Origin of the sequence: Pseudomonas phenolilytica (assembly GCF_021432765.1) — a bacterium.
Classification (GTDB): Bacteria; Pseudomonadota; Gammaproteobacteria; order Pseudomonadales; family Pseudomonadaceae; genus Stutzerimonas; species Stutzerimonas phenolilytica.
On record NZ_CP058908.1, the window covers coordinates 109,586 to 166,872 of the forward strand.

Below are 57,287 nucleotides of genomic sequence, written 5' to 3' on the forward strand. Positions count from 1 at the left end.
GTCCGATGCCGTGGTGATCAGTCACCAGCTGATGCTGCGCGCCGGGATGATCCGCAAGCTGGCTTCGGGGCTCTACACCTGGATGCCGATGGGGCTGCGCGCGCTGCGCAAGGCCGAGGCCATCGTGCGTGACGAGATGAACAAGGCCGGGGCGCTGGAAGTGCTGATGCCGGCGATCCAGCCAGCCGAGCTGTGGCAGGAATCCGGGCGCTGGGAGCAGTACGGCCCCGAGCTGCTGCGCCTGAAGGACCGTCATGGGCGCGAGTTCTGCGTCGGCCCGACCCACGAAGAAGTCATCACCGACCTGGCGCGCAACGAGCTGAACAGCTACAAGCAGCTGCCGATCAACTTCTTCCAGATCCAGACCAAGTTCCGCGACGAGATCCGCCCACGCTTCGGCCTGATGCGTGGCCGCGAATTCCTGATGAAGGACGCCTACTCCTTCCACCTGAGCCAGGAATCGCTGCAGGAAACGTACGACCGTATGCACCAGGCATACTGCAACATCTTCACCCGTCTGGGCCTGAACTTCCGCCCGGTGCAGGCCGATACCGGCTCCATCGGCGGCACGGGCTCGCACGAGTTCCACGTGCTGGCCGAATCCGGCGAAGACGATATCGCCTTCAGCGACACCTCCGACTACGCCGCTAACATCGAGAAGGCCGAGGCCATCCCGCGCGAGAGCGAGCGCGCCGCACCTACCGAGGAGCTGCGGCTGGTCGACACGCCGAATGCCAAGACCATCGCCGAGCTGGTCGAGCGGTTCGGTCTGGCCATCGAGAAGACCGTCAAGACGCTGGTCGTACATGGTCTCGAGAAAGGCCAGCTGATCGCCCTGATCGTGCGTGGCGATCACGAACTCAACGAGATCAAGGCCGCGAATCTGGCGCAGGTCGCGAGCCCGCTGGTGTTCGCCTCGGAAGCCGAGATCCGCGCAGCCATTGGTGCAGGCCCCGGCTCGCTGGGCCCGCTGAACCTGCCGATTCCATGCGTCATCGACCGATCGGTCGCGCTGATGAGCGACTTCGGCGCCGGCGCTAACGTCGACGACAAGCACTACTTCGGTCTGAACTGGGAGCGCGATCTGCCGCTGCCTGAGGTCGCTGATCTGCGCAATGTGGTTGCCGGCGACCCGAGCCCGGACGGCCAGGGCAGCCTGGTGATCAAGCGCGGCATCGAGGTCGGTCACATCTTCCAGCTGGGCACCAAGTACAGCGAGGCCATGAACTGCCAGGTCATGGGCGAGAACGGCAAGCCGGCCACGCTGATCATGGGCTGCTACGGCATCGGCGTGTCCCGCGTCGTCGCCGCGGCCATCGAGCAGAACTACGACGAGCGCGGCATTCTCTGGCCGGACGCCCTGGCGCCGTTCCAGATCGCTCTCGTGCCGATGAAGTATGAGAACGAGGCCGTGCGCGAGGCGACCGACAAGCTCTACGCCGACCTGACTGCCGCCGGTTACGAAGTGCTGCTTGACGACCGTGACAAGAAGACCAGTCCGGGCGTCAAATTCGCCGACATGGAGCTGATCGGCATTCCGCATCGCATCGTCATCGGCGATCGCGGCCTGGCCGACGGCACCCTGGAGTACAAGCACCGTCGCGATGCCGAACCGCAGGCGGTCGCTGCCGCTGACATCCTGTCTTTCATCAATTCGCGTGTCGCACGCTGATCGGAAACCATGCTCAACCGACGTGTTGTAGTTTCAACCGGCGCCGCGCTCTGCGCGGCGCTACTGCTTGGCGGCTGCGCCAACCATCTGCCGCAGCGCAGCGAGCACGAGGCCAGGACCGAGCGTAAACCGCTCGACCACAGCCTGCGCATCGAGGTCGGCGAGCCGCCGGTGCTGGAGTTGCCGCAACGGCGCGTCCGCATCCAGGAACAGCGGACCTTCGAGGTTACCGATTTCGAGGTCACCCGCCGTTACGATCGCTACACGCCCTACCAAGCCTGGCGCGAGCTGTACGAGATACCACTCGGGGCGGTCGCCGTGGTCGCCGGCATCGGCGCCAACGTGGTCAACGTCGTACTGTTGGGCAACGTGCCGGAGAGCGCCACCCGCGGCTGGATCAGCTACGGTTTCGCCGGCCTCAACCCCTTCCTCAACGTCGAGTCCAACGGGCGCTCGCAGCAGAACCTCGCCAGTCTCGACGAACAGCGCCGTGATACCCGCCTGGAATACACCAGCCTGCCCTGGGCCGAACGTCCGGTGCGGGTCAGCGCAGGCGAACAGCTCCACGAGCTGAACACCGACCGCAACGGCGTGTTGCACCTCAACCTGCTCGACGGACCGTTTGCCGAGCAGGACATCGGCCCCATCGGCAAGCTGCTGCTGAGCGTCGAGGATGAGCAGGACGGCACGCGCGCCGACGCCGTATTGCTGGTCAGCCACAACTTGCGCGGCAAGCTGCTGGAAGCCCACGACCTGATCTTCGACGATCTCGAAGGTGACGACGTGGCGCAGTGGGTTCACCGCGTCAAACGCCTGTCCGAGCTGGGGCTGGAGGAAGAAGCCAGCGAGCTGGAGCAGAGCCTGATCGAGCTGACGCGGCATGATCCCGAACTGCAGCAGGAGTTTCTCCAGCGCCTGATGCAGGACGCCGGGCGCACCGCCTCGTCGGTGGACAACTGACACCATGCCATGGCGCTGCTGGCTGCTGTCGGCGCTGCTGCTCCTGGCATGCCCGCTCCAGGCCAGCATCCGCCAGGCTCCGGAGCCCGAACTGCGCGAGCTGATGCAGCGCACGGTCGCCGAGGCGGACAGCTTTCAGGACCGTTTCGAGGCCGAGGTCTGGCTGCTCGACATGTCCACCCGCCTCAAGCGCTACATCGCCGACACCGAGGAACGCCTTACCCTGCTGCGCCTGGTACACCGCGAGGCGACCAAGGCCGGGCTGCGTCCCGATCTGGTCATGGCGCTGATCCACGCCGAGAGCCGCTTCGACCGCTTCGCGATTTCCAGCGTCGGCGCTCAGGGCATGATGCAGGTGATGCCGTTCTGGAAAGCCGAACTCGGGCGCCCGCAGGACAACCTCACCGACAACGCCACCAACCTGCGCTACGGCTGCACGATCCTTAGCTACTACCTGCGCAAGGAGAAGGGCGACATCAGCCGTGCGCTCGCCCGCTACAACGGCAGCCTCGGCCAGCAGCGCTACCCGGCGAAAGTGATCGGTTTCTGGCAGGACTTCTGGTACGTGCGCCCCTGAGCGCCGGCGCTCTACTCGTCACGCAGTTGCTCGAGCCGGGCCAACAGCTTGTCAGCAGTCTGCTCGCCAACCAGTTGCTCGCGCACCTTGCCCGTGTCGTCGACCAGATAGGTCACCGGCAGTACCGCGCTGCGCGACAGTCGCAGCCGCTCGGCTGGATCCTCGCTGAGCACGCGAAAACGGATTCCCAGCGCCTCGGCCGCCTGCGCCAGCTCCTCTCCCCGCAGCTCGTCGAAGTTGACGCCAAGCACATGCAGGTCCGTGCGGGATTCGGCCAGACGATTCAGCTCGGGAATTTCGGTACGACACGGGCCGCACCACTCCGCCCAGTAATTGATCAGCAGCCAGCGCCCCTGCAATTGCTCGGCGGCCACCAGTTGCCCGTGCTGATCCACACCCCAGTCCTGCTCGCAGCCGCTGACCAGCAGGCCGCCCAGCAGCATCAACAACAGGCCTCTGAACTTGCCCACGTCCGGTACCCCGCCAGAATATTCGATGCCGCTAGCCTGACCCATGCAACCGCCGCAAGGCAACCATGCGCGCCACCTTTATGTCGGCTCCGCCGACTGCTGCCAGCGAACCGGCGTCTTCGCCGAACTGGGAGCCTAGTCACGCCTGGCGTCGGCAACGTGCACAGTTTTGCCGCCAAGGTGCTGCCTATAATTTCGCACCTACCATCCTCCCTGCCTGCAGCGAAGCCATGTCCCAGCTCCATGACAAACTGATTAGCCCTGTGCCTTCTCACATCGTCGACCAGGCGCCCCTCGCACTCACGGCCTATGAGGGCCGCGTCGCCGAGTTCAACATCGCCAGCTGGCTGCAGCTGCACGGGCAGGCCGGATTGAGCGTTTCCCTGGTGATGAAATACCGCGACGGCCAACAGCGACGCGAAGCCGCCGTGGATCACGGGCGTACCGATAGCAACGGCAGGATCTTGCTGTCTGGCGTCGCGCGCCTGATCGTCAGAAGCCGGATCGAAGATCTGCAGGTGTACTTGCGCGCCGGCGTGGAGATCGAGCAGATGAAGGTCGAGGAACTCTTCGTGCAGGCCGCCGAACGGATCGAAGCGCCCGCACAGCTGATACAGGCGTAGGTTTAGCGCGCCCGCTTTTCCGCCGCAGGCGATTCCCGCTCGACGGGCTCGTCCTGCTTGCACAGGAGGACGAGCGATTCGGGCCAGTGGCTGAAGGTCAGGCCGGTCAGGCGGTTTAGCGACTGCAGCGCCAGCTCCGGAGCCCGTTGGTGCAGATGGATGACAGTATTGCGTTCGGTCTTCACGGCCACATTCCTTCCTTCGCCTCAGTGCAAGCCTCAGCTAGAAACGTGCCAGCCTGGCTCTGCCGTGCTCCACCTCCGTGCATTAGCACCGTTCAACACAACCGAGATGCCAAAGTGCCATGGCACGAAGGCGGAATCGCTCAGCTACTGACCGTTTTTGTCACCACCGACGCTCAGCCAGTCGGCCAGACTGCCACCGAACAGATTGAGCTGCTCCTGCTGCAGCAGCTCCAGAGAGCGCCGCAGAGTCGGATACCAGGCTTCCGACAACGTCTCGGGCAGCCGCTCCAGCCCAGACAACGGCCACGGGTTGTGGCGCAACAGCTGGTCGAGGCTGTAATGACTGAGGTCACGACACAGCACCCAACCGCCCGATCCCGTGCGGCAGACCAGCTGTTCGCGCTCGAAGAATTCCAGCAGCTCGTCCCACTCGTCTTCGGGCAGGTGCCAGCCGGCGCGGTGCATGTCACGCAGCGCGAGCTCGCGCCCTTCCTGCTGGCGGTCATAGAGCAACCGCAGCAGCACCAACATCACCAGCAGACGCGGCAGGCGTCGGCGGCGCCACTGCTGCGACGAGGACAGACCGCAGACCAGCTCGGCGCCGAACAGCACGATCATCCACGACAGGTAAATCCACAGCAGGAACAACGGCACCGCCGCGAAAGCACCATAGATCAGCTGGTAACTCGGGAAATAGCTGACATACAGGCCGAACAGTTGCTTGGCCGCCTCGAACAACACCGCGGCGAACAGCCCGCCCGCCAGCGCATGGCGCAGCGGCACGCGGGTATTGGGCACTGCCGCGTAGAGCAAGGTGAAGGCCAGGATGCTGAGCACCAGCGGCATCGCCTTCAGCAGCGTGCCCGCGCCGAGCAACGCATGCGGCCCCGAGATCAGTGCCAGCGAGGCGATGTAGGTACTGGTCGCAAACCCCGCACCGAGGAGCAGCGGGCCGAGGCTGAGAATCGCCCAGTACAGCAGGAAGCTCGACACCCCGCGCCGCGGCTGGCGCACGCGCCAGATGGTGTTGAAGGCCTTCTCGATGGTGAGCAGCATCATCAGCGCGGTCACCATCAGGAATCCGACGCCGAACCAGGTCAGCTGGCGGGCCTGGCTGGTGAACGCGATCAGGTACTCCTGAATCGTCGCTCCGGTGGAGGGAATGAAGTTCTTGAAGATATACAGCTGGATCTGTTCGCCGACGCCCTGGAACGCCGGAATCGCAGAAAGCATGGCGAAGGTGACGGTCATCATCGGCACCACCGCGAAGAGGGTGGTGTAGGTCAGCGCCGCCGCACTGTTCGGGCCGCGGTCGGCGACGAAACGCTGCACCAGAAAGCGACAGAACTCCATCAGATTGTCGATGCGCTGCTGCATCCCCGCTCCTTAGCCAACCGGTCGTTTCGAACCGTCCCCCCGGGAGGGTTAGAATGGCCGCCTTCATCGGCGAGGCGCAACCCAAAATGACCGAACTTACCCTCTATCACAACCCGCGCTGCTCGAAATCGCGCGGCGCGCTGGAATTGCTCGAAGCCCGCGGGCTCGAGCCGCACATCGTGCGCTACCTGGAAACCCCACCCAGCGCCACCGAACTGCGGGCCCTGCTGGCCAAGCTCGGACTGAGCGCGCGGCAACTGCTGCGCAGCGGCGAAGAGGAATACCAGAGCCTCGGCCTGGCCGACCCGAACCTCAGCGACACACAGTTGATCGAGGCAATGGTCGCCCATCCGCGACTGATCGAGCGGCCGATCCTAATCGCCGGCGACAAAGCCGTGGTCGGACGCCCGCCGGAACGCGTGCTGGAGATCCTGCCGTGAGTGCGCCGTACATCCTGGTGCTCTATTACAGCCGTCACGGCGCCACCGCCGAGATGGCTCGGCAGATCGCCCGCGGTATCGAAATGACCGGACTCGAGGCGCGTCTGCGCACGGTGCCGGCAGTATCCAGCGAATGCGAAGCGGTGGCGCCGAGCATTCCGCACGACGGCGCGCTCTACGCCACGCTGGACGATCTGAAGCACTGCGCCGGCGTTGCGCTCGGCAGTCCGACGCGCTTCGGCAACATGGCCGCCCCGCTCAAGTACTTCCTCGACGGCACCAGCAGCCTGTGGCTGACCGGCGAGCTGGTCGGCAAGCCCGCCGCAGTGTTCACCTCCACCGCCAGCCTGCACGGCGGCCAGGAGAGCACGCTGCTGTCGATGCTGCTGCCGCTGCTGCATCACGGCATGCTGGTTCTGGGCCTGCCCTACAGCGAGAACGCCCTGCTGGAAACCCGTGGCGGCGGCACGCCATATGGCGCCAGCCACCATGCCGGTGCCGACGGCAAGCGGGCGCTCGATACGCATGAAACCGCCCTCTGCCGCGCACTCGGCCAGCGCCTGGCGCAGACTGCACAGCGTCTGGAGGCATCCCGTGGCTAAAGCGCGCAAGCCCCTGCCGGCCCTCGATTGGCTGGCGCCACGACTGAAGTTCGCCCGCGTCGCCAGTCTCGCCAGCTTTGTCGCCCTCGCGGCGCTGCTGACGACCTGGAACCTCGTCTTCGCCGACCTGCACGGCGCGCGCACCTGGGTGGTGATCGGCATCCAGCTGCTCCCGCTGCTGCTGGTCGCACCGGGGATGATCCTCGGCAGCCCACGGGCGCACGCCTGGACCTGCTTCATCGTCAATATCTACTTCCTCCAGGGTGTGCTCGCCGCAATCGATCCGCATCGCATGCTCTACGGCTGGCTGGAGGCACTGCTCAGTCTGACCCTGTTCACCTCGGCGCTGCTGTATACGCGCTGGGCCTACCAGTACCAACGCAAGCTGGCCGGCGAACCCTGACAGGCTGCTGAACATCGGCTGCGGCGGGCGGGTGCCGCATGGCACTCGCCATCGGCACGGCGGCGCGCCAGACTGCAAACTCCCTCAATCGCCCGGAGTATTCCATGAGCAGAACCATTCTCATCGTCGGCGCCTCGCGCGGCCTCGGTCTCGGCCTGGCGCGGCAGTTCTCCAGCCAGGGCTGGCAAGTGATCGCCACCGTGCGCGATCCGGCACGCGCCGATGCGCTCAAGGCGCTGGCCGGCGTGCGGATCGAAGCGCTGGAGCTGGACGATGCCGACAGCCTCGAAACACTCGCACAGCGTCTGGCGGGCACGCAGCTCGATGTGCTCTACGTCAACGCCGGTATCGCCGGCCCGCAGGGCAAGCCCGCCACCGCGGCCAGCCAGATGGAAGTCGGCCAGCTGTTCTTCACCAATGCGGTCGCGCCGGTGCGCCTGGCCGAGCGGCTGCTGCCGCTGGTGGAGCAGAAACAGGGCGTCATCGTCTTCATGAGTTCCATCCTCGGCAGCGTCGAAACCGGCCCCAGCATGGGCATGCCGCTGTACGGCGCCAGCAAGGCCGCACTCAACCACCTGACGCGTTCCTTCGTCGCCGGCTTGGGCGAAAGCACGCTGACGGTGCTGTCGATGCATCCGGGCTGGGTGAAGACCGACATGGGCGGCAGCGAAGCGCCACTGGATGTCGAGACCAGCGCGCGCGGCATGACCGAGCAGGTCCTGCGCGCCATCGGCCAGGGCGGTCATCGCTACCTCGACTACCAGGGCAACCCGCTGCCCTGGTGATTCGCTCGCGACCGGGACCTCCGGTCGCGGCAGCCAGGCGCGCACCAACGTGGTCGACAAGCCCGCACGACGCGGCTATGGTTCGCCTCCGGTGCGCCACGGCGACACTCCCTGGATCAGCAGACAGGGCATAACTGAGCTGGCTACTCTGAACTCAACCCTTCAGGAGAAAGCCGGCCATGCCTGCTGACCGTATCTGGATCAAGAATCCCCTCGCCCTGTTCACCGCCAACGACGCCCAGGCCCCCGGTGGGCTGGTGGTCGAAAACGGCGTCATCGTCGAACTACTTGCCGCCGGGGCCATGCCCGCGCAGCCGGTCGACGAAACCTTCGATGCCCGCGAGCACGTCGTGCTGCCAGGGCTGGTCAATACCCATCACCACTTCTACCAGACGCTCACCCGCGCCTGGGGTCCGGTGGTCAACGAGCCGCTGTTCAACTGGCTGCTGACGCTCTACCCGGTCTGGGCCCGCCTCACACCGCGGGCGCTGGAACTGGCGAGCAAGGTGGCGCTGGCCGAACTGCTGCTGTCGGGCTGCACCACCGCCGCCGACCACCACTACCTGTTCCCCGCCGGGCTCGAGGAGGCGATCGACATTCAGGTCGAAGCCGTGCGCGAGCTGGGCATGCGCGCCATGCTGACGCGCGGCTCGATGAACCTGTCCAAGGAGAACGGCGGCCTGCCGTGCAAGAGCGTGGTGCAGGACGCCGAAACGATCCTCGCTGACAGCGAGCGGCTGATCGAGCGCTACCACGAGCGCGGCGACGGCGCGCAAATCCAGATCGCCCTCGCGCCCTGCTCGCCGTTCTCGGTGACCACCGACATCATGCGCGCCTGCGCCGAGCTGGCCGAAGCGCGCGATGTGCGCCTGCATACCCACCTGGCCGAGACGCTGGACGAGCAGGAGTTCTGCGCGCAGCGCTTCGGCATGCGCACCGTGGACTACCTGCAGAGCGTTGGCTGGCTCGGCCCACGGACCTGGCTGGCGCATGGCATCCACTTCAACCAGGTGGAGATCCACCGCCTGGGCGCGGCCGGCGTCGGCATCTGTCATTGCCCAAGTTCCAACATGCGCCTGGCCTCGGGCATCTGCCACACGCTGGAGCTGGAGGACAAGGGCGCCATCATCGGCCTGGGCGTCGACGGCTCAGCCTCCAACGACGCCTCCAACATGATGCTCGAAGCGCGCCAGGCGCTGTTCATCCAGCGCCTGCGCTACGGCGCGGCGAAGATCACGCCAGAGAAGGTTCTCGGCTGGGCGACCCGCGGTTCAGCGCGGCTGCTCGGACGCAGCGACATCGGCGAACTGGCGGTCGGCAAACAGGCCGACCTCGCGCTGTTCAAGCTCGACGAACTGCGCTTCTCCGGCAGCCACGATCCCATCGCCGCGCTGCTGCTGTGCGCCGCCGACCGCGCCGACCGGGTGATGGTCGGCGGCCGCTGGCGGGTGATCGACGGGCAGATCGAAGGTCTGGACGTCGCCGGGTTGATCGCCGATCACCGCCAGGCGGCGCGCCAGCTGATCGCCGGCTGAGCACGCCCTCCGCAACCGGGACGACGTCTGCACGGCGTCGCTCGCGGTTGCGGACCTGCCGTCAAAAGCCGTCACCGACGTGGCGCAGACGGCTTTACTTGCTGTTAGTAACGCTCGTCCACTGCTGTATGGCTGTTGGCCGCCAGGTGCGCTCGTCCGTCACATTGACTTTTCAGTCAATTTTTCTTGACCGAAAAGTCAGTTAATACTAATTTTTCGCTCCAGGCGCTATCCAAGAGCCAAGAACAAGAAAGCGGAGGTCTACCTTGATCCAGTTTCTGCTCAATCGCGAGCTGCGCAGCGAGCGCACGCTCGACCCCAACACCACGGTGCTGCAATACCTGCGCGAGCACCGTGGCAAGACCGGCACCAAGGAGGGCTGCGCCTCCGGCGACTGTGGCGCCTGCACCGTGGTGGTCGGCGAACTGGTCGGTGAACGCCTGCGCTACCGCACCCTCAACTCCTGCCTGACCTTCGTCTCCGCGCTGCACGGCAAGCAGCTGATCAGCGTCGAGGACCTCAAGCACCAGGGCCGTCTGCACAGCGTGCAGCAGGCGATGGTCGACTGCCACGGCTCACAGTGCGGGTTCTGCACGCCGGGCTTCGTCATGAGCCTGTTCGCCTTGCAGAAGAATGCCGCCGCGGTGAACGAGTACGACCCGCACCAGACCCACGAAGCGCTGGCCGGCAACCTTTGCCGCTGCACCGGCTACCGGCCGATCCTCGCCGCCGCCGAACAGGCCCGCACCCATCCCGAGGCGGACCAGTTCGACGCAGAAGAAGCCGAGACCATCGCTCAGCTCAAGGCCATCGCGCCGCGTGAAATGGCCGAGCTCAGCGATGGCGACAAGCGCTGCCTGTCGCCACTGACCGTCGCCGAATTGGCCGAGGTCTACGCCGCCAACCCGGACGCGCGACTGCTTGCCGGAGGCACCGACCTGGCGCTGGAAGTCACCCAGTTCCATCGCGCGCTGCCGCTGCTGATCCACGTCGGTCAGGTCGCCGAGATGAAGCAGGTGGTAATCACCGACCGCTATATCGAGATCGGCGCCGCCGCGCCGCTGACCGACTGCTACGCCGCGCTGGCCGCCGACTACCCGGATTTCGGCGAGCTGCTGCAACGCTTTGCCTCCCTGCAGATCCGCAACCAGGGCACGCTGGGCGGCAACATCGGCAACGCCTCGCCCATCGGCGATTCGCCGCCGCTGCTGATCGCCCTCGGCGCCGAGATTGTCCTGCGCCACGGCGCCGACATGCGCACCTTGCCGCTGCAGGATTTCTTCCTCGACTACAAGGTCACCGCGCGTCAGCCCGGCGAGTTCATCGAGAAGGTGCGGGTGCCGCGCGCGACGCCGCAGCGGCTGTTCCGCGCGTACAAGGTCTCCAAGCGCCTGGACGACGACATTTCCGCCGTCTGCGCCGCCTTCGAACTGCAGCTCGAAGGCGGCGTGATCGCCGATGCCCGCGTCGCCTTCGGCGGCATGGCGGCGATTCCCAAACGCGCTGCGGCCTGCGAGGCGACGCTCAAAGGCGCGCCGTGGAACCAGCAGACGGTGGAGGCAGCCTGCGACGCGCTGGCCGAAGACTTCACCCCGCTGACCGACTTCCGTGCCAGCCGCGAGTACCGCCTGCTGGTGGCGCAGAACCTGCTGCGCAAATGTTTCCTCGAACAACAAGCGTCCAAGACCGAGACGAGGGTGACCGCATATGTCTAACCACAGCCTTGCCAAGACCCAGGAAGAACTCATCGCCCTGTTCAAGCAGGACCTGGTCACCGGTGTCGGTCGCAGCGTCAAGCACGACAGCGCACCCAAGCACGTCTCCGGCGAAGCGGTGTACGTCGACGACCGCCTGGAGTTCCCCAACCAGCTGCACGTCTATGCCCGCATGAGCGACCGTGCCCATGCCCGTATCGTGCGCATCGACACTTCGCCCTGCTACCAGATTCCGGGCGTGGCCATCGCCATCACCGCCGAGGACGTCCCCGGTCAGCTGGACATCGGCCCGGTGGTCGCCGGCGACCCGCTGCTGGCCGACGGCAAGGTGGAGTACATCGGCCAGCCGGTGATCGCCGTGGCTGCCGACAGCCTGGAAACCGCGCGCAAGGCGGCCATGGCCGCAATCATCGAATACGAGGATCTGGAGCCGGTGCTCGACGTGGTCGAGGCGCTGCGCAAGAAGCACTTCGTACTGGATAGTCACACCCACCAGCGCGGCGACTCGGCCAGCGCCCTGGCCAGCGCACCGCGCCGGCTGCAGGGCACGCTGCACATCGGCGGTCAGGAGCACTTCTACCTGGAGACGCAGATTTCCTCGGTGATGCCCACCGAGGATGGCGGCATGATCGTCTACACCTCGACGCAGAACCCCACCGAGGTGCAGAAGCTGGTGGCCGAAGTGCTCGGCGTGCCGATGAACAAGATCGTCATCGACATGCGCCGCATGGGCGGCGGCTTCGGCGGCAAGGAGACCCAGGCCTCGATGCCGGCCTGCCTGTGCGCGGTGATCGCGCACCTCACCGGTCGGCCGACCAAGATGCGCCTGCCGCGCATGGAAGACATGACCATGACCGGCAAGCGCCACCCGTTCTACGTCGAATACGACGTCGGCTTCGACGACGACGGCCTGCTGCACGGCATCCAGATCGATCTGGCCGGCAACTGCGGCTACTCGCCGGACCTCTCCGGTTCGATCGTCGACCGCGCCATGTTCCACTCCGACAATGCCTACTACTTGGGCGACGCCACCATCCACGGCCATCGCTGCAAGACCAACCTCGCCTCCAACACCGCCTATCGCGGCTTCGGCGGCCCGCAGGGCATGGTCGCCATCGAGGAGATCATGGACGCCATCGCCCGCGAGCTGGGCAAGGACCCGCTCGACGTGCGCAAGCGCAACTACTACGGCAAGACCGAACGCAACGTTACGCCCTATTACCAGACCGTCGAGCACAACATGCTCGAGGAGATGACCGCCGAGCTGGAGGCCAGCAGCGAGTACACCCGCCGCCGCGAAGAGATCCGCGCGTTCAATGCCACAAGCCCGATCCTGAAGAAGGGCCTGGCGCTGACCCCGGTGAAGTTCGGCATCAGCTTCACCGCGAGCTTTCTCAACCAGGCCGGCGCGCTGGTGCACGTCTACACCGACGGCAGCATCCACCTCAATCACGGTGGCACCGAGATGGGCCAGGGCCTGAACACCAAGGTCGCGCAGGTGGTGGCCGAGGTGTTCCAGGTGGATATCGAGCGCATCCAGATCACCGCCACCAACACCGACAAGGTGCCCAACACCTCGCCGACGGCCGCCTCCAGCGGCGCCGACCTCAACGGCAAGGCGGCGCAGAACGCGGCGCTGACCATCAAGCAACGGCTGGTCGAGTTCGCCGCGCGGCACTGGAACGTCACCGAGGAGGATGTCGAATTCCGTAACGGCCAGGTACGCATCCGCGATCAGTACGTGTCGTTCGAGGAGTTGATCCAGCAGGCCTATTTCGGCCAGGTCTCGCTGTCGTCCACCGGCTTCTACCGCACGCCGAAGATCTACTACGACCGCAGCCAGGCGCGCGGGCGGCCGTTCTACTACTTCGCCTATGGTGCGGCCTGCTCGGAAGTGATCGTCGATACCCTGACCGGCGAATACAAGATGCTGCGCAGCGATATCCTGCATGACGTCGGCGCCTCGCTGAACCCGGCCATCGACATCGGCCAGGTCGAAGGCGGCTTCGTCCAGGGCATGGGTTGGCTGACCATGGAAGAGCTGGTCTGGAACGACAAGGGCAAGCTGATGACCAACGGCCCGGCGAGCTACAAGATCCCAGCGGTCGCCGACATGCCGCTGGACCTGCGCGTCAAGCTGGTGGAGAACCGCAAGAACCCCGAAGACACGGTGTTCCACTCCAAGGCCGTCGGCGAGCCGCCGTTCATGCTCGGCATCTCGGTCTGGTGCGCGATCAAGGATGCCGTGGCGAGCCTGGCCGACTACCGGGCGCAGCCGCAGATCGACGCCCCGGCGACGCCCGAGCGCGTGCTCTGGGGCGTGGAGCAGATGCGCAAGCTGAAGCAACAGGCGGCGTCCATACCGGAGCCTGCAGTGGAAGCCGCGCACTGACCCGTAGGGTGGACAACGCTCCGCTTGTCCACCACGGTCGCAACACGAATGTTCCGGTGGAAAACGCTTCGCGGTTTTCCACGGGGCGGCCACCCGCACTACGAAGGACCAAGCAATGAGCAACCTGTCCTGGATCGACGCACTCGCCGAACTGCAACAAAAAGGCGAACCCTGCGTGCTGGTCACCATCGTCGAGGAGCGCGGCTCGACGCCGCGCAATGCCGGCTCGAAGATGGTGGTCACCGGCGAGCGCCTATACGACACCATCGGCGGCGGCCACCTGGAATACCGCGTGCAGCAGATTGCCCGCGAGATGCTGGCAAGCCGCAGTCGCGAGACGCGCCTGGAGCGCTTCGCTCTCGGCGCCAGCCTCGGCCAGTGCTGCGGCGGAGCGGCCGTCGTGCTGCTCGAGCCGATGGGGCAGCCGCAGGCGCACATTGCCGTGTTCGGTGCCGGGCATGTCGGCCGCGCGCTGGTGCCGTTGCTGGCCAGTCTGCCGTGCAAGGTGCGCTGGATCGACTCGCGCGAGAACGAATTCCCCGCCGAAATTCCGCGCGGTGTGGAAAAGGTGGTCAACGACGATGTGGTCGAGGAAGTCGACGACATGCCTCCCGGCAGCTATTTCATCGTCATGACGCATAATCACCAGCTCGATCTGGAGCTGACCGCGGCCATCCTCGAACGCAACGATTTCACCTACTACGGGCTGATCGGCTCGCAGAGCAAGCGCGCCAAGTTCGAGCATCGCCTGCGCGACCGCGGCTTTCAGCCGGAAACCGTGCAACGCATGCGCTGCCCGATGGGTATCGCCGAGGTTAAGGGCAAGCTGCCGGTGGAGATCGCCGTGTCCATCGCCGGCGAGGTGATCGCCACCTACAACGCGCATTTCGGTGAAAAGCGCGGCGAGAAGCGCGAAGGCAGCGAAAAACCCATCCCCATGCTGGTCCCGGCCTCGCGCCGCGGCTGAATCCACAAACGCCACCGGCGGCAGCGGACTTGCGCGTGAACAGGCTGGCGCCCGTCACGTCAGGACGCTGCCGCGCGTGCAGAAGAACGACAGCGAAGAGAACACCATGTCCCGCACCCAAGCCTACCGTGCCGCCCTGCTCCACTGCCTCGCCGACCCACGCGAAGTGGGCATCGAGCAATCCCACGAATACTTCGAGGACGGCCTGCTGGTCGTCGAGGACGGCAAGGTCGCGCGCATCGGCGCCGCCAGCGAACTGCTGCCGGCGCTGCCGGCGGGCAGCGAAGTCATCGAATACCCGAACGCGTTGATCACGCCGGGCTTCATCGATACCCACATCCACTACCCGCAGACCGGCATGATCGCCTCCTACGGCGAGCAGCTGCTGGACTGGCTCAACACCTACACCTTCCCCACCGAACGCGCCTTCGCCGACCCGGCTCACGCCGGCGAGGTCGCCGAGGTCTTCCTGAACGAACTGCTGCGCAACGGCACCACCACTGCGCTGGTGTTCGGCAGCGTGCACAAGCAGTCGGTGGATGCCTTCTTCGCGGCCTGCGAGAAGCGCAACCTGCGGATGATCGCCGGCAAGGTGCTGATGGACCGCAACGCCCCGGACTACCTGACCGACACCGCCGAATCGGGCTATGCCGACAGCCGCGAGCTGATCGAGCGCTGGCACGGCAAGGGCCGCCTGCACTACGCCGTCACCCCGCGCTTCGCGCCGACCAGCACGCCGCAGCAACTGGCGCTGGCCGGCCAGCTGTTCAAGGAATACCCGGGCCTCTACATGCACACCCACCTCTCCGAGAACCGCAAGGAAATCGAGTGGGTGAGCGAGCTGTTCCCGGCGCGCAAGGGCTACCTGGACGTCTACGACCACCACGGGCTGATCGGCGCGCGCGCGGTGTTCGCCCACGGCGTGCACCTGTGCGACGACGAGTGCCGGCGCCTGGGCGAAACGGGTTCGGCGGTGGCGTTCTGCCCGACCTCCAACCTGTTCCTCGGCAGCGGCCTGTTCGATCTGGAAAAGGTCGAGGGCTTCGGCGTGCGCGTCGGCCTGGGCACCGATGTCGGCGCCGGCACCAGCTTCTCGCAGCTGCAGTCGCTGAACGAGGCCTACAAGGTGATGCAGCTGCAGGGCAAGAAGCTCGATCCGTTCAAGTCCCTGTATCTCGCCACCCTCGGCGGCGCGCGGGCGCTGTATCTGGACGACCAGATCGGCAACCTACAACCGGGCAAGGACGCCGACTTCGTGGTGCTCGATTATCAGGCCACGCCGCTGATCGACTACCGCCTGCGCCAGGCCAAGACGCTGGAAGAAAAACTCTTCGCCCTGATGATGCTCGGCGACGACCGCGCCGTGAAGGAAACCTACGCCGCCGGCGTGTCGGTGCACCGCAAGGCCTGAACGGCAAAGCCGCTCTGCATTGCGCAAGAGCGGCCTTTTATCCGTAGGGTGGAAAACTCGCGTAGCGATTTTCCACCAGCACTTGCCAGAAGGTGGATGGCTGCGGCCATCCACCCTACCCGCTGGTTCAACCGGCGTGGTAATCCGCGTCGGCTTCCTCGAAGCGCTTGACGATGCTCGGCGCGGGCTCGGCGCCCATCAGGCTGACCACGAAGATCGCCAGGCTGGCGAGGATGAAGCCGGGGATGATCTCGTACAGCCCCAGACCGATGAACTCCTTCCACACCACCACGGTGATGGCACCGACCAGCATGCCGGCCAGCGCGCCGTTGCGGGTCATGCGCTTCCACAGCAGCGAGATCAGCACCACCGGACCGAATGCCGCGCCGAATCCGGCCCACGCGTAGGACACCAGGCCCAGCACCTTGCTCTCCGGGTTGGAGGCGATGCCGATGGCGATCAGCGCGATCAGCAGCACCATGGCGCGGCCGACCCAGACCAACTCGGTCTGCGAGGCGTTCTTGCGCAGCATCGCCTTGTAGAAGTCCTGGGTCAGCGCGCTGGAGCTGACCAGCAGCTGCGCGCTCAGAGTGCTCATCACCGCCGCCAGCACGCCGGAGAGAATCAGGCCGGCGACCCACGGGTTGAACAGGATCTTCACCAGCTCGAGGAACACCCGCTCGCCGTTCTCGCTCACCGGGCCGGCCAGCTCCGGGTGCCCGGCGAAGTAGGCGATACCGAAGAAGCCCACCGCCACCGCGCCGCCCAGGCACAGAATCATCCAGGCCATGCCGATACGACGGGCGTTGGGGATGGTCTTGACCGAGTCGGCCGCCATGAAGCGCACCAGAATGTGCGGCTGGCCGAAGTAGCCCAGGCCCCAGGCCAGCAGCGAGATGATCGCAACGAAGGACAGCCCGCGGAACATGTCGAAGTTGGCCGGATTCTGCGCCTCGATGGTGGCCATCACGCTGCCCATGTCGCCCAGCGCCAGGATGACGAACAGCGGCGTGACCAGCAGCGCGAAGATCATCAGCGTGGCCTGCACGGTGTCGGTCCAGCTCACCGCGAGGAAGCCGCCGATGAACACATAGAGAATGGTCGCCGCCGCCCCGATCCACAGCGCCAGGTCATAGGGCACGCCGAAGGTGGACTCGAACAGCCGGGCACCGGCCACCACGCCGGAGGCGCAGTAGATGGTGAAGAACACCAGGATCACCAGCGCCGAGAAGATGCGCAGCAGGCGGCTGGTGTCCTCGAAGCGGTGGGTGAAGTAGTCCGGCAGGGTCAGCGCGTTGTGGTTGTGCTCGGTGTGCACGCGCAGCCGCCCGGCGACGAACAGCCAGTTGAGCCAGGCGCCGATGATCAGGCCGATGGCGATCCAGCTCTCCGACAGGCCGGCGACGAAGATCGCCCCCGGCAGGCCCATCAGCAGCCAGCCGCTCATGTCCGAGGCGCCGGCCGACAAGGCGGTGACGAAACTGCCGAGGCTGCGGCCGCCGAGGATGTAGTCGTCGAAGTTCTTGGTGGCGCGATAGGCGGCGAAACCGATGAAGATCATCGCCGCGATGTAGACCACGAACGTGATCAGGGTGGGTGTACTGGCGCTCATTGTGTATCCCTCGTTAGTTGTTGTCCGGCGCACCGCGAGCAGCTCGCGTCGCGCCCTTGGCAGAGGGCGATGGCACTGGCGCCATCACCTGCGACAGGTCCGAAACCGGCCCGTCAGTGGCGGAAGAGCGTCCGCCATCTGTCCGTTATTGTTGTGCCCCGGCTGCCAAAGCCGCCGAGGGTACCGCTGGTGCCCGTCACATGGAAAATCGCCGTGCGGTTTGCGGCGGCGATTGCCATGCGCTCACCGTGCTCAGTCGTCGCCGAGCGACAGCAGCGAGGCGTTACCGCCCACCGCCGTGGTGTTGGTCGAAGTGGTGCGCTCGTTGGTGAAACGCAGCAGGTAGCTCGGCCCGCCGGCCTTCGGCCCGGTGCCGGACAGCCCGCAGCCGCCGAAGGGCTGTACGCCGACCACCGCGCCGATCTGGTTACGGTTGACGTAGACGTTGCCGACCCGCGCCAGCTGCTCGATGCGTTCGGCGGTTTCCTCGTTGCGGCTGTGCACGCCGAGGGTCAGGCCGTAGCCGGTGCCGTTGATCGCCGCGACGACCTTTTCCAGATCGGCGGCATCGTAGCGCACGACATGCAGAACCGGGCCGAAATGCTCTTTCTTGAGCTGTTCGATGCCCTCGATCTCGAAGGCCACCGGCGCTACGAAATGGCCGTTGAGGCCAGCCGGCGGGGTCGCTTCGGCGATCAGCCGGCCTTCGTTCTTCAGCTGCTGGATATGCGCCAGCAGGCCGTCGCGCGCCTCCTCATCGATCACCGGGCCGATATCGTTTTCGCGCAGATGGGTGGGGCCGACCTTCAGCTCGGCCATCGCGCCCTTGAGCAGCTCGATGACGCGGTCGGCGATATCGCGCTGCACGTAGAGCACGCGCAGGGCCGAGCAGCGCTGGCCGGCGCTGGTGAAGGCGGAGCTGACGGCATCCTTGATCACCTGCTCGGGCAGCGCGGTGGAGTCGACGATCATCGCGTTCTGTCCGCCGGTTTCGGCGATCAGCGTGGCGATCGGGCCTTCCTTTTCGGCCAGCTGGCGATTGATGATCCGCGCGGTGTCGGTGGAGCCGGTGAAGCACACGCCGACCACCCGCGGATCGCGGCAGAACACACCGCCCAGCGTGGCGCCGTCGCCCGGCAGCAGCGCGATGGCGTCCTTCGGCAGGCCGGCCTCGAACATCAGCTCCAGCGCGCGCGCGGCGATCAGGCTGGTCTGCTCGGCCGGCTTGGCCAGCACGGTGTTGCCGGCGACCAGCGCCGCGCTGATCTGGCCGAGGTAGATGGCCAGCGGGAAGTTCCACGGGCTGACGCAGACGAACACACCGCGGCCTTCATGGAACAGCTCGTTGCGCTCGCCAGTCGGGCCTTTCAGCTCTTCGCGGCCCAGTTTCAGGCGCGCCTGCTGCGCGTAGTAGCGGCAGAAATCCACCGCCTCGCGCACTTCGTCGATACCGTCCTGTAGCGACTTGCCGGCTTCCACCGTGCACAGCGCCATCAGCTCGGCGCGGTTGCGCTCCAGCAGCTCGGCCAGGCGTTCGAGGATCGCCGCGCGGCTGTCCACCGGCGTTGCGTTCCAGGTCGGCCAGTAGGCCGCCAGCGCGTCGATGGCCTGGCGCGCCTGCTCGGCGCTGGCGAACTGCGCCGTGCCGACGACCTTGTTCAGGTCGTAGGGGCAACGCACTTCGCTGGCGCTACCGCCCAGACGCTGGCCGCCGATCACCGGCATGGCCTGCCACTGGCGGTCGAGGAAGGGTTGGTAGGCGCTGGCCAGTTCGTTCCATTGTTGTTGGATATTCATGTTGATCCCTTGGGAGTTCTTGCGATTGCCGTACAGGGCCGGGGGCAGCGGAATGCGCGGGTTGCCGAGCGCCGTAAACTGGCGCAGCTGGCTCACCGGGTGATCGATCAGCGAATCCACCGGCACGCGCGGGTCGACCAGCTGGTGGACGAACGAGGAGTTGGCACCGTTCTCCAGCAGGCGCCGCACCAGATAGGGCAGCAGGTCCTTGTGCGCACCGACCGGCGCGTAGATGCGCACGTTCTTGCGGTACTTCTCGATCACCGTGTCGTACAGCGCATCGCCCATGCCGTGCAGGCGCTGGAACTCGAACTCGCGCGGCGTGGCGGTCTGCTCGGCCATCGCCAGGATGCAGCTGACGGTGTGTGCGTTGTGGCTGGCGAACTGCGGGTAGATCACGCCGCGGGTGTGCTCCGACAGCAGGTAGCGCGCACAGGCGAGGTACGAGGTGTCGGTACCTTCCTTGCGGGTGAACACCGGGTAGCCCTCCAGACCCTGCACCTGACACTGCTTGATCTCGCTGTCCCAGTAGGCGCCCTTGACCAACCGCAGCGGGATGCGCGCGCCCAGCTCGCGGCCGAGCAGGGTCAGCCACACCAGCACCGGCAGGCAGCGCTTGGAATAGGCCTGGATCACCAGACCGAACTCACCCCAGCCGGCGATGGCCGGATCGCGCAGGAGTTTTTCGTACAGTTCCAGCGACAGTTCGAGGCGGTCGGCCTCCTCGGCGTCGATGGTGATGCCGACGTCGCGCTGGCGCGCCAGCACAGCCAGCTCACGGACGTTGGCGAACAGCTCGCTGAGTACGCGCTCGCGCTGGGCGACTTCGTAACGCGGATGCAGCGCCGACAGCTTGATCGACACCGACGGTCGCGGGCCGGGGCCGACCTGCGGCTCGGCGCCGACGGTTTCCACGGCGCGGCGGTAATCGGCCATGTACTTGGCCGCGTCCTCGGCGGTCAGCGCCGCCTCGCCGAGCATGTCGAAGGAATAGGTGTAGCCCTTCTCACGCTCGGGCCGGCCGTTCTTCAGCGCTTCGGCGATGGTGCGGCCGAGCACGAACTGCTTGCCCATCAGCTTCATCGCCTGGTTCATCGCGGCACGGATCACCGGCTCGCCGGAGCGCTTGAGCAGGCGGCCGATGACATTTTTCGGGCGGCCGTCGGCGGTGTCCGGATCGACCACCTTGCCGGTCATCACCAACCCCCAGGCGGCGAAGTTGACCAGCACGTTGTCGCTCTGGCCGAGGTGGCGCTCCCACTCGGCGGCATTGAGCTTGTCGCGGATCAGCGCGTCGGCGGTGGCAGCGTCCGGCACGCGCAGCAGCGCTTCGGCCAGGCACATCAGCATCAGCCCTTCCTGAGTGTCCAGGCTGTACTGGCGCAGCAGCGCATCGAGCGTGTCGACGGCATTCTCGCGGCCGCGCACGGTCTCGATCAGCGTGCGCGCGCGCTCACGAATGGCGGCGATGCCCGCCTCGCCGGGATCGGCCAGCTGCAACAGTTCGGTGAGATAGCCCGCTTCGTCGACGCTGTAGTTGGCGCTGATGGTGGGAAAGAATTCTGCGGCTTTCTGGCTGGCGAAGGCGCCATCCAGCACGTGACCGGCCTTGAACATCGCGCCGCTCCTCTGAGGGTGTGTCTGCTTATTAGGTGTAGTTCACGGCCCGGCCCTCGGCGCGATACACGACGATGGGTCGGGGCGGAGACGGAATGTAGGGGCAGCGCCGGCGCGACTTCTTGCAGGAAACTACGGAAGTTTTACGAAACGCTACGATTGCGGCGCGCTGAAACCGCAGCGTCACGAAGGCGCCGCACACTGGCGCGCGCTTCGCCAGCGGCCAGGCCGCAAGGGCGCAAAGCGGGCGCGGCGTGGGGATCAGTCGTCGGTCTGGCGCAACTTGCGCGGGGTCAGGCCGAGGTAGCGGCGCGTCGCGGTGGTCAGTGCGCTCTGGCTGGAAAAACCGCACTCCTCGGCGATGCGCACCAGCGGCAGTGGCGATTCACGCAGCAGCCGCGCGGCGCGGTCGAGACGGCTCTTGAGCAGATACTGGTGCGGCGTGAGGCCGACGCTGTCCTTGAACTGCACGTGGAAGTGGCTGGGGCTCAGGCAGGCCACCTGCGCCAGCTCGGCCACGGTGATGCGTCGCGCCAGGTTGTCCTGGATGTGCGCATCCAGCCGCTGCAAATCCAGCGGCCCGCTCGGGCGCTGCGGCGCTTCGCCGAACAGGCGCAGGTGCAGCGCGCGCAGCAGCACGCCGCCAAGCGCACGTGCCAGCAACGGATCGCTGCCATAGCGCGCCAGCTCGGCACCGGCGTAAGCCAGGAGATTCTGGAAATCGGCATCCAGCGCCGGGTAGCGCGGCGCCTCGAACAGCCGGGCGAGCAACGCGGGGTCATCTAGGCAGGCGTCCTGCTCGTCCAAATCGATGATCAGCATGCGGTTGTCGCCCATGCCGGCAAAGCCGTGATCGGCGTCGCCCGGCACCAGGCAGGCGCGCATCCGGCAGACCTCGCCGCCCGAACCATCCACCTCGAATTCGGCGCGGCCCGCCAGCGACAGCACCAGCTGGTGATAGTCGTGGGCGTGCTGGTGAATCTGGTCATCCAGGCGAAGCAAACGGGCGTTGAGCATGACGAGTACCTGAAGCGGGCGCCGATGCGCCGGGCGCCGCGACCGCGAGATGACGCAAACGGCATCCGGCACTCTACCCGAAGCCGGCGGATGCCGCCCAGCCCCCGCCGGCGGGATTGAAATCGGCCGGACGGCCACCATGTATCCCGCAAGTAATCGCAACGGGTGCCGCATGAACGACGACGTCAATCAGGATCATCTCGAGCAGGAATTCATTTCCTCCAACGGTCTGGTGCTGCCGGACCAGCAGCAGCCGGACAAGCTCTACATCATTCCGGTACATAACCGGCCGTTCTTCCCGGCGCAGGTGCTGCCGGTGATCGTCAACGAAGACCCCTGGGCCGAGACCCTGGCGCGCGTGGCCAAGACGCCGCACCAGCGCGTGGCGCTGTTCTTCGTCGACTCGCCGGTGTTGGACATGGCCACCTTCGACCCCGCCAGCCTGCCCGAGCACGGCACCATGGTGCGCGTGCACCACGCCACCCAGGAGGGCGGCAAGCTGCAGTTCGTCGCCCAGGGTCTGGCGCGCGTGCGCATCCGTGGCTGGCTGCGGCGCAAGCCGCCGTATCTGGTGGAGGTCGACTACCCCAAGAGCGACGCCGACCCGCGTGACGAGGTGAAGGCCTACGGCATGGCACTGATCAACGCTATCAAGGAGCTGCTGCCACTCAATCCGCTGTACAGCGAAGAGCTGAAAAACTACCTCAACCGCTTCAGCCCCAACGACCCGTCGCCCTTGACCGACTTCGCCGCCGCGCTGACCACCGCGCCCGGCACGGAATTGCAGGAGGTGCTCGACTGCGTGCCGGTGCTCAAGCGCATGGAGAAGGTGCTGCCGCTGCTGCGCCGCGAGGTCGAGGTGGCGAAGCTGCAGAAGGAGCTGACCGGCGAGGTGAATCGCAAGATCGGCGAGCGCCAGCGCGAGTTCTTCCTCAAGGAACAGCTGAAGATCATCCAGCGCGAGCTGGGCATCACCAAGGACGACAAGAGCGCCGACGCTGACGAGTTCCGCGCCCGCCTGGAAGGCAAAGTGGTGCCGCCAGCCGCGCAGAAGCGCATCGACGAGGAGCTGAACAAGCTGTCGATCCTCGAAACCGGTTCGCCGGAATACGCCGTCACCCGCAACTACCTGGACTGGGCCACCGCGCTGCCCTGGGGCGTGCACGGTCAGGACAAGCTCGACCTCAAGCGTGCGCGCAAGGTGCTCGACAAGCACCACGCCGGCATGGACGACATCAAGCAGCGGATCATCGAGTTTCTCGCCGTCGGCGCCTTCAAGGGCGAGATCGCCGGCTCCATCGTGCTGCTGGTCGGCCCGCCGGGCGTGGGCAAGACCAGCATCGGCAAGTCCATCGCCGAGTCGCTGGGGCGGCCGTTCTATCGTTTCTCGGTCGGCGGCATGCGCGACGAGGCGGAGATCAAGGGCCACCGCCGCACCTACATCGGCGCCCTGCCCGGCAAGCTGGTGCAGGCGCTGAAGGAAGTCGAGGTGATGAATCCGGTGATCATGCTCGACGAGATCGACAAGCTCGGCGCCAGCTTCCAGGGCGACCCGGCCTCGGCGCTGCTGGAGACGCTGGACCCGGAGCAGAACGTCGAATTCCTCGACCACTACCTGGACCTGCGTCTGGACCTGTCCAAGGTGCTGTTCGTCTGCACGGCCAACACGCTGGATTCCATCCCCGGTCCGCTGCTGGACCGCATGGAAGTGATCCGCCTGTCCGGCTACATCGCCGAGGAAAAGCTCACGATCGCCAAGCGCCACCTGTGGCCCAAGCTGCTGGACAAGACCGGCGTGCCGAAAGAGCGCCTGGCCATCAGTGACAGCGCCCTCAAGGCGGTGATCGAGGGCTATGCCCGTGAGGCCGGTGTGCGCCAGCTGGAGAAACAGCTCGGCAAGGTGGTGCGCAAGGCGGTGGTCCAGCTGCTGGAAGACCCGCAGGCCACACTGAAGATTGCCCCGAAGGACCTCGAGCATTACCTCGGCAAGCCGGTGTTCCGCAGCGAGCAGGTGCTCTCGGGCGTCGGCGTGATCACCGGGCTGGCCTGGACCAGCATGGGCGGCGCCACCCTGCCCATCGAGGCGACGCGCATCCATACGCTCAACCGCGGTTTCAAGCTCACCGGCCAGCTCGGCGAGGTGATGAAGGAATCGGCGGAGATCGCCTACAGCTATGTCAGTTCGCACCTCAAGCAGTTCAAGGGCGATCCGGCGTTCTTCGACCAGGCCTTCGTGCACCTGCACGTACCCGAAGGCGCGACGCCCAAGGACGGCCCCAGCGCCGGCATCACCATGGCCAGCGCGCTGCTGTCGCTGGCGCGCAACCAGCCGCCGATGAAAGGCGTGGCGATGACCGGCGAGCTGACGCTGACCGGACTGGTGCTGCCCATTGGCGGTGTGCGCGAGAAGGTGATCGCCGCCCGGCGACAGAAGATCTTCGAGCTGATCCTGCCGGAAGCCAACCGCGGCGACTTCGAGGAGCTGCCGGACTACCTGAAGGAAGGCCTGACGGTGCATTTCGCCCGGCGCTTCGCCGACGTGGCGAAGGTGCTGTTCTGAGGGGAGTTGTGACGGCAGGGAAAGCCGGAAGCTCGCCTGGAGCTTCCGGCTCGCGCGTCGCTTAGCTGCGCGCGCGTGCGGCGTCGCGCAGTGCCTTGACCTGGTCGTGATTGCGCAGCACGCCCTGGTACTGGCGCTCGACCACCAGCCGCACCTCGGCCGGCAGATCCTTCTCCAGCGCCTTGCGATAGCTCTTCACCGCGACATCCTCGCCACGCTCGCATTCGTTGAGGATCGCCTCGTCGTCCTTGCCGGTGATCATCGACTTGAGATCGACCCAGCGCCGGTGCATGTCGGCCGCCATGCTGGTAGAGGTCTCCGGATCGCCGCCCAGCGAACGCACCATCTGCTGCAGTTCCGCCGCGGCCGTGGCGCAGTCGCGGGCGCGCTGGCTCATGGTGCTCTTGAGCTGCGGATCGCGCAGATCCTCGGCACACTCCATGAAGCCCTTTTCGCCGTCCTTGCTGGTTTCGATCAGGTCGTTGAGCACCGAAATCGTGTCTTTCGTATCCATTTCTCTCTCCTCGGGATCGACTGAAATGGCCGGAACGCGCGCTGCCCGGCCTCAGTAGGGTCGACTGCCGGGCCGGAAAAAAGGTTCAGCCGGACCGCCCGGAGGCATCCAGCAGCACCCACGCGGGCGCATGGTCGCTGGCGTGTTCCTGCCCGCGAACCCAGCGATGCACGCCGGCGTCGCGCAAGCGCGGCGCGAGGTCCGGGCTGAGCAGCAGGTGGTCGATGCGCAGGCCGGAGTTCTTCTGCCAGTGCTGGCGAAAGTAGTCCCAGAAGGTGAACACCGGTTCATCGGGGTAGCGCGCGCGTAGCGCATCGGTCCAGCCTTGCGCCAGCAGCCGCGCGTAGCAGTCGCGGCTTTCCGGCTGCAGCAACGCGTCCTTGCGCCAGGAGCGCGGGTTGTAGATGTCCGCGTCGGTCGGCACCACGTTGTAGTCGCCGGCCAGCACCACCGGGTGGCCGCTGGCGAGCAATCCGGCGGCGTGCTCGATCAGCCGCTCGAACCAGGCCAGTTTGTAGTCGAATTTCGGCCCGGGCTGCGGGTTGCCGTTGGGCAGGTAGAGGCAGGCGACGATCACGCCGTGCACCGCCGCTTCGAGGTAGCGGCTGTGGCCGTCGTCCGGATCGCCCGGCAGGCCACGGCGGATTTCCAGCGGCTCGCAATCGCGCGCCAGGATCGCCACGCCGTTCCAGGACTTCTGCCCGTGCCAGATCGCGCCGTAGCCGGCGGCGCGGATGTCGTCGAGGGGAAAGTCGGCATCCTGCGCCTTGAGCTCCTGCAGGCAGACCACTTCGGGCTGCTCGCGCTCGAGCCATTCGAGCAGGTTGGGCAGCCGCGCGCGGATGCCGTTGATGTTGAAGGTGGCGATTTTCAGCTGATCCACGGCGGGCCTCGTCGTCATGCGTGCAGTCTTCACCTTAGCTGTGACCGCGCCGCACGCCAGGCGTCATTGTCCGCCAGCATCCAGCGCCGGAAAACGCAGCGTGAACCGCGTGGCCTGCGCGTCGCTGTGCACCTGCACCTCGCCGCCATGCAGCTGCATGATCGAACGCACGATGGCCAGCCCCAGCCCGCCGGAATCGCCGGGCTCGGCGCGCGCCGGATCGCAGCGGTAGAAGCGGTCGAACAGCCGCGGCCAGTGCGCCTCGGCGATCGGCGCACCCTGATTGACCACGCTGACGCAGCGCCAGCCCTCCTCGTTGCCGCTGAGGATGCGCACCGCACTGCCGGCATCGGCATAGCGCAGCGCGTTGGCGAACAGGTTGGCTAACGCGCGACGCACCAGCTCGGCATCGGCCATCAACGTGCCTTCGCTCTGGTCGATCAGCTGGATGCCGCGTTCCTCGGCGATGCCTTCGAAGTACTCGCACAGCTGCCCGACCAGCTCCGGCAGCGCCAGCAGGCGTCGCTCGATTACCGTCGCCGGCTGCTCGGCACGGGCGAGGAACAGCATGTTGTCGATCATCCGCGCCAGCCGTTCGTACTCTTCCTGGCTGGACTCCAGCAGCGCCCGGTACGCCTCCTCGCTGCGCGGTCGGCTCAGGTGCTGCTGGGTCTGCCCCATGAGGTTACCCAGCGGCGTGCGCATCTCGTGGGCGAGGTCCTCGCTGAAGCGCGACAGCCGTGCGAAGCCCTGCTCCAGCCGCGCCAGCATCTGGTTCAGCGCCGCGCGCAGCGGCTCCAGCTCGGCCGGCATGGCATCGCCTTCGAGGCGGCGATGCAGGTTCTGCACGTCGATGCGCAACGCCTGTTCGGCAAGCCGGCGTACCGGGCGCAGCGCACGCCGGCTGATCGCCCAGCCGAGCAGCGAGGCCAGCAGCGCGCCGACACCCAGCGCCAGCCAGAGCCGCAGCCGGTAGGCCGCGAGCATCTGTTCGCGCTCGGCCAGCAGGCGCCCGGCCACCAGCGTCAGCCCGGCTTCGCCCGGCAGCCGGCGCCAGGCCAGCCGCGCAGCGCCGATGTCCTGCAACAACGGCTGCTCGCTACCAGCCAGCGGCGGCAGCGCCAGCCGTGGCGGGTTGATCTCGATCAGCGCGCGGCCCTGGGCGTCGAGCAGCCAGAGCAGGCTGTCGCGGTTGCCCAGCATGTTCTCGTAGAGCTGCGGGCGCTGGCGCAGGGCGTCGACGCTGGCGCTGTCATCCAGCAGCGCCTGCATGCGTTCGAGCCGGCCGAGCAGCGCCTGGTCGTCACGCCAGACGATTTCGCGTTCCAGCGAGCGGTACAGGTACAGGCCGATGGCACCGAGCAGCACCACCGCGACCAGCGCGAAGGCCAGCGCCAGGCGCAGACTCAGCGAGCGTGGCAGCAGGCTCATAGCGTCGGGTCCAGCACGTAACCCATGCCGCGCACGGTGTGGATCAGCTTGTGCGGATAGGGATCGTCGACCTTGGCGCGCAGGCGGCGGATCGCCACGTCGACCACGTTGGTGTCGCTGTCGAAGTTCATCTGCCAGACCTGCGAGGCGATCTGCGCGCGGGAGAGCACCTCGCCCTGACGGCTGAGCAGCAGGTGCAGCAAGGCGAACTCCTTGTTGGTCAGGTTGATGCGCTCGCCCTGGCGGGTGACGCGGCGGCGCAGCAGGTCCAGCTCCAGGTCGGCGACGTGGAACTGCTCGATTTCCCGTGGCGGCCCGCGGCGCAGCAGCGTGCGCACCCGCGCCAGCAGCTCGGCGTAGGAAAAGGGTTTGATCAGGTAGTCGTCGGCGCCCAGCTCCAGCCCGCGCACCCGGTCTTCCACCGCGTCGCGCGCGGTGAGGAACAGCACCGGCGTATGCGCCGAGCGCTGGCGCACCACCTGCACCAGCTGCCAGCCATCGAGCCCGGGCAGCATGACATCGAGGATGACCAGATCGAAGGCTTCCTCCTCGATCAGGTACTTGCCGTCGACGCCGTTGCGCGCGACCTCCACGCGATAGCCGGATTCCTCCAGCCCGCGCTTGAGGTAGTCGGCCGTCTTGGCCTCATCTTCCACCACCAGAATTCGCATCGGCTCGCCTCGTTGAATGTGCGCCGCAGGTCGTTGAAGAACGTCAGCGAGGCAGCCAGCGCAAGGCGAAAACAGGCGAAAAAGCGCAGTTTACAAGTGGTAAATGAGCATTTTGAGCCTGTTTTCAACGAAGCGATGGCAACGCAGGTAGTTCTTCAACGGCCTGCTAGGTTAGGCAGTCGCCGCAGGGCGAGCCATTACAAAAGCGTAATGCGTCGGCAACGTTTCTGACGGTCGCCGGGCGGCAGCATGCGCTCCAACGCTCAACCACCCAAGGAACCCGCCATGCGTATCGCCGCCACCCTGTCATTGCTGACCCTGGCCTTCGGCGCCCACGCCGCCCCGCCGGCACCGCTCAGCCAGCACAACGTCTCGCTGGCCCTGGCCGACGGTCTGATTCAGCAGACCCTGGATGCCTGCCACGCACAGAACCGCACCGCGGTGGTCGCCGTGGTCGATCGCGGCGGCAACCTCGTCGCCCTGCGCCGCGACGACAACGTCGGCCCGCACAACACCCTCGCCGCCCAGCGCAAGGCCTACACCGCGCTGTCGAGCAAGACGCCGACCCGCCTGTTCGCCGAGCGCGCCGCCGCTACGCCGGACGCCGCCAACCTCAACACCCTGGACGAACTGCTGCTGCTCGGCGGCGGTGTGCCGCTGAAGGTCGGCGACGAGGTGATCGGTGCCATCGGCGTGGCCGGCGCCGGCGGTGCCAAGAACGACGAGGCCTGCGCCGTGGCCGCCATCGAAAAACTGCTGCCCTCCTCCCACTGAAGAAAAGGAAAAAACACCATGAAAGCACTACGTTCAATCGCCGCCGGCTTGATGCTCAGCGGCCTGTCCGGTCTCACTCTGGCCGCCGGCAATCCGCTCAGCGTGCATGTGCTCAATCTGGAAAACGGCCTGCCGTCACCGGACGTGCGCGTCACTCTGGAGCAGCGTCAGGGTGACACCTGGAAATCGCTCAACAGCGCCGAGACCAACGCGCAGGGTCGGATCACCGCGCTGTATCCCGAAGGCAAGGCGCTGGAGAAAGGCACCTACCGCGTCACCTTCAAGACCGGCGACTGGTTCGCCGCACACAACGCCAGCACCTTCTTCCCGGAAGTTCCGGTGATCTTCGAAGCCGATGGCAGCGTGGAGCACTATCACATCCCGCTGCTGCTCAGCCCCTACGGCTTCTCCACCTACCGCGGCAACTGAGCCGATCAGCGCGTTTCCCAGTAGCCGGGGGCGTTGTAGATGCCTTTCAGGTAATCGATGAAGAAACGCACCTTGGCCGGCAGGTAGCGCTGCTGCGGATACACCGCCTGGATGTCGTAGGCCGGCAGCGCGTACTCGTCGAGTACCGTGACCAGCTCGCCGCGCTTGAGCTCGGCCTGGATTTCCCAGGTCGAGCGCCAGCCGATGCCCAGGCCTTGCTTGACCCAGTCGAACAGCAGTTCGCCGTCGTTGCAGTCGAGATTGCCGGATACGCGGATCGCCACCTGCTTGCCGTCGCGCAGGAAGGTCCAGCCACGCTGCTGGCCGCCCTGCAAATTGAAGGCCAGGCAGTTGTGCCGCGTCAGGTCTTCCAGCACCCGCGGCACGCCCTGGCGATCGAAATAGTACGGCGCGCCACAGACCACGCGGCGGTTGGGGTACAGCTTGACCGCCACGTAGTTGGGGTCGGTGACCTCGCCGATGCGGATGCCCATGTCGTAACCGTGGCGCACCAGATCGACCACGCTGTCGGTGAAGTTGAACGACAGCTGCAGGTCCGGGTAGCGCGCCTGGAACGCCGGCGCGTGCGGGCCGATATGCCGGCGGCCGAACGCTGCCGGCGCCGACACCACCAGATGCCCGCGTACCGAGTTGCGGTCATGGCTGATGCTGGCGTCGACCTCGTCGAAATCCCGCAGCAGCCCGCGCGCGCGCTCCAGGTACTGCTCGCCCAGATCGGTCAGCGACAGGCCGCGGGTCGAGCGGTGCATGAGCTTCACACCCAGATGACGCTCCAGTGCATCCAGCCGCCGGCCCATCACCACCGGCGTGACGTTTTCCTTGTGTGCAGCGGCGGCGAAGCTACCGCAGTCGGCGACCAGCACAAAGCTGCGCAGGCTCGTATATCGATCCATTCGATACTCCTGATATCGACAGAACTGAAGTCTCGGCCAATTCCGCCATGGAATCCAGGCCGGCATGCTTGGGCCACCTACAAAAACTATCGGATCCCTCGAGGAGGAAGAACCATGGCCCGCATGAGAGCAATCGACGCCGCCGTCGCGGTAATGCGCAAGGAAGGCATCGACACTGCCTTCGGCATTCCAGGCGCCGCGATCAACCCGCTGTATTCCGCCCTGCGCGCCGATGGCGGTATCCGCCACATTCTCGCCCGCCACGTCGAGGGCGCCTCGCACATGGCCGAGGGCTACACCCGCACCAAGGCCGGCAACATCGGCGTGTGCATCGGCACCTCGGGGCCGGCCGGCACCGACATGATCACCGGCCTCTACTCGGCCTGGGCCGACTCCATCCCGATCCTCTGCATCACCGGCCAGGCGCCGCGTGCCCGCCTGTACAAAGAAGACTTCCAGGCCGTGGACATCGAGTCCATCGCCAAGCCGGTGACCAAGTGGGCGGTGACCGTGCGCGAGCCGGCGCTGGTGCCGCGCGTGTTCCAGCAGGCCTTCCATGTGATGCGCTCGGGTCGTCCGGGGCCGGTACTGATCGACCTGCCGTTCGACGTACAGATGGCCGAGATCGAGTTCGACGTCGATACCTACGAGCCGCTTTCCGTTTACAAGCCGGCGGCCACCCGCAAGCAGATCGAGAAAGCCATCGACATGCTCTGCGCCGCCGAGCGCCCGCTGATCGTCGCCGGTGGCGGCATCTATAACGCCGGTGCCGAAGCGCTGCTGGTGGAGTTCGCCGAGACCGTCGGCGTGCCGGTGATCCCGACGCTGATGGGCTGGGGCTCGATCCCCGATGACCATCCGCTGATGGCCGGTATGTGCGGCCTGCAGACCAGCCACCGCTACGGCAACGCGAACATGCTGGCGTCCGACTTCGTGCTCGGCATCGGCAACCGCTGGGCCAACCGCCACACCGGCTCGGTCGAGGTCTACACCAAGGACCGCAAGTTCGTGCACGTGGATATCGAACCGACGCAGATCGGCCGGGTGTTCTCGCCGGACTACGGCATCACCTCGGATGCCGGCGCCGCACTGAAACTGTTCGTCGACGTGGCGAAAGAGCGCAAGGCCGCCGGCCAGTTGCCGGATCGCAGCAGCTGGGCTGCCGACTGCCATGAGCGCAAGCGCACGATGCTGCGCAAGACTCACTTCGACAGCGTGCCGATGAAGCCGCAGCGCGTGTACCAGTGCATGAACAACGCGTTCGGCAAGGACGCCTGCTACGTCAGCACCATCGGCCTGTCGCAGATCGCTGCCGCGCAGTTCCTGCACGTCTACAAGCCGCGCCACTGGATCAACTGCGGCCAGGCCGGCCCGCTCGGCTGGACCATTCCGGCGGCGCTCGGCGTGGTCGCCGCGGACCCGACCCGCAAGGTGGTGGCGCTGTCTGGCGACTACGACTTCCAGTTCATGATCGAGGAGCTGGCCGTGGGTGCGCAGTTCAAGCTGCCGTACATCCACATCCTGGTGAACAACGCCTACCTCGGGCTGATCCGCCAGGCGCAGCGCGGTTTCGAGATGGATTACTGCGTGCAACTGGGCTTCGAGAACATCAATGCCGATCAGAGCGGCATGGAAGGCTACGGCGTCGACCACGTCGCGGTGGTCGAGGGCCTGGGCTGCAAGGCGATCCGCGTGTTCAAGCAGGAAGACCTGCGCCCGGCCATCGAACAAGCCCAGGCCTGGATGGCCGAGCATCAGGTGCCGGTGGTGATCGAGGTGATCCTCGAGCGGGTGACCAACATCGCCATGGGCACCGAGATCGACGCCATCAACGAGTTCGAGCCGCTGGCCGAAGGCCGCGCGGACGCGCCGACCGCGGTTGGATTGCTGGACTGAAGCTATGCACCACGGTGGATAAGCCGCAAGCGGCGTTATCCACCCTACGCCACGCCAGCACAGTGCAACCGTAGGGTGGATATCGCGAAGCATATCCACCGCAAGGCAACACCCAGGGCGGTCACCACACCGCCGCCATGCAGAACCGAATTTGATCCCTACAGATCAGGAGAGAGAACCATGCCCCGCTTTGCCGCCAACCTGTCGATGCTGTTCACCGAACAGGACTTTCTCGACCGCTTCGAGGCCGCCGCCAAGGCCGGTTTTTCCGGCGTCGAATACCTGTTCCCCTACGATTATGCGGCCGATGAGATCAAGGCCCGGCTGGACGCCAACGGCCTGACCCAGGTGTTGTTCAACCTGCCGGCCGGCGACTGGGCCGGTGGCGAGCGCGGTATCGCCATCCTGCCGGAGCGGGTCGAGGAGTTCCGCGCCGGCGTCGATCAGGCCATCGCCTACGCCAAGGTGCTGGGCAATACCCAAGTCAACTGCCTGGCCGGTATCGCGCCGAAGAATGCCGACCTCGGCAAGCTGGAAATCACCCTCATCGAGAACCTGCGCTACGCCGCCGAGAAGCTCGAAGAGGCCGGTATCCGCCTGGTGATGGAAATGATCAACACCCGCGACATCCCGCGCTTCTTCCTCAACAACACCTCGCAGGCGCTGGAGATTCGCGACAAGGTCGGCCACCCCAACCTGTTCCTGCAGTACGACATCTATCACATGCAGATCATGGAAGGTGACCTGGCCCGGACGATGGAAAGCAACCTGGCGGCGATCAACCACGTACAGCTGGCCGACAACCCCGGCCGCAACGAGCCGGGCACCGGCGAGATCAACTACCGCTTCCTGTTCGAGCACCTGGACCGCATCGGCTACCAGGGCTGGGTGGGCTGCGAGTACAAGCCGGCCACCACCACCGAAGCCGGCCTCGGCTGGATGAAAGCGCATAACGCGATCTGAACCGAACGAATTGAAGGAGAACTCTCATGGCTAAAATCGGATTCATCGGCACCGGCATCATGGGTCTGCCCATGGCACTCAACCTGCAGAAAGCCGGTCACGACATCTTCGTTTCCACTCACCACGACGCCGCTCCGGCCGCGCTGGTCGAAGGCGGCGCCGTCGCCCTGGCCAACCCCAAGGAAGTCGCCCAGGAAGCCGAGTTCATCATCGTCATGGTGCCGGACACCCCGCATGTCGAGGACGTGCTGTTCCGCGAGAACGGCGTCGCCGAAGGCGTCGGCGCCGGCAAGGTGGTGATCGACATGAGTTCGATCTCGCCGACCGCCACCAAGCAGTTCGCCGAGAAGATCAAGGCCACCGGCGCCGCCTACCTCGACGCCCCGGTCTCCGGCGGTGAAGTGGGCGCCAAGGCGGCCACCCTGTCGATCATGGTCGGCGGCTGCCCGAATGCCTTCGAGCGCGCCCTGCCGCTGTTCCAGGCGATGGGCAAGAACATCACCCGCGTCGGCGGCAACGGCGACGGCCAGACCGCCAAGGTGGCCAACCAGATCATCGTCGCGCTGAACATCCAGGCGGTGGCCGAGGCGCTGCTGTTCGCTGCCAAGAACGGCGCCGACCCAGCCAAGGTGCGCGAAGCGCTGATGGGCGGTTTCGCCGGCTCGAAGATTCTCGAAGTGCACGGCGAGCGCATGATCAAGGGCACCTTCGACCCGGGCTTCCGCATCAGCCTGCACCAGAAGGACCTCAACCTGGCGCTCAACGGCGCGCGTGAACTGGGTCTGAACCTGCCCAATACCGCCAACGCCCAGCAGGTGTTCAGCACCTGCGCGGCCATCGGCGGCAGCGGCTGGGACCACTCGGCGCTGATCAAGGGGCTGGAGCACATGGCCAACTTCTCGATCCGCAAGTAATCAAGCAGCTCCCGAGCCCGCTGCGTCGGGCCATGCGGTACCCACCTTCAGGACAGACAGAACCCCGGGTGGTGGGCCACCGCAGCGTCAGACGCAGCGGCGCTTCGAGAGTTGAACCACGGCGGCGCGGGGCCGGAATCACAGTGTCCCCCCACGACCTCACCTCGCGCCGCCGCGGTTCAACCGCCGTCTTCGGACGGCAACCCTTTCGATTCGCCCGGCAGAAGGAGTCACGGCCCGACCGCCGGGCGGGTCGATTCCAACCCTCAGTGCTTGCCTTATCGAGCCTTGAGGACTGGAATCGGCGCAGACCCAAATAAAAGGAGCCCGCATATGCCCATCGCCCCGCACACCCTGCTGCGCCAGCTGTTCGACAGTGCCATCGACGCCGCCCATCCGCGCCAGGTGCTGGCCGATCGGCTGCCCGAGGATCGCAGCGGCCGCGCCATCGTCATCGGCGCCGGCAAGGCTGCCGCCGCCATGGCCGAAGCCATCGAACAGGTCTGGGAAGGCGAGATTTCCGGGCTGGTGGTGACCCGCTACGAGCACGGCGCCAACTGCCGCAAGATCGAGGTGGTGGAAGCCGCGCACCCGGTGCCGGACGACGCCGGCGAGCGCGTCGCCCGCCGCGTGCTGGAGCTGGTCAGCAACCTCGAGGAAAGCGACCGGGTGATCTTCCTGCTCTCCGGCGGCGGCTCCTCGCTGCTGGCGCTGCCGGCCGAAGGCATTTCGCTGGCCGACAAGCAGGCGATCAACAAGGCGCTGCTGCGCTCCGGCGCGCACATCGGCGAGATGAACTGCGTGCGCAAGCACCTCTCGGCGATCAAGGGCGGCCGCCTGGCCAAGGCCTGCTGGCCGGCCAGCGTGTACACCTACGCGATCTCCGATGTACCGGGCGACGAAGCTACGGTGATCGCCTCCGGGCCGACCGTGGCCGACCCGACCACCTCGGCGCAGGCGCTGGAAATTCTCGCGCGCTACCACATCGAGGTGCCGGCCAACGTGCGCGCCTGGCTCGAGGACCCGCGCTCGGAGACGCTCAAGCCGGGCGACCCGCTGCTCTCGCGCAGCCACTTCCAGCTGATCGCCACGCCGCAGCAGTCGCTCGACGCCGCCGCCGAAGTGGCCCGCGCCGCCGGTATCACCCCGCTGATCCTCGGCGACCTGGAGGGCGAAGCGCGCGAGGTGGCCAAGGTCCACGCCGGCATCGCCCGCCAGGTGGTGCTGCATGGTCAGCCGATCGCCGCGCCCTGCGTGATCCTCTCGGGGGGAGAAACCACGGTGACCGTGCGCGGCAACGGCCGTGGCGGGCGCAACGCGGAGTTCCTGCTCGGCCTGACTGAAGCGCTGCAGGGCCTGCCGAACGTCTACGCGCTGGCCGGCGACACCGACGGCATCGACGGCTCGGAAGACAACGCCGGCGCGCTGATGACCCCGGACAGCTTCGCCCGTGCCGAGGCCCTCGGCCTGCGCGCCGCCGACGCGCTGGCCAGCAACGACGGCTACGGCTACTTCGCCGCGCTGGACAGCCTGATCGTCACCGGGCCGACGCGCACCAACGTCAACGATTTCCGCGCCATCCTCATTCTGCCGCCCACTGCCTAGCGGCCCACAGGGAGTATCCGCTCATGACGCCCGACAAGAAGGTCAAGATTCTCGCCACCCTCGGCCCCGCCACGCGCAGCATCGACGACGTGCGCGCGCTGGTCGACGCCGGCGTGAACCTGTTCCGTCTGAATTTCAGCCACGGCGAGCATGCCGACCACGCCGAGCGTTTTCACTGGATTCGCCAGGTCGAGCGCGAGCAGAACCAGGCCATCGGCATCCTCATGGACCTGCAGGGACCGAAGCTGCGCGTCGGCCGCTTCGCCGCCGGCCGCGTGCAACTCGAGCGCGGGCAGAAATTCCGTCTGGACCTGGACGAGACGCCGGGCGACCAGCACCGCGTGATGCTGCCGCACCCGGAGATCATCGCCGCGCTGGAACCCGGCATGACGCTGCTGATCGACGACGGCCGCCTGCGCCTGACCGTACTGTCCAAGCACAACGACGTCATCGAGACCCGCGTGATGGCCGGCGGCGAGCTGTCCGACCGCAAGGGCGTCAATGTGCCGGAGGCGGTGCTGGAACTCTCGCCGCTGACCGCCAAGGACCGCCGCGACCTGGCCTTCGGCCTGGAGCTGGGCGTGGACTGGGTGGCGCTGTCGTTCGTGCAGCGCCCGCAGGACATCCACGAGGCGCGCGAGCTGATCGGCGAACGCGCCTTCCTCATGGCCAAGATCGAGAAACCCTCGGCGGTGCAGCATCTGCGCGAGATTGCCCGGCTGTCGGACGCCATCATGGTGGCGCGCGGCGACCTCGGCGTGGAGGTGCCGGCCGAGAATGTGCCGCGCATCCAGAAGAACATCGTGCGCATCTGCCGCCAGCTCGGCCGCCCGGTGGTGGTGGCCACGCAGATGCTCGAATCCATGCGCTTCGCCCCGGCGCCGACCCGCGCGGAAGTCACCGACGTCGCCCACGCGGTGGCCGAAGGCGCCGACGCGCTGATGCTCTCGGCCGAGACCGCCTCCGGCGACTACCCGCTGGAAGCGGCGAGCATGATGAGCAAGATCATCCGCCAGGTGGAGAGCGGCCCGGACTACTCGGCGCAGCTCGACGTGCACCGGCCGAGCGCCGAGGCCACGCTGTCGGATGCGATCAGCTGCGCGATCCGCCGCATCAGCGGCATCCTGCCGATCGCGGTGCTGGTCAACTACACCGAATCCGGCGCCTCCAGCCTGCGCGCCTCGCGCGAGCGGCCGGCGACGCCGATCCTCAGCCTGACGCCGAACCTGGCCACGGCGCGCAAGCTGACCATCGCCTGGGGTGTCTACTCGCTGGTCGAGGCGCCGCTGCGCGACATGGAGCAGGTCTGCGCGCAGGCGCTGGAGCTGGCCCGCGCCCGTGGCATGGCCGGCAGCGGCGATACCGTACTGATCACCGCCGGCGTACCGCTGGGCAAGCCGGGTACCACCAATTCGCTGCGCATCGAAATGCTCGCCTGAGCGCCTGTCTGAACGCGGCGCAGCGCGTCGGCCTGGGGGCCGGCGCCGCTGCGCTGTAGCATGCACGCCCGCACCAGTCCCCCGTCAGGCTTCCAATGCTCCGCCTCCCGCGTCATGTCAGCGCCGTGCTCAACGGCTTCAGCCAGATCTTCTTGCAGGCCCATCCGCTCTGCGGGCTGCTGATCGCGCTCGCCATCGCCCTGCATGCGCCGCTGCTGCTGGCCGGCGCGCTGGCCGGGGCGCTCGCCGGTACGTTCGGCGCTGCCGCGCTGGGGCGTCAACGGGCCGATATCGACTGCGGGCTGTACGGCTACAACAGTGCGCTGCTGGGCCTGCTGATCGTGCTGCAACTGGGGCTTTCGGCGTTTTCGCTGGGGTTGATCGTGCTCGCCGCGCTGGTCATCGACCTGTTGCAGACGCGCCTGCTCGCCGGCCTGCGCGAGCGCCGGTGGCTGCCCGGTTTCACCCTGCCCTTCGTGCTGTTCGGCTGGCTCGCGCTGGCGCTGCTGCCAGGGGCGACCGTCGCACCAGCGCCGACGCTGCCACTCGATGCGCAGGCACTGGCGTTCGCCCTCGCTGCGGGCATCGGCCAGGTGATCTTCCTCGACCAGCCGCTGGCGGGGTTGCTGGTGCTGGTAGCGGTCTGGCTGGCCGACCGACGCGCCGCGCGCTGGATGCTGGCCGGTTCTGCCGCGGGTCTGGGCATCGGCCTGCTGCTCGGCGGTGCGCACGATGCGATCGTCGCGGGTCTGGCCGGTTACAACCCGGCGCTGGCCGCGCTGGCGGTGAGCCAGGTGCAGCGCTCGGCCTGGGCGCCGTTGCTGGCGATTATCGCCGCCGTGCTGGCGCGGCTGGCTTTCGAGCGGTTGGGCCTGCCGCCGCTGACGATGCCGTTCATCCTCGCCTGCTGGCTGGTGGCGCTGGCGTCGCGGCGGTTTCGCCCGCAACCCGGAAACGCCTAGCCTCAGCCACCGGTTGCACACGGGTTCTGGTCCTGCGGGTAGTGGCGCTCTTCTTCCAGTTGGCCATCGCGCCCGTGGATTCGCACCGTCGCCGTGCGCAGCTTCAGGTAGTCGCGGGTCTGCTCGAGCGCCGCGTCGCGACTGGCGGTCTCGATCAGCACGCGTGGGTCGCCTTCTTCGCGCAGCAGCCAGCGATTGCCTTCCAGGGTGATGTGGTAGGTCTCCATGTCGGTCTCCCCGCAGTGGTGGTGGGCTCTTTTCATAGGGCAGATGCGGGGCACGATGGTTCGCCGCCAGGGTTTTCCGGACCCTAATGGTTATTAAAACCCTCTATCGCCGGGGTTTTTTGTACCTCTTAGGCATTGCGGACCTTGATTTCAGTCAATTCCAGAGCTGGAACGATTGTTGAAAGACCCTCGGTAGAACGTCGCGCCTTTGCCTGGTCAACGGACGCGGCGACTTTCCCACCAGAGGAGTATTCGATGCTTTGCGCTGAACAAATTGCCCTGATCAAAGCCACCGTGCCGCTACTGGAAAGCGGCGGTGAGGCGCTGACCACGCATTTCTACAACCTGATGCTGAGCGAGCACCCAGAGGTGCGCCCGCTGTTCAACCAGGCCCACCAGGCCAGCGGCGATCAGCCGCGCGCACTGGCCAACGGCGTGCTGATGTATGCCCGCCACATCGACCGGCTCGACGCGCTCGGCCCTCTGGTCGGCCAGATCATCAACAAACATGTGGCGCTGCAGGTGCAGCCCGAGCATTACCCGATCGTCGGTGGCTGCCTGCTGCGCGCCATCCGCGAGGTCCTCGGCGAGGAGATCGCCACCGATGCGGTGATCGACGCCTGGGCCGCCGCCTATCAGCAGCTGGCCGACATCCTCATCGGCAACGAGGAACAGCTCTACCAGGTCAAGGCCGAGGCACCCGGCGGCTGGCGTGGCGCGCGGCGCTTTCGCATCGCCCGCAAGGTCGCCGAGAGCGAAGAAATCAGCTCGTTCCACCTGCAGCCCGAGGACGGCGGACCGCTGCTGGACTTCCTGCCCGGCCAGTACATCGGCCTGCGCCTGCAGATCGAGGGCGAGGAAGTGCGCCGCAACTACTCGCTGTCGGCGGCCAGCAACGGCCGCGAGTACCGCATCAGCGTCAAGCGCGAGCCCGGCGGCGTCGTCTCCAACGCCCTGCATGCGCTGGACGAAGGCGCGGTGGTGGAGCTGTTCGCCCCGGCTGGCGACTTCACCCTGCAACCCGGCGACAAGCCGTTGGTACTGATCAGCGGTGGCGTCGGCATCACCCCGACGCTGGCCATGCTCGAACAGGCACTGGCCACCGAGCGCCCGGTGCACTTCATCCACTGCGCGCGCAACGCCGGCGTGCATGCGTTCCGGCGCACGGTGGACACCCTGGCCGAGCGCCATGCGCAACTGCGGCGCTTCTACTGCTACGACGAACACGAAGGCGAAGCCGCCGCGCCCGACGCCGTCGGCCTGCTCACCGAGGACCGGCTGGCCGCGTGGCTGCCGGAGGACCGCGACGTGGACGCCTACTTCCTCGGCCCCAAGCCCTTCATGGCGGCGGTCAAGCGCCAGCTGAAGTCGCTCGGCGTACCGGAGCGGCAGACCCGCTACGAGTTCTTCGGTCCGGCCAGCGCCCTCGAATGAAACCACCGAGCCCGCGCCCGCGCGGGCTCCCTCTCCTGCCTTGACGGAGGTGAACCATGTTTCAACGCAACTGGGACCCGCAACACCTGCTCCATCTGGCCAGCGCGCTGATGCTCGGCGGCGTATTGCTCCTGCTGCTGGGCGTCAGCGGCGCCTATCTGTTCGATCAGTGGTTGCGCCTGCCGCTGGTGGTCGCCTGCCACGCGCTGGTGATCCTCGGCCCCACTGCACTGAAGATCGGCTACGTCATACGCCTGCTGGCCCAGCGCCAACTCGCCCTGGCGGCCTGACGCGGCAAGTTTCAGAGAACCTTTAAGTGCAACTACCGTTTCGCTGTAATTGCACGGCGCCATACGCACGAGCGATATAGGGAAAACCATTCGTCCGCCGTCGCTGAAACAATGAAACTTCCATCGCAGCCCGGTCCTCTGAAACCATGAAGGCTGATGAATCTCTCTCATTGGCCGTTTCCAAAGTCTCTATCCAACTGAGGAGAAAAAGACATGGCAAATAACAACCCGGGCAACTTCGCCAACGATCGAGAGAAAGCATCCGAAGCCGGCCGCAAAGGCGGCCACAACAGCGGCGGCAACTTCGCCAACGACCGCGAGAAGGCCTCCGAGGCAGGCCGCAAGGGTGGCCAGAACAGCCACGGCGGTGGCCGCAGCAGCTGACAAAGCGGCCTACACCTGTAGTAAAAAGGCAAGAGCTTCGGCTCTTGCCTTTTTTATTAGCCGCAATTAACCACTGCGAACTTTCAGTATTTTATTGATGGCACTCGAATATTATTCCGCCAACAGCTCTACTCATTGAATTCACAACTTTCCGACAGGACAAAAACCCGACAGCCAGATTTACCGTATATCGGTCCATTAATTAGCGCTTTTGTTTTCCCCGCCGGCAGCGTTCTTGCCAGATGCTGTTCGGAGCGGCAAGGTGCATGGCACCGCAGCCAGGAACGCCACCGTGAACAACCCCGCCATCATCCAGAGTCTGCTGGACACCGACTTCTACAAACTGACGATGATGCAGGCCGTGCTGCATCACTACCCCAACGCCGAGGTGGAGTGGGCATTCCGCTGCCGCTCGGAAGAAGACCTCAGCCCCTACCTGAGCGCGGTACGCGAGCAGATCGAGGCGCTTGCCGAGCTAGCAATGAACGCCGAAGAACTGGCCTTCCTCGAACGCATCCCCTACATGCAGCCAGACTTCATCCGCTTTCTCGGCCTGTTTCGCTTCGACCTGCGTTACGTGCGCCTGGAAGTCGAAGCGGGCGAACTGGTGATCCACCTGCGCGGCCCGTGGCTGCACGTCATCCTCTTCGAGGTGCCGCTGCTGGCGATCATCAGCGAGGTGCGCAATCGGGCCCGCTACCCGCACGTGGGGCCGGAGCAGGCGCTCGAGCGGCTGGACGCCAAGTGCGTCTGGCTGCGCGAGCAAGCCACGCTCGAGGAACTGGCCGCTTTCAAGCTGGCGGATTTTGGCACCCGTCGGCGCTTTTCCTATGCAGTGCAGACCGCGGTGGTCGAGCGCCTCGCGCAGTCGTTCCCCGGCGACTTCGTCGGCACCAGCAACGTGCACCTGGCGCGCACGCTCGATCTGCGCCCGATGGGCACGATGGCGCACGAGTGGATCATGGCGCACCAGCAGCTCGGCCCGCGGCTGATCGACAGCCAGCGCGCCGCGCTGGACTGCTGGGTTCGGGAATACCGTGGCGCGCTGGGGATCGCGCTGACCGACTGCATCACCATGGATGCCTTCCTACGCGACTTCGATCTATACTTCGCCAAGCTGTTCGACGGCCTGCGCCATGACTCGGGCGACCCGCTGATCTGGGCGGAGAAAGCCATCGCCCATTACCACCGCCTGGGCATCGACCCGCGCAGCCGCCAGTTGGTGTTTTCCGACGGTCTGGACTTTCCCCGCGCGCTGACGATCCTGCGGGCGCTGGCCGGGCGCTGCCGGCCGAGCTTCGGCATCGGCACCGGGCTGACCTGCGACATCGCCGGCGTGGAGCCGACCAACATGGTGATCAAGATGACGGCGTGCAACGGCCAACCGGTGGCGAAGATTTCCGACTCGCCGGGCAAGACCCTGTGCCGCGACCCGGCGTTTGTCAGCTACCTGCGACATGTCTTCGCGGTAGTCGACAGCCCGGTCGCCAAAACCGCGGACTAGCGCTCCAGCACCGCCGTCACGGGCTGGACCATCGTGTATTCAGCGTGACCGTGCAGGCGGTTACGGCCGCCGGACTTGGCCTGGTACATGCGCTGGTCGGCAAGTTCCAGCAGCTGGCGGTAGTCCTCGGCGACATCCGCCAGGCGCTCGGAAAGACCGATGCTGGCGGTCAATGGCTGGCCATCCGGGCGCACGCCCAGACCGTTACCGGCCAGCCGGGCGAGCGCCCGGTGCGCCTGCTGCAGATCGGTGTCCGGCATGATCAGCAGGAACTCCTCGCCGCCCCAGCGCACCAGGCTGTCGGAGCCACGCAGGGTCGCCACGAGACTGCGCGCGGCATCGCGCAGGACGGCATCGCCGGCCTCGTGGCCGTAGTTGTCGTTGATCGCCTTGAAGTGATCCAGATCGATGAAGGCCAGCGCCAGCGGGCTGCCGGCACGCTGCGCCGAGTCCCACTGCAGGCGCAGGATTTCCTCGCCGCTGCCGCGCGAGAAGATGCCGGTCAGCGGATCACGGATGGCCTGGCGCACCAGCGCGATCATGAAGGCCAGCTGGCTCATGCCGGCCAGGCTGGCAACACCGGCGATCAGGATCAGCAGCCAGAACGCACCGGCGAAGGACGGCCAGTTCAACGTGGCCCAGCTGAGATAGCCGGCCAACGCCTGCGCCATCAGCAACAGCATGCCGAGCACCAGGCTTTCCACCAGGGTCAACGGGAAGATCGTCAGCCCCGCCATCAGCACGAACGGCAGGAATGCATAACCGGCACCGACCACCGCCGAGAACTGCGCCAGCTGGTAGGAGCCCAGCAGCGTATGCGAGGCGATGTAGAACACCGTCGGGATGGCGAAGAGGATCGCGATGGCCCGGTAGGCGTCGAACAGATTGCCGCTCGGCCGGTAGAACAGCAGCAGCCAGGTGAATGCCAGACAGGCCAGCAGGCGAAAACCTGCCAACCGCGCCCACAGCGGCGTGTCGAAGACCAGCAGATCGATGATGCTCCACAACGGCGTGAGCACGGCGAAGAGAAAGGCGAACAGCCGCACGCGGTCGACGATCATCATCGCGCGGCGCTGGCAGAGCAGCATGGGATGACCGACCGGCGTCAACAGATGGCGCAGCTCACTGCTTTTCAGCTCGCTGGGCAGCAGCGTGGTCAGGCGTGAGCGAAGCAAATCGATCAGTGCAGTCATTGTTGTTCTATCCACGGCAGGGAACACGCGTTCAGCCCCGGCCATTGCCGCACCCTGTGAAATCCCTGGGTTGCGCATGATGGCTTCCGGCCAGCAGCGCGATCCTAGCGGAGCGGGAAATCGATTCATTGAGCCAGGGCAAGAACCCGCGGGGTTTCTTGCACCTGTCGCGCCGTCCGTCTTTCGGGCGACAGCCTGTCCCGACGAATCGCCCTTTGGTGCGCTGTCGCCGCCGGTCCGCCCTGGCTAGCTTGAACGGGCGCCCGAGCGCGCAGCAGAACAACAACAAGAAGGGAGACACCCGATGCATCCGACGACAAGACCGCTGGCCGCCCTGCTGCTGGCCATCCTTGCCAGCAGCGCGGCAGCCGCCGACGGCCCGTTCAGCCAGTTCATCAACTTCGGCGACTCGCTCAGCGATGCCGGCAACTTCCCCGACGTCGGCAGCCCGCTGCTGGGTGTCAATCCGACCGGCGGCTTGCGCTTCACCAACCGCACCGGTCCGACCTATGGCGACAACAACGTCGAGTACGGCGGCCAGGTCGCCACCCAGCTGCTGGCCGAGCGCCTGGGACTGACTTCGCTGCCCTCCACGCCGCTGCTCCCGCAACTGCTGACCGGCAACCCGGACGGCACCAACTACGCCGTCGGCGGCTACCGTACCGACCAGATTCTCGATTCCATCATCGGCACCTCGACGGTAGCTACCGGCAGCCTGAGCCGCTCGCGCCCCGGCTATCTGGCGGATAACCCGCAGGCCGACCCGGACGCGCTGTACTACCTCAACGGCGGCGCCAACGACATCTTCCAGCTCTCCAGCCGGCCGATCACCATGGCCGCCGCGGCGGGCGATCTGGTGGCCGGCGTCAGTGCGCTGGCCGAAGCCGGTGCGCGTTACATCATCGTCTCCGACCTGCCCGACGTCGGCAGCACCCCGCTCGGCACCCTGACCGGCAACAGCGCCCAGCTCAATGCCCTCAGCGACCAGTACAACGCCGAGCTCGAGGCACAGCTACGCGGCTCCGGCGCCAACTACGTGCTGCTCAACAGCCGTCTGTTGCTTGAAGAGGTACGCGCGGACCTGGCGCAATTCGGCTTTGCCGCCGACGTCAACCAGAACGCCGTGTGCTTCTCCGGCGACAGCTGCCTGGCCGACCCGATCTATGGTCGCAGCGGCAGCGCCCCCGACCCGGACCGCCTGCTGTTCAACGACGCCGTGCACCCGACCACCGCGCTGCATCGCATCAGCGCCGACTACCTGTATTCGATCGTCGCGGCGCCCTGGGAGATATCGCGCCTGCCGGAGATGGGTCAGGCGGCGCTGCGCGCGCAGCTGCAACAGCTCGATCAGGAGCTGATGGCCCAGCGTGGCCGCTGGCAGCCCGTCGGCGAATGGCGCATCCAGGCCGGCGGCGGCTATCGCAGCCCGGATTTCGACGGCTACGGCAGTGGCGACGGCGACAGCCAGTCGCTGTCGCTGAGCCTGTCCCGCCGACTGAGCGAGCAATGGCTGGCCGGCCTCAGCCTGGCGGTCGGAGAGAACGATGTCAGCCTCGGCGCTGGCGAATCTGACTACGACATGCGCAGCTACCTGGCGACCGTCTTTGCCCGTTACGAGCAGGATCGCCTGTTCGCCGATTTCACCCTCAGCGGCGGTCACCTGGACTACCACGACCTGGAACGGCGCTTCGCGCTGGGCATCAGCGAGCGCGTCGAGAAGGGCTCCACCGACGGACAGCTCTGGGCGATCGGCAGCAAAGTCGGCTTCAACCTGATGCAGCCACAGGATGCGATGCAATTCGGCCCCTTCATCGGGGCGAACTACCAGCGCGTGGAAGTGGATGGCTATAGCGAGCGCGGCGAGCGCTCCACCGCGATGACCTTTGCCGATCAGGAGCGCGACTCGCTGCGCTTGTCGCTGGGCCTGTTCGGCGACTTGGCCCTGAGCGAACGCACCCGCCTGTACGGCGAAGTGGCTCGTGAAGTGGAGCGTGAAGACGATGACCCGGAAGACCTGCGCATGTCGCTCAACAGCGTGCCCGGTAACAGCTTCGAGCTACCCGGCGCGGTGCCGACGGGCGATCAAACGCGCTTCAGTGTCGGCTTGGCGCATCAGTTGGCCGCTGATCTGGCGCTGCGGGCCAACTACCACTATCGCGGCAACGACAACCGCGATCATGGCCTGAATCTGTCGATCAGCTGGGATCTGTAAGCCGTTCGGGGCAACCCGTGCGGTTGCCCCTGCTTGACGTCAGCGCGCGTCGAGCTGGCCCTGCAGGTTGGCGATCTGGCTCTGCAATGTGGTGATGTTGCGCGTGACCTGGGCCCGGAAGGCGTCGAATTCAGCCGTGTTGGAACTCGCCGCCGGACGGTTCTCCAGTTCGCTGCGCAACACCAGCAGGTCCTGTTCGAGGCGGCTGATCGCCTGACTCGGATTGCCGCGTTGCTGCAGAGCGGCAACGTCCTTGCCCAGCGCATCGACGCGACTACGCAGCTGGTCCTGCGCACCCAGCGCCGTTTTCAGCGAGGCCTGTTCGCTGCCCAGGGTCTTGAGATCCGCGACCAGCGTCGCGCCCGTCTGTTGCTGGGCGCGCAGCTCGCCATCCAGCCCGTCGAGGCGCTTGCCCTGCTCCTGCAGGCGCTGATCCTGATTGCCCTGCTTGCCGGCCAGGCTCTGCTGCTCGGTGGCGAATGCCTGTTGCTTGCGGGTCAGCTCGATCACCTGTTGTTCGAGCTGCTTGATGCGCAGCTTCACTGCCTCGCTTTCAGTGGTGACGTTGGATTCGGTCGCCACGACCTTGCCGGAAATGTCGCGCAGGCGGCCCGCGGCGTCTTCGCTGATCCGCGCGAAGCTGTCCTGGGTGGCCACCAGCTGCATCTCCAGCGCCGCCATGCGCTGGAAGCTCCACCAGACGAACGCGCCGAGGCAGACCGCGAGCACCACCACCAGCACCCACAGCGGCGCGGTACTGCCCGCGCGACGCTTCTGCCGCGCGCGCCCGGTTTCGCCACGCTCGACGGCAGGCTTGTGGAGCGGCTCCAGATCCGGCGCCGGATAAGGCTCTTCGCGATCCCGGGCCGCAGAGAGGCTGGGGATATGGTCCAGTTCGTCGTGAGCATCGTTGCGCATGGGATACCTTTCAGGATGGCGCGAAGCAAAAAAACAGCGCGCAGTATAACGATTCGGCCATGCCACAGCAGGCACGGCGGCGCGGTGGCACTGCACCGTCACGAGGCAGCGCGCACCGGCGCTGCGCACGGCTGCACGGGCCAGCCCCGACGGATGCGCCAAGCGTGGCGCTCGCCAGCAGCCCGACCCGCGCGGATCGCGCCTGCCGGTGCGGTCGCGCGGAAAAATGAGGATGAAACGGCAAGCTGGTACGCCGCTTGCTCATACCTTCCTGCCAGCGGATCGACGCCTGCCGACACGGATGTCGGACCCACAACTCCGGTCAGGCAAACGCCTTAGGCGAGTCCCGCTCGTTTCATTCGCCTGCCGGCCGCGCTACCGCCCGGATGCAAACGGCATGAACCAGCCGATGGTTGCGGTGGTTCTGCGACAGCCTGCCGGGCGCGCGCAATCTCACTCGGTCACCAGCCAGCGTCCGGCACAACGCAACAGGTGACGGGTCAGTTCATCCAACAGCGCGCCGCCGTTGCGCCAGTGATGCCAGTACAACGGCACATCGATGGGCGGGCCGGACAGCACATCGACCAGCTCGCCGCGCGCAAGTTCGCCGCGCACCTGCAACTGCGGCACCAGCCCCCAGCCAAGCCCGCTCTGCAGCATCCGCACGAAGCCTTCGGACGACGGACACAGATGGTGGATGAAGCCGTCCGAACCGCCGATGGAAGCCATGTAGCGATGCTGCAGGCGATCATCGGGGCCGAACACGATGGCCGGCGCGCGCGCCAGCGTCTCGGCGCTCGGCTGGCTGCCGAGGTAGCGCCGCTGGAATGCCGGGCTGGCCAGCGCGCGGTAACGCATCGCGCCCAGATACTGGCTGCGCGCACCGGCCAGCGGGCGCTCGGCCGCGCAGACACAGCCAGCCACCTCGCCGGCGCGCATGCGCTTGAGGCCGACCGCCTGGTCCTCCACGACATGATCGAGCAGCACCGCATGCTCGGTGCAAAACGGCGCGACGGCCTCGGCCCACCAGGTCGCCAGACTGTCGGCATTCAGCGCGATACGCAGTCGCTCGGGCAGACGATTCTCGTCCAGCGTCGGCACCTGGCCCTGCAGGTCACGCTCCAGCAGGCGCACCTGCTGCACATGGTTGAGCAGCCGCTGGCCCAGCTCGGTCGGCCGTGGCGGCACGCCGCGCAGCAGTACCGGCTGGCCGACCCGCGCTTCGAGCAGCTTGATGCGCTGCGACACCGCCGATTGCGAGAGGCCGAGCACTGCGGCAGCGCGCTCGAAGCCGGCCTGCTCGACCACCGCGGCCAGCGCGGCCAGCAGCTTGTAATCGAACATCTGTTTTCCTAATGAGGGTTAACGAAGATTCGTTTCTCTTATATTCCTCCCCGCCCCAGACTGCCAGCCTGGACTTCGACAAGGCGGCGAATATGGGAACCCTCTGGAGCAGTTACCTGAACGGGCTGGCGGTCACCGCCGGGCTGATCGTCGCCATCGGCGCGCAGAACGCCTTCGTTCTCGCACAGAGCCTGCGCCGTGAGCATCACCTGCCGGTCGCCGCGCTCTGCGTGCTCTGCGATGCGATCCTGATCAGCCTCGGTGTGTTCGGCCTGGCGGCGATCCTGGCGCAGAACCCAACGTTGCTGGCGATCACCCGCTGGGGCGGCGTGGCCTTCCTGCTGTGGTACGGCGTCGCGGCGCTGCGCCGTGCCGTGCGGCCGCAGGCACTGCAGCAACAGGGCAACGGCGAACGCCGCTCGCGGCGCGCGGTACTGCTCGCCGCGCTGGCGGTGACCCTGCTCAATCCGCATGTCTATCTCGACACGGTGTTGCTGATCGGCTCGCTCGGTGCGCAGCAGCCGGCGCCCGGCGCCTACACGCTGGGCGCGGCGAGCGCGTCGATGCTGTGGTTCCTCGCCCTTGCGCTGGGCGGCGCCTGGCTCGCGCCCTGGCTGGCACGCCCGCTGACCTGGCGACTGATCGATGTCGGCGTCGCTGCGATGATGTTCGCCGTCGCGCTGCAGCTGGCCGTACCCGACTGAGCGGCTCGTCGCGGTCGACGGCAAGGAACGACACCGTCGCAGCGGGGTCCACGCATGGCGACTTCCGCGCGGGCGCGCATCGTAAAGCTGCGCCGCAAGCGCCCGGAGCAGGTTTGCCCACACAGTTGCCGCGTGGTTTTGCCGCAGGGTGGGTGCTATGATCCGGCGTTCGCGGGTTGAGCTTCAGCCCGCCTGTCCGGCCGACCGTGAACGGCCAGAGTTCGCGCAAAGATCGTGGTGAGCGAAGGGAAAACAGCCGAGACGAGCAGGGTGCGTGCAGCATTCGCCTCTGTCCCCATCGCAGCTGCCCCCGCCCGCCGCATCATGTCCTCGACACCTGAGTAGGAGATACATCATGGCTTTCGAATTGCCGCCGCTGCCGTACGCTAAGAATGCTCTCGAGCCGCACATGTCCGCCGAAACCCTGGACTACCACCACGACAAGCACCACGCTGCCTACGTGACCAACCTGAACAACCTGGTCCCGGGCACCGAGTTCGAAGGCAAGGACCTGGAAAGCATCATCAAGTCCTCCTCGGGCGGTATCTTCAACAACGCCGCTCAGGTCTGGAACCACACCTTCTTCTGGAACTGCCTGGCACCCAACGCCGGCGGCCAGCCGAGCGGCGCGCTGGCTGACGCCATCAATGCCTCCTTCGGCTCCTTCGACAAGTTCAAGGAAGAATTCACCAAGACCGCCATCGGCACCTTCGGCTCCGGCTGGGCCTGGCTGGTGAAGAAATCCGACGGCAGCCTGGGCCTGGCCAGCACCATCGGCGCCGGCAACCCCATGACCGCCGGGGACAAGCCGCTGCTGACCTGCGACGTGTGGGAGCACGCCTACTACATCGACTACCGCAACGCTCGTCCGAAGTTCGTCGAAGCGTTCTGGAACCTGGTCAACTGGGATTTCGTCGCGAAAAACTTCGCCGGCTGATCCAGCCGTTCCGGCTGTCCGTGCGCACCTGCATGCCGGACAGCCAGGCCAGTCCCCCGAAAATGCCCGCTTCGTCAGTTGCGGGCATTTTTCGTTCAAGCCCGGCAGAACCCGGCCGATGTGACGGGTAGCGCAAGCATCGCCCGGGCGTGTCGTGCACGCTGCGAGGCATGCCCGACCTTAGCGTCATAGTTCGATCACAAGGTTTTTTGACGACACCGCCATGACTATCAATACTTGCGCAACCAAGCACCGGCACGGAAAAGGGATCTTCTCTTGAAGCTGGAATTGCGCAACAGCCTGTCACGAAGACTCCTGCGAGTGGTTCTGCTGTCCGCACTGGCCGTGGGGCTGGTTCTCAGCTGTGCGCAGATCATCTTCGGAGCCTACAAGGCCCGTCATCTCATCGCCGACGATGCGCAACGCATCCTGCGCATGACCCGCGACCCCTCGACGCAGGCGATCTACAGCCTCGACCGAGAAATGGGCAGCCAGGTGATGGAAGGCCTGTTCCAGCACGAGTCCATCCGCGAAGCCTCGATCGGTCATGCCGGCGAGGAGTTGCTGGCGCACAAGTCGCGCCCCCTGCTGACGCTGCCTTCACGCTGGCTAACCGATCCGATCCTCGGCCGCGACCAGCAGTTCTCCATTCCGCTGATCGGCCGCGAGCCCTACAACGAACACTATGGCGACCTGCGCATCACCCTCGACACCGCCCGCTATGGCCAGGAGTTCATCCGCGACTCGGTGGTGATCGCCGTCATCGGTGTCCTGCGCGCACTGACCCTCGGCCTCGTATTGTTCCTCATCTACGAATGGCTGCTGACGCGCCCGCTGACCAAGCTGATCGAGCACTTGGCGCGCATCAATCCCGACCGTCCCGGCGCGCACAAGCTGCCGCTGATCAAGGGCCACGAACGCAACGAACTGGGCCTCTGGGTCGAGACCGCCAACGGTCTGCTCGCCGCCATCGAACACAACATGCAGCTGCGTCAGCAGGCCGAGAACAGCCTGCAGCATATGACTCAGTACGACCCCCTGACCGGCCTGCCCAACCGCCAGCAGCTGCAGCGCCAGCTCGATCACATCCTCGAGGAAGCGCGTCGCCTGCAACGACGCGTCGCGGTGCTCTGCCTCGGGCTGGACGATTTCAAGGGCATCAACGAGCAGTTCAGCTATCGCACCGGTGACCGCCTGCTACTGGCGCTGGCCGACCGCCTGCGCTCGCTGGGCGGACGGCTGGACGCCCTGGCACGCTTGGGAGGCGATCAATTCGTCCTGGTCCTCTCGGGGATCGAGCAGCCCTACGAGGCCGCCGAGCTGGCGCAAACCCTGCTGGATGACCTGGAAACGCCGCTGGAAGTGGATGGCCAGCGTATCCGTCTGCACGGCACCATCGGCGTCACGCTGTACCCGGAAGACGGCGGCGATACCGAGAAGCTGCTGCAGAAGGCCGAGCAAACCATGACGCTGGCCAAGAACCGCTCGCGCAATCGCTACCAGTTCTACGTCGCCAGCATCGACAGCGAAATGCGCGCGCGTCGCGAGCTGGAGAAGGACCTCGGCGAGGCGCTGGCGCATGGCGAGTTCTTCCTCGTCTACCAGCCGCAGGTGGATTACCAGCAGAACTGCATCACCGGTGTCGAAGCGCTGCTGCGCTGGAAGCACCAGGGCAAGCTGGTGCCGCCCGACCTGTTCATTCCGGTGGCCGAGCAGAACGGCAGCATCATTCCGATCGGCGCCTGGGTACTCGACCAGGCCTGCCGCCAGTTGCAGGAATGGCGCGGGCTCGGCTTCACCGGCTTGCGCATGGCCGTCAACCTGTCGACCGTTCAGCTGCACCACAGCGGCCTGCCGCAGATGATCAGCGACCTGCTGCAGAGGCATCAGCTACCGGCCGAAACCCTGGAACTGGAAGTCACCGAAACCGGACTGATGGAAGATATCCAGGCTGCCCGGCACAACCTGCTGAGCCTGCGGCGATCCGGTGCGCTGATCGCCATCGACGACTTCGGCACCGGCTATTCCTCGCTCAGCTACCTCAAGAGCCTGCCGCTGGACAAGATCAAGATCGACAAGAGTTTCGTCCAGGACATCGGCCAGGACGAAGGCGCCACCATCGTTCGCGCAGTCATCCAGCTGGGCCGCAGCCTGGGCATGACGGTCATCGCCGAAGGCGTGGAGACGCCCGAGCAGGAAGCCTACCTGATCGCCGAGGGCTGCCAGGAAGGCCAGGGTTATTACTACAGCAAGCCGCTGCCGGCACGGGAAATGACCGCGCTCCTGCAGCAGTCCCGCCACTTCACCCGTACGCTCAGTTCGATCCAGCCGTAGCGCTGCAGTCGCTACCAGCTACTCACGCCCAACTGCAGGGCCAGCCACAGCGCACCGCCGAGGCAGGCCAGCGCGGCGGCCGCGGCCTGCCAGTAGAAGCGCCGGGCGAGCACCTCCTCGCCGTGGCTGGAGAGCACGAACGGTTGCGCCTGCTGCGGGCGCGTCAGGTGCGCGATCGCCGGCGCACTGCTCGCCGTGCGGTGGCGGTCTTGCGCCTCCAGCCCGGCCGCCAGCCTGACGCGATGCCACTCCTGCTCGTCGAGCCGGCCATCGCCGTCGCGGTCGAAACGCCGCAACAGGCCGGCAAAATCGCCTTTCCACTGGCGGATCACCTCCGCCTGCGCCCGCTGCTGATCAAGCCCCTGACGACCGCCCCCGAAGGTACGAAACTCGCCGATGGCATACAGCGGCTCGCCTGCGTGCAGGCGCTCCTCGACGTAGCGGTACTGCCGACCGCCGTTCAGCCAATCCAGCCAGCCGTGGGTCGGCAGCCCGCGTGGATGACGCTGATCGCCGGTCCAGACGCGGCGCCATGCTGGCAGTACTTCGGCGCCGCGCGGATCGATCAGGCACTCGCCGCTGGCGTCCGCCAGGCGCAGCCAGGCCTCACTGGTGCCGCGCTCAATCACCCGCCAGCTGCGGCGCTCACCGGTCCCGCCGTATTCCTCGATGCGGTAGCGCCACCACAGGCACGGCTGACCGCTCAACGGTGCCGTCAGGGGGGCCGCGCCGCTCTCGCGCAGGACGCCGACCAGTTCCACATAACCCTGCGCGGCCGAGCGAATGCGCGAGGTCGGCGTGTCCTGCAGATGGCGAATCCGCGACCAGCGGCTCACCCATACCCAGCCGCCCGCCACGCACAACCCAGCGGCCGCGACGAAGGCGAGCAACGCAGCGAAATCCATGCGGATCAGCCGAACAGGGCACGCAGATCGACATCGGCCTTCTGCGCCTCATCGAACTGCAGCAGCGCCGCCGGGCCAAAGGCGAAGGCACGCGCGAGCAGCACATCGGGAAACTGCTCGATGCGCACGTTGTTCAGATTGACGGCCTCGTTGTACAGCTCGCGTCGATCGGCGATACCGCTTTCCAGCCCGCTGATCCGCTGCTGCAGGTGACGAAAGCTCTCATCGGCCTTGAGCTGCGGATAGTTCTCGGCGAGCGCGAACAACTGACCGAGACCGGCGCGCAGCCCTGTTTCCGCCGCCCCAAGCGCGGCGATATCGCCCTGCGCGCGAGCGTCGGCTACCGCGCCACGTGCACGGATCACCCGCTCGAGCGTGCTGCGCTCGTGCTGCATGTACTGCTTGCAGGCTTCAACCAGCTTGGGCAGCTCCTCGTGGCGCTGGCGCAGCAGCACGTCGATGTTCGCCCAAGCCTTGCCGACCCCGTGCTTGAGGCGCACCAGGCCGTTGTAGAGGATCACCGCATAGGCGACGACGAGGAACGTCAGCACCGCCACAACCACGAGCGTCAGGTTCATCAGGTTTCTCCATGAAGGTCCGGCGATTCAAAAGTGCCAGCATTCTAGCGACCAGCGCCATTGCGAAGAGAGAGGCGGCGCACGCATTGCCTTTGCACAAAATGCAAATCTTTCGCATTATTAAAGGCCGTCACGGCGGTGCAGGCGTCGCCAGCCGGATCGATCATCGTTCGAACGCAAAAAGGAACCCGCTCATGCTACGCACCCCCACCTGGGCCACCGCGACCTTGCTGGCCGTTGCCGTCTCTCTTGCCGGCTGCGGCGAGGACCAGAAAACCGCCGAGCAGGCCACCACTGCGCCGGCCACCAGCCAGGCCCAGCCCGCCGCGAGCGCCCCGAAACTGGACGAACAGGCTGCCAAAGCGGTGGTCAGCCACTACGCCGACCTCGCCCTGGCGGTGTTCAGCGACGCCCATGCCACCGGCGTCAAACTGCAGCAGGCCGTCGACGCGCTGCTCGCCAACCCCAGCGATGCGACGCTGCAGGCAGCCAAGGAAGCCTGGCTGGCGGCGCGCGTACCCTACATGCAGACCGAAGTGTTCCGCTTCGGCAACAGCGTGGTCGACGACTGGGAAGGCCAGCTCAACGCCTGGCCGCTGGACGAAGGCCTGATCGACTACGTGAAGGGCGATTATCAGCACGCCCTCGGCAACCCCGGCGCGACCGCCAACATCATCGCCAACCGCGAAGTGCAGGTCGGCGAAGACAAGCTCGACGTCAGCGAAATCACCGGTGAGAAACTGGCCAGCCTGAACGAATTGGCCGGTTCCGAAGCCAACGTCGCCACCGGCTACCATGCCATCGAATTCCTGCTCTGGGGCCAGGACCTCAACGGTAGCAACCCCGGCGCCGGGCAGCGCCCGGCCAGTGACTTCATCGCTGGCGACGGCTGCACTGGCGGCAACTGCGACCGCCGCCGCACCTACCTGAAGGCCGTCACCGATCTGCTGGTCAGCGATCTGGCCGAGATGGTCGGGCAGTGGCAGGCCGGCGTCGCCGACAACTACCGCGCGTCCCTCGAAGCCGAGCCCGCCCGGAACGGCGTACGCAAGATGCTGTTCGGCATGGGCAGCCTCTCGCTCGGCGAGCTGGCCGGCGAGCGCATGAAGGTGGCGCTGGAGGCCAACTCCACCGAAGACGAGCACGACTGCTTCAGCGACAACACCCACAACTCGCACTTCTACAACGCCAAGGGCATCCGCAACATCTACCTGGGCGAGTACCAGCGCGTGGATGGCAGCACCCTCAGCGGCGCGAGCCTGGCTTCGCTGGTGCAGGCGGTCGACCCGCAAGTCGACAGCACCTTGAAGACCGACCTGGAAACCACCGAAGCCAAGCTGCAAGTGCTGGTGCAGAGTGCCGCGGACGGCGAGGCCTTCGACCAGCTGATCGCCGCGGACAACAGCGCCGGCCAGGAGAAAGTTCGCGCGGCCATCGCCGCCCTGGTCAAGCAGACCGCCGCCATCGAGCAGGCTGCCGCCACGCTGGGGATCAGCGATCTCAACCCGGATACCGCCGACCACCAGTTCTGATCGGCGTAACGCGGGCACGGCATCAAGCCGTGTCCGCGCTCCCACCTCGGCGCCCATTCCGCAATCGCCGTCCACCCAAATGAAAATACCTCTTATTCGAAGGCTGCCGGACTGGTAAGCTGGCGCCCCGCTTTTTTTCTGTACTCCGGTAGCCTGATGCACCTCTCGCTTCGTATTTCCGCCCTCGCACTGCTGATGCTTGGTCTGCCTGGCTGCGACGAAGCGCCACGCTTCGAGCATGCCGAGCCCGGCGAAGCGCTGTCGGCTGGCAGTGCGACCGTAATGAAATTCGACCAGAACGCCTTCTCCGAGCCTTCGGCGAACCTGTCGCCGCTGCGTCGGCTGGACTTCAGCGTCGGCAACAGCTTCTTCCGTAACCCCTGGGTCATCGCGCCCGCCTCGACCACTGCGCGCGACGGCCTCGGCCCGCTGTTCAACACCAACGCCTGCCAGAACTGCCACGTCAAGGACGGCCGCGGCCACCCGCCGGAAAGCGACAGCGACAACGCGGTATCGCTGCTGGTCCGCCTGTCGATTCCGGCCGGCGCCGAGCATGCGCAGGTGTTGCGCGAGCGCGGCATCGCCCCCGAGCCGGTCTACGGCGGCCAGCTGCAAGACATGGCTATCCCCGGCGTGGCGCCGGAAGGCCGGGTGCGCCTGAATTACCGCACCCAGCGCGTACGCTTCGCCGACGGCGAGGAGGTGGAGCTGCGCAAGCCCGAACTGCGCCTGAGCGAACTGGGTTACGGCGCGCTGCATCCGCAAACGCAGTTTTCCGTACGGATCGCGCCGCCGATGATCGGCCTCGGCCTGCTCGAGGCGATCCCCCAGGATGCGCTGCTGGCCAACGCCGACCCGGACGACCGCGATGGCGATGGCATCTCCGGGCGCGCCAACCGCGTCTTCGACCAAGTCAGCCGGCAGACCGTGATCGGCCGTTTCGGCTGGAAGGCCGGCCAGCCGAATCTCAACCAGCAGAACGCCGACGCTTTCTTCAACGACATGGGCCTGACCAGCCGCTTGTTCAGTGGCAGCAGCTGCACCGAGCAGCAGCGCGAATGCCGCGCCCTGCCGCATGGCGGCGAGCCGGAAGTGAGCGACCCGATCCTCGCCCAGGTGCTGTTCTACACGCGCAACCTCGGCGTGCCGGCGCGCCGCGATGTCGACGACCCCGAGGTGCTGGCCGGCAAGACCCTGTTCCACCGTGCCGGCTGCCAGAAATGCCACACCCCGCAGTTCACCACCGGCGCCGATGCCGCCGAGCCGGAGCTGGCCAATCAGCTGATCCGCCCCTACAGCGACCTGCTGCTGCACGACATGGGCGACGGCCTGGCCGACCATCGCCCCGAGTTCGAGGCCAGCGGCCGCGAATGGCGCACCCCGCCGCTGTGGGGCATCGGCCTGACCGCCACCGTCGGCGGCGTGACGCGTCTGCTGCACGATGGTCGCGCCCGCACACTGCTCGAAGCCGTGCTCTGGCATGGCGGCGAAGCCGAGGCGGCACGCCAGACGGTACTGACCTTCGATAGCGGGGAACGCGCCGCGCTGCTGCGCTTTCTCGAATCACTCTGACCACGCGACCCGGCATGCCTTCGCGCCCCGCATACCTGGCTCGCCGAAGCCGCAACCGATTGCCTACGAGGACGCCATGAACTCCCATCGCACCCTGCGCACGACCGCCGCCCTGTTCACCGGCCTGCTGCTCGGCGCCTGCGCGCCAGCCGAGCCCTTCGGCGCAGCCAGTCAGGCACTGACCGACAACGTGCTGCTGCCAGCCTATACCCAGTGGGCGGAGAGCGACCGTCGCCTGGCGGCCAGCGCAACGGCGTTCTGCGCCGGCGAACAGACGCTGGACGAGGCGCGCGCCGCCTTCATCGAGGCTCAACGCAGCTGGGCCGGCCTGCAGCCTTTGATGATCGGGCCGCTGGCCGAAGGCAACCGCGCCTGGCAGGTACAGTTCTGGCCGGACAAGAAGAACCTCGTAGCCCGGCAGGTCGGCGCGTTGCTCGACAGCAAGCCGCAACTCACCCAGGCCGATCTGGAGAATGCCAGCGTAGTGGTGCAGGGGCTCAGCGCCTATGAATACCTGTTGTTCGACACCGGCATCGTCCTCGACGCCGCCGGCAAGTCCCGCTACTGCCCGCTGCTGACCGCCATCGGCGCGCATCAGCAGCAACTCTCCGCCGACGTGCTGCAGCAGTGGCAGGACGCGGACGGCATGGCTGCACAGCTCAAGACATTTCCCAGCGAGCGCTATGCCGAATCGCGCGAGGCCATCGCCGAGCTGCTGCGCGCGCAGATCAACGGACTCGACGGGCTGAAGAAGAAACTCGGTGCGCCGCTCGGCCGGCAGACCAAGGGACAGCCGCAGCCCTATCAGGCCGAGGCCTGGCGCAGCGGTGCGACGCTGGCCAGCTTCGCGGCCACGCTCGCCAGCGCTGAGCAGCTGTGGAGCGGCGCCAAGGCGGACGGCCTGCGTTCGCTGCTCGGCGACGAGCACGCCGGGCTGGCGCAGCGCATCGACCAGGGTTACGCCGAGCTGAACCGGCAACTGGCCGCCCTCGATCAGCCGTTCGCCACCCTGCTCGCCGACAGCACAGGGCGTGAGCAGCTGAACGCGCTGTACCAGCAGCTCGACCAGGTGCATCGCCTGCATCAGAGCGAACTGGCCCGCGCGCT

The 57,287-nt window shown here is 66.4% G+C and carries 49 protein-coding genes and 1 pseudogene (2 of these 50 running past the window's edge); 33 read left to right on the plus strand and 17 right to left on the minus strand.

Annotated features, from left to right (window positions below; translation table 11 throughout):
• The 3 genes in view from HU825_RS00655 to HU825_RS00665 are tightly spaced (at most 9 nt apart) and all read left to right on the plus strand, a layout consistent with a single transcriptional unit that may run on beyond the window.
• Nucleotides 1-1,672: the 3' portion of a proline--tRNA ligase gene (locus tag HU825_RS00655; protein WP_043297574.1), read on the plus strand. It extends 44 nt beyond the left edge of the window; 1,672 of the gene's 1,716 nt are visible here — the last part of the coding sequence; its start codon lies beyond the left edge, outside the window; it ends in the stop codon at nt 1,670-1,672.
• 9 nt (nt 1,673-1,681) lie between these two features.
• Complete coding sequence (locus HU825_RS00660) at nt 1,682-2,632, plus strand: hypothetical protein (protein WP_043297573.1); 951 nt, start codon at nt 1,682-1,684, stop codon at nt 2,630-2,632.
• A gap of 4 nt (nt 2,633-2,636) precedes the next feature.
• Entirely contained in the window at nt 2,637-3,209 is a 573-nt protein-coding gene (locus HU825_RS00665) for a lytic transglycosylase domain-containing protein (RefSeq protein ID WP_043297571.1), read from the plus strand.
• Nucleotides 3,210-3,220: 11 nt separating this feature from the next.
• On the opposite strand, the gene HU825_RS00670 is transcribed toward HU825_RS00665, so the two are convergent.
• A complete protein-coding gene (locus HU825_RS00670; protein ID WP_043297777.1) occupies nt 3,221-3,652 on the minus strand; it encodes a TlpA family protein disulfide reductase in 432 nt (143 codons plus the stop codon).
• A 257-nt stretch (nt 3,653-3,909) separates the two neighbouring features.
• Between HU825_RS00670 and HU825_RS00675 the strand changes: the two genes are divergently transcribed.
• Nucleotides 3,910-4,302, plus strand: a complete 393-nt coding sequence (locus tag HU825_RS00675) for a hypothetical protein (protein WP_054094992.1) — start codon at nt 3,910-3,912, stop codon at nt 4,300-4,302.
• 2 nt (nt 4,303-4,304) lie between these two features.
• Here the strand turns inward: HU825_RS00675 and HU825_RS00680 are convergent, their stop codons facing one another.
• The gene (locus HU825_RS00680) at nt 4,305-4,487 is read right to left on the minus strand and encodes a hypothetical protein (protein WP_043297568.1); all 183 of its coding nucleotides are present in this window, start codon (nt 4,485-4,487) and stop codon (nt 4,305-4,307) included.
• 144 nt (nt 4,488-4,631) lie between these two features.
• Nucleotides 4,632-5,864 (minus strand): virulence factor BrkB family protein, encoded by a 1,233-nt coding sequence (locus HU825_RS00685; protein ID WP_043297567.1) that lies wholly within the window; start codon nt 5,862-5,864, stop codon nt 4,632-4,634.
• 86 nt (nt 5,865-5,950) lie between these two features.
• Between HU825_RS00685 and arsC the strand changes: the two genes are divergently transcribed.
• The 9 genes from arsC to guaD all read left to right on the plus strand — a co-directional run bounded on the left by arsC (nt 5,951) and on the right by guaD (nt 16,114).
• On the plus strand, nt 5,951-6,304 hold the full coding sequence (arsC, locus tag HU825_RS00690) for an arsenate reductase (glutaredoxin) (protein WP_043297776.1): 354 nt from the start codon (nt 5,951-5,953) through the stop codon (nt 6,302-6,304).
• Complete coding sequence (gene wrbA / locus HU825_RS00695) at nt 6,301-6,906, plus strand: NAD(P)H:quinone oxidoreductase (RefSeq protein WP_043297566.1); 606 nt, start codon at nt 6,301-6,303, stop codon at nt 6,904-6,906. The genes arsC and wrbA overlap by 4 nt, the downstream gene beginning before the upstream one ends.
• Nucleotides 6,899-7,309, plus strand: coding sequence for a DUF2069 domain-containing protein (locus tag HU825_RS00700; RefSeq protein WP_043297564.1), 411 nt, complete (start codon nt 6,899-6,901; stop codon nt 7,307-7,309). Before wrbA ends, HU825_RS00700 begins: the two co-directional genes overlap by 8 nt.
• 104 nt (nt 7,310-7,413) lie before the next feature.
• Nucleotides 7,414-8,094 (plus strand): SDR family oxidoreductase, encoded by a 681-nt coding sequence (locus HU825_RS00705; protein ID WP_234302703.1) that lies wholly within the window; start codon nt 7,414-7,416, stop codon nt 8,092-8,094.
• Between the two features lie 179 nt (nt 8,095-8,273).
• Nucleotides 8,274-9,629 carry an 8-oxoguanine deaminase gene (locus tag HU825_RS00710; protein WP_234302704.1) on the plus strand — a complete coding sequence of 452 codons (1,356 nt, stop codon included), beginning with the start codon at nt 8,274-8,276 and terminating at the stop codon, nt 9,627-9,629.
• Between the two features lie 266 nt (nt 9,630-9,895).
• Nucleotides 9,896-11,344: a xanthine dehydrogenase small subunit gene (gene xdhA, locus HU825_RS00715; protein WP_234302705.1), complete on the plus strand. Its 1,449-nt coding sequence runs from the start codon at nt 9,896-9,898 to the stop codon at nt 11,342-11,344.
• Nucleotides 11,337-13,736, plus strand: a complete 2,400-nt coding sequence (xdhB, locus tag HU825_RS00720) for a xanthine dehydrogenase molybdopterin binding subunit (RefSeq protein ID WP_234302706.1) — start codon at nt 11,337-11,339, stop codon at nt 13,734-13,736. Before xdhA ends, xdhB begins: the two co-directional genes overlap by 8 nt.
• Before the next feature lie 124 nt (nt 13,737-13,860).
• Nucleotides 13,861-14,703 (plus strand): xanthine dehydrogenase accessory protein XdhC, encoded by an 843-nt coding sequence (xdhC, locus tag HU825_RS00725; RefSeq protein ID WP_234303431.1) that lies wholly within the window; start codon nt 13,861-13,863, stop codon nt 14,701-14,703.
• A 106-nt stretch (nt 14,704-14,809) separates the two neighbouring features.
• Nucleotides 14,810-16,114 carry a guanine deaminase gene (guaD, locus tag HU825_RS00730; RefSeq protein ID WP_077684007.1) on the plus strand — a complete coding sequence of 435 codons (1,305 nt, stop codon included), beginning with the start codon at nt 14,810-14,812 and terminating at the stop codon, nt 16,112-16,114.
• Nucleotides 16,115-16,241: 127 nt separating this feature from the next.
• Here guaD and putP read toward each other — a convergent pair whose 3' ends face one another.
• The 3 genes from putP to HU825_RS00745 form a co-directional block, all read right to left on the minus strand.
• Nucleotides 16,242-17,726 carry a sodium/proline symporter PutP gene (gene putP, locus HU825_RS00735; protein WP_043297555.1) on the minus strand — a complete coding sequence of 495 codons (1,485 nt, stop codon included), beginning with the start codon at nt 17,724-17,726 and terminating at the stop codon, nt 16,242-16,244.
• Nucleotides 17,727-17,978: 252 nt separating this feature from the next.
• A complete protein-coding gene (gene putA / locus HU825_RS00740; protein WP_234302707.1) occupies nt 17,979-21,140 on the minus strand; it encodes a bifunctional proline dehydrogenase/L-glutamate gamma-semialdehyde dehydrogenase PutA in 3,162 nt (1,053 codons plus the stop codon).
• 261 nt (nt 21,141-21,401) lie between these two features.
• Nucleotides 21,402-22,157, minus strand: a complete 756-nt coding sequence (locus HU825_RS00745) for an AraC family transcriptional regulator (protein WP_003290113.1) — start codon at nt 22,155-22,157, stop codon at nt 21,402-21,404.
• 172 nt (nt 22,158-22,329) lie between these two features.
• On the opposite strand from HU825_RS00745, the gene lon reads away from it, so the two are divergent.
• Entirely contained in the window at nt 22,330-24,717 is a 2,388-nt protein-coding gene (lon, locus tag HU825_RS00750) for an endopeptidase La (RefSeq protein WP_138300302.1), read from the plus strand.
• Between the two features lie 61 nt (nt 24,718-24,778).
• On the opposite strand, the gene HU825_RS00755 is transcribed toward lon, so the two are convergent.
• From HU825_RS00755 to HU825_RS00770, 4 genes are all read right to left on the minus strand, one after another.
• On the minus strand, nt 24,779-25,231 hold the full coding sequence (locus tag HU825_RS00755) for a PA2169 family four-helix-bundle protein (RefSeq protein WP_008567688.1): 453 nt from the start codon (nt 25,229-25,231) through the stop codon (nt 24,779-24,781).
• A gap of 85 nt (nt 25,232-25,316) precedes the next feature.
• Nucleotides 25,317-26,114 carry an exodeoxyribonuclease III gene (gene xth / locus HU825_RS00760; protein ID WP_234302708.1) on the minus strand — a complete coding sequence of 266 codons (798 nt, stop codon included), beginning with the start codon at nt 26,112-26,114 and terminating at the stop codon, nt 25,317-25,319.
• 63 nt (nt 26,115-26,177) lie between these two features.
• On the minus strand, nt 26,178-27,545 hold the full coding sequence (locus HU825_RS00765; RefSeq protein WP_234302709.1) for a heavy metal sensor histidine kinase: 1,368 nt from the start codon (nt 27,543-27,545) through the stop codon (nt 26,178-26,180).
• Nucleotides 27,542-28,216 carry a heavy metal response regulator transcription factor gene (locus HU825_RS00770; RefSeq protein WP_234302710.1) on the minus strand — a complete coding sequence of 225 codons (675 nt, stop codon included), beginning with the start codon at nt 28,214-28,216 and terminating at the stop codon, nt 27,542-27,544. The genes HU825_RS00765 and HU825_RS00770 overlap by 4 nt, the downstream gene beginning before the upstream one ends.
• Nucleotides 28,217-28,501: 285 nt before the next feature.
• Between HU825_RS00770 and HU825_RS00775 the strand changes: the two genes are divergently transcribed.
• Together HU825_RS00775 and uraH are read left to right on the plus strand one after the other, a co-directional pair.
• A complete protein-coding gene (locus HU825_RS00775; RefSeq protein ID WP_054095004.1) occupies nt 28,502-28,990 on the plus strand; it encodes a GlcG/HbpS family heme-binding protein in 489 nt (162 codons plus the stop codon).
• Between the two features lie 18 nt (nt 28,991-29,008).
• Nucleotides 29,009-29,419 carry a hydroxyisourate hydrolase gene (uraH, locus tag HU825_RS00780; protein ID WP_043297546.1) on the plus strand — a complete coding sequence of 137 codons (411 nt, stop codon included), beginning with the start codon at nt 29,009-29,011 and terminating at the stop codon, nt 29,417-29,419.
• A 5-nt stretch (nt 29,420-29,424) separates the two neighbouring features.
• Here the strand turns inward: uraH and HU825_RS00785 are convergent, their stop codons facing one another.
• Complete coding sequence (locus tag HU825_RS00785; protein ID WP_008567695.1) at nt 29,425-30,333, minus strand: LysR family transcriptional regulator; 909 nt, start codon at nt 30,331-30,333, stop codon at nt 29,425-29,427.
• 114 nt (nt 30,334-30,447) lie between these two features.
• On the opposite strand from HU825_RS00785, the gene gcl reads away from it, so the two are divergent.
• The 6 genes from gcl (at nt 30,448) to HU825_RS00815 (ending at nt 38,112) form a co-directional block, all read left to right on the plus strand.
• A complete protein-coding gene (gcl, locus tag HU825_RS00790; protein ID WP_234302711.1) occupies nt 30,448-32,229 on the plus strand; it encodes a glyoxylate carboligase in 1,782 nt (593 codons plus the stop codon).
• Nucleotides 32,230-32,409: 180 nt separating this feature from the next.
• Entirely contained in the window at nt 32,410-33,192 is a 783-nt protein-coding gene (hyi, locus tag HU825_RS00795) for a hydroxypyruvate isomerase (RefSeq protein ID WP_234302712.1), read from the plus strand.
• 26 nt (nt 33,193-33,218) lie between these two features.
• Nucleotides 33,219-34,106: a 2-hydroxy-3-oxopropionate reductase gene (locus tag HU825_RS00800; RefSeq protein WP_043297541.1), complete on the plus strand. Its 888-nt coding sequence runs from the start codon at nt 33,219-33,221 to the stop codon at nt 34,104-34,106.
• Nucleotides 34,107-34,439: 333 nt separating this feature from the next.
• Entirely contained in the window at nt 34,440-35,711 is a 1,272-nt protein-coding gene (locus HU825_RS00805; protein WP_234302713.1) for a glycerate kinase type-2 family protein, read from the plus strand.
• Between the two features lie 23 nt (nt 35,712-35,734).
• Nucleotides 35,735-37,150: a pyruvate kinase gene (gene pyk / locus HU825_RS00810; protein ID WP_234302714.1), complete on the plus strand. Its 1,416-nt coding sequence runs from the start codon at nt 35,735-35,737 to the stop codon at nt 37,148-37,150.
• Between the two features lie 95 nt (nt 37,151-37,245).
• Nucleotides 37,246-38,112, plus strand: a complete 867-nt coding sequence (locus HU825_RS00815; RefSeq protein ID WP_167137972.1) for an urea transporter — start codon at nt 37,246-37,248, stop codon at nt 38,110-38,112.
• 2 nt (nt 38,113-38,114) lie between these two features.
• On the opposite strand, the gene HU825_RS00820 is transcribed toward HU825_RS00815, so the two are convergent.
• Nucleotides 38,115-38,339: a DUF2188 domain-containing protein gene (locus HU825_RS00820; protein ID WP_156715204.1), complete on the minus strand. Its 225-nt coding sequence runs from the start codon at nt 38,337-38,339 to the stop codon at nt 38,115-38,117.
• A 255-nt stretch (nt 38,340-38,594) separates the two neighbouring features.
• Here HU825_RS00820 and hmpA point away from each other — a divergent pair, with 255 nt between their 5' ends.
• The 4 genes and pseudogenes from hmpA (at nt 38,595) to pncB (ending at nt 41,951) form a co-directional block, all read left to right on the plus strand.
• Nucleotides 38,595-39,773, plus strand: coding sequence for an NO-inducible flavohemoprotein (gene hmpA / locus HU825_RS00825; protein ID WP_234302715.1), 1,179 nt, complete (start codon nt 38,595-38,597; stop codon nt 39,771-39,773).
• 56 nt (nt 39,774-39,829) lie between these two features.
• Complete coding sequence (locus HU825_RS00830) at nt 39,830-40,063, plus strand: hypothetical protein (protein WP_043297534.1); 234 nt, start codon at nt 39,830-39,832, stop codon at nt 40,061-40,063.
• 231 nt (nt 40,064-40,294) lie between these two features.
• Nucleotides 40,295-40,447 (plus strand): annotated as a pseudogene (locus HU825_RS00835) (general stress protein); the annotation flags it as partial.
• Nucleotides 40,448-40,796: 349 nt separating this feature from the next.
• On the plus strand, nt 40,797-41,951 hold the full coding sequence (pncB, locus tag HU825_RS00840; RefSeq protein ID WP_234303432.1) for a nicotinate phosphoribosyltransferase: 1,155 nt from the start codon (nt 40,797-40,799) through the stop codon (nt 41,949-41,951).
• Here the strand turns inward: pncB and HU825_RS00845 are convergent.
• Nucleotides 41,948-43,144, minus strand: coding sequence for a GGDEF domain-containing protein (locus tag HU825_RS00845; RefSeq protein WP_234302716.1), 1,197 nt, complete (start codon nt 43,142-43,144; stop codon nt 41,948-41,950). The two genes, pncB and HU825_RS00845, sit on opposite strands and share 4 nt — an antisense overlap.
• Nucleotides 43,145-43,448: 304 nt before the next feature.
• On the opposite strand from HU825_RS00845, the gene HU825_RS00850 reads away from it, so the two are divergent.
• Nucleotides 43,449-45,356, plus strand: a complete 1,908-nt coding sequence (locus HU825_RS00850; RefSeq protein WP_234302717.1) for an autotransporter domain-containing SGNH/GDSL hydrolase family protein — start codon at nt 43,449-43,451, stop codon at nt 45,354-45,356.
• A gap of 39 nt (nt 45,357-45,395) precedes the next feature.
• Here HU825_RS00850 and HU825_RS00855 read toward each other — a convergent pair whose 3' ends face one another.
• Nucleotides 45,396-46,274 carry an ATPase gene (locus HU825_RS00855; protein ID WP_234302718.1) on the minus strand — a complete coding sequence of 293 codons (879 nt, stop codon included), beginning with the start codon at nt 46,272-46,274 and terminating at the stop codon, nt 45,396-45,398.
• Between the two features lie 453 nt (nt 46,275-46,727).
• Nucleotides 46,728-47,618: a LysR family transcriptional regulator ArgP gene (locus HU825_RS00860; protein WP_043297528.1), complete on the minus strand. Its 891-nt coding sequence runs from the start codon at nt 47,616-47,618 to the stop codon at nt 46,728-46,730.
• Between the two features lie 92 nt (nt 47,619-47,710).
• On the opposite strand from HU825_RS00860, the gene HU825_RS00865 reads away from it, so the two are divergent.
• The 3 genes from HU825_RS00865 (at nt 47,711) to HU825_RS00875 (ending at nt 51,593) form a co-directional block, all read left to right on the plus strand.
• Nucleotides 47,711-48,322: a LysE/ArgO family amino acid transporter gene (locus HU825_RS00865; RefSeq protein WP_155550195.1), complete on the plus strand. Its 612-nt coding sequence runs from the start codon at nt 47,711-47,713 to the stop codon at nt 48,320-48,322.
• A gap of 355 nt (nt 48,323-48,677) precedes the next feature.
• Nucleotides 48,678-49,259 (plus strand): superoxide dismutase, encoded by a 582-nt coding sequence (locus HU825_RS00870; RefSeq protein ID WP_008567714.1) that lies wholly within the window; start codon nt 48,678-48,680, stop codon nt 49,257-49,259.
• A gap of 276 nt (nt 49,260-49,535) precedes the next feature.
• Nucleotides 49,536-51,593 (plus strand): putative bifunctional diguanylate cyclase/phosphodiesterase, encoded by a 2,058-nt coding sequence (locus HU825_RS00875; RefSeq protein ID WP_234302719.1) that lies wholly within the window; start codon nt 49,536-49,538, stop codon nt 51,591-51,593.
• A gap of 11 nt (nt 51,594-51,604) precedes the next feature.
• Here the strand turns inward: HU825_RS00875 and HU825_RS00880 are convergent, their stop codons facing one another.
• Together HU825_RS00880 and HU825_RS00885 are read right to left on the minus strand one after the other, a co-directional pair.
• A complete protein-coding gene (locus tag HU825_RS00880; RefSeq protein ID WP_234302720.1) occupies nt 51,605-52,498 on the minus strand; it encodes a GIDE domain-containing protein in 894 nt (297 codons plus the stop codon).
• A gap of 5 nt (nt 52,499-52,503) precedes the next feature.
• Complete coding sequence (locus tag HU825_RS00885; RefSeq protein WP_043297523.1) at nt 52,504-53,076, minus strand: LemA family protein; 573 nt, start codon at nt 53,074-53,076, stop codon at nt 52,504-52,506.
• A 194-nt stretch (nt 53,077-53,270) separates the two neighbouring features.
• On the opposite strand from HU825_RS00885, the gene HU825_RS00890 reads away from it, so the two are divergent.
• The 3 genes from HU825_RS00890 to HU825_RS00900 form a co-directional block, all read left to right on the plus strand.
• On the plus strand, nt 53,271-54,608 hold the full coding sequence (locus HU825_RS00890) for an imelysin family protein (RefSeq protein ID WP_234302721.1): 1,338 nt from the start codon (nt 53,271-53,273) through the stop codon (nt 54,606-54,608).
• A 156-nt stretch (nt 54,609-54,764) separates the two neighbouring features.
• A complete protein-coding gene (locus HU825_RS00895) occupies nt 54,765-56,180 on the plus strand; it encodes a di-heme oxidoreductase family protein (RefSeq protein WP_234302722.1) in 1,416 nt (471 codons plus the stop codon).
• Nucleotides 56,181-56,256: 76 nt separating this feature from the next.
• Nucleotides 56,257-57,287: the 5' portion of an imelysin family protein gene (locus HU825_RS00900; RefSeq protein WP_234302723.1), read on the plus strand. Its footprint extends 40 nt past the window's final position; only the first 1,031 of its 1,071 coding nucleotides appear in the window; it begins with the start codon at nt 56,257-56,259; its stop codon lies beyond the right edge, outside the window.

What these genes read in the sequence shown, in the direction of transcription:
- guaD (WP_077684007.1), top strand. Translation starts at nt 14,810, where the DNA reads ATGTCCCGCACCCAAGCCTACCGTGCCGCCCTGCTCCACTGCCTCGCC.
- hyi (WP_234302712.1), top strand. Translation starts at nt 32,410, where the DNA reads ATGCCCCGCTTTGCCGCCAACCTGTCGATGCTGTTCACCGAACAGGAC.
- gcl (WP_234302711.1), top strand. Translation starts at nt 30,448, where the DNA reads ATGGCCCGCATGAGAGCAATCGACGCCGCCGTCGCGGTAATGCGCAAG.
- HU825_RS00770 (WP_234302710.1), bottom strand. Translation starts at nt 28,216, where the DNA reads ATGCGAATTCTGGTGGTGGAAGATGAGGCCAAGACGGCCGACTACCTC.
- HU825_RS00785 (WP_008567695.1), bottom strand. Translation starts at nt 30,333, where the DNA reads ATGGATCGATATACGAGCCTGCGCAGCTTTGTGCTGGTCGCCGACTGC.
- HU825_RS00765 (WP_234302709.1), bottom strand. Translation starts at nt 27,545, where the DNA reads ATGAGCCTGCTGCCACGCTCGCTGAGTCTGCGCCTGGCGCTGGCCTTC.
- xdhB (WP_234302706.1), top strand. Translation starts at nt 11,337, where the DNA reads ATGTCTAACCACAGCCTTGCCAAGACCCAGGAAGAACTCATCGCCCTG.
- lon (WP_138300302.1), top strand. Translation starts at nt 22,330, where the DNA reads ATGAACGACGACGTCAATCAGGATCATCTCGAGCAGGAATTCATTTCC.
- HU825_RS00675 (WP_054094992.1), top strand. Translation starts at nt 3,910, where the DNA reads ATGTCCCAGCTCCATGACAAACTGATTAGCCCTGTGCCTTCTCACATC.
- arsC (WP_043297776.1), top strand. Translation starts at nt 5,951, where the DNA reads ATGACCGAACTTACCCTCTATCACAACCCGCGCTGCTCGAAATCGCGC.
- HU825_RS00800 (WP_043297541.1), top strand. Translation starts at nt 33,219, where the DNA reads ATGGCTAAAATCGGATTCATCGGCACCGGCATCATGGGTCTGCCCATG.
- HU825_RS00860 (WP_043297528.1), bottom strand. Translation starts at nt 47,618, where the DNA reads ATGTTCGATTACAAGCTGCTGGCCGCGCTGGCCGCGGTGGTCGAGCAG.
- HU825_RS00665 (WP_043297571.1), top strand. Translation starts at nt 2,637, where the DNA reads ATGCCATGGCGCTGCTGGCTGCTGTCGGCGCTGCTGCTCCTGGCATGC.
- HU825_RS00880 (WP_234302720.1), bottom strand. Translation starts at nt 52,498, where the DNA reads ATGGATTTCGCTGCGTTGCTCGCCTTCGTCGCGGCCGCTGGGTTGTGC.
- uraH (WP_043297546.1), top strand. Translation starts at nt 29,009, where the DNA reads ATGAAAGCACTACGTTCAATCGCCGCCGGCTTGATGCTCAGCGGCCTG.
- HU825_RS00885 (WP_043297523.1), bottom strand. Translation starts at nt 53,076, where the DNA reads ATGAACCTGACGCTCGTGGTTGTGGCGGTGCTGACGTTCCTCGTCGTC.
- HU825_RS00855 (WP_234302718.1), bottom strand. Translation starts at nt 46,274, where the DNA reads ATGCGCAACGATGCTCACGACGAACTGGACCATATCCCCAGCCTCTCT.
- HU825_RS00660 (WP_043297573.1), top strand. Translation starts at nt 1,682, where the DNA reads ATGCTCAACCGACGTGTTGTAGTTTCAACCGGCGCCGCGCTCTGCGCG.
- HU825_RS00705 (WP_234302703.1), top strand. Translation starts at nt 7,414, where the DNA reads ATGAGCAGAACCATTCTCATCGTCGGCGCCTCGCGCGGCCTCGGTCTC.
- HU825_RS00845 (WP_234302716.1), bottom strand. Translation starts at nt 43,144, where the DNA reads ATGACTGCACTGATCGATTTGCTTCGCTCACGCCTGACCACGCTGCTG.
- HU825_RS00850 (WP_234302717.1), top strand. Translation starts at nt 43,449, where the DNA reads ATGCATCCGACGACAAGACCGCTGGCCGCCCTGCTGCTGGCCATCCTT.
- HU825_RS00775 (WP_054095004.1), top strand. Translation starts at nt 28,502, where the DNA reads ATGCGTATCGCCGCCACCCTGTCATTGCTGACCCTGGCCTTCGGCGCC.
- HU825_RS00745 (WP_003290113.1), bottom strand. Translation starts at nt 22,157, where the DNA reads ATGCTCAACGCCCGTTTGCTTCGCCTGGATGACCAGATTCACCAGCAC.
- putA (WP_234302707.1), bottom strand. Translation starts at nt 21,140, where the DNA reads ATGTTCAAGGCCGGTCACGTGCTGGATGGCGCCTTCGCCAGCCAGAAA.
- HU825_RS00805 (WP_234302713.1), top strand. Translation starts at nt 34,440, where the DNA reads ATGCCCATCGCCCCGCACACCCTGCTGCGCCAGCTGTTCGACAGTGCC.
- HU825_RS00670 (WP_043297777.1), bottom strand. Translation starts at nt 3,652, where the DNA reads ATGCTGCTGGGCGGCCTGCTGGTCAGCGGCTGCGAGCAGGACTGGGGT.
- HU825_RS00870 (WP_008567714.1), top strand. Translation starts at nt 48,678, where the DNA reads ATGGCTTTCGAATTGCCGCCGCTGCCGTACGCTAAGAATGCTCTCGAG.
- pncB (WP_234303432.1), top strand. Translation starts at nt 40,797, where the DNA reads ATGATGCAGGCCGTGCTGCATCACTACCCCAACGCCGAGGTGGAGTGG.
- HU825_RS00895 (WP_234302722.1), top strand. Translation starts at nt 54,765, where the DNA reads ATGCACCTCTCGCTTCGTATTTCCGCCCTCGCACTGCTGATGCTTGGT.
- HU825_RS00685 (WP_043297567.1), bottom strand. Translation starts at nt 5,864, where the DNA reads ATGCAGCAGCGCATCGACAATCTGATGGAGTTCTGTCGCTTTCTGGTG.
- pyk (WP_234302714.1), top strand. Translation starts at nt 35,735, where the DNA reads ATGACGCCCGACAAGAAGGTCAAGATTCTCGCCACCCTCGGCCCCGCC.
- HU825_RS00815 (WP_167137972.1), top strand. Translation starts at nt 37,246, where the DNA reads ATGCTCCGCCTCCCGCGTCATGTCAGCGCCGTGCTCAACGGCTTCAGC.
- HU825_RS00755 (WP_008567688.1), bottom strand. Translation starts at nt 25,231, where the DNA reads ATGGATACGAAAGACACGATTTCGGTGCTCAACGACCTGATCGAAACC.
- putP (WP_043297555.1), bottom strand. Translation starts at nt 17,726, where the DNA reads ATGAGCGCCAGTACACCCACCCTGATCACGTTCGTGGTCTACATCGCG.
- HU825_RS00865 (WP_155550195.1), top strand. Translation starts at nt 47,711, where the DNA reads ATGGGAACCCTCTGGAGCAGTTACCTGAACGGGCTGGCGGTCACCGCC.
- HU825_RS00890 (WP_234302721.1), top strand. Translation starts at nt 53,271, where the DNA reads ATGCTACGCACCCCCACCTGGGCCACCGCGACCTTGCTGGCCGTTGCC.
- hmpA (WP_234302715.1), top strand. Translation starts at nt 38,595, where the DNA reads ATGCTTTGCGCTGAACAAATTGCCCTGATCAAAGCCACCGTGCCGCTA.
- HU825_RS00830 (WP_043297534.1), top strand. Translation starts at nt 39,830, where the DNA reads ATGTTTCAACGCAACTGGGACCCGCAACACCTGCTCCATCTGGCCAGC.
- HU825_RS00710 (WP_234302704.1), top strand. Translation starts at nt 8,274, where the DNA reads ATGCCTGCTGACCGTATCTGGATCAAGAATCCCCTCGCCCTGTTCACC.
- HU825_RS00820 (WP_156715204.1), bottom strand. Translation starts at nt 38,339, where the DNA reads ATGGAGACCTACCACATCACCCTGGAAGGCAATCGCTGGCTGCTGCGC.